This window comes from Streptomyces bugieae (genome assembly GCF_036352915.1).
Lineage (GTDB): Bacteria > Actinomycetota > Actinomycetes > Streptomycetales > Streptomycetaceae > Streptomyces > Streptomyces endophytica.
The window spans coordinates 1-56,012 of record NZ_JAZBJP010000028.1 but is presented as its reverse complement, the minus strand read 5'-3'; the positions used below and the strand labels follow the sequence as shown (position 1 = coordinate 56,012).

The following is a 56,012-nucleotide window of genomic DNA, read 5'->3' as shown; positions in this document are numbered from 1 at the left end:
TCTGGCCGTTGTAGGTCGGGTGCTCGGCGCTGCCGGCCGAGATCGGGATGGTCTTGATCGGCCGGCCGTCGCGCACCACGGTCATCTCGTGGCTCTTGGTGTCCACGGTGCTGATCTGCGAGTGGCCGACGGTGAAGCTGACGGTCTTGTTCTGGATGCCGGTGACCCCGGGGGACGCCTGGACGCCGTCCAGGCCGAGGGTCATGGTGACCTTGGAGTGCGCCTTCCAGTACTCCTGGGGGCGGAAGTCCAGGCGGGTGTCGCTGAACCAGTGGCCGACGACCTGCTGGTTGCTGCTCGACGAGACCTTGATCGCGGATTCCACGGCGGCCTTGTTCTTGACCGGCTTGTCGAAGTTGAGCGACACCGGCATGCCGACGCCGACGGTCGAGCCGTCCTCCGGCGTGAAGTTCCCGATGAAGCTGTGCGCCGGGGCGACCGTGGTGAAGCGGGTGTTCTCCACCGCCTTGCGGCCCTGGGAGTCGACCGCGTGGGCGGTGACCTTGTACGTGGTGGAGCGCTGCAGCGGCTGGTTCGGCTGCCAGGAGGTGCCGTCGGCGGAGAGCGTGCCGTCGACGGTGCGCTGGGAGTCGACCGCGGTCATGGTGACGTCGGTGAGCCTGCCGCCACTGACCGTGACCTTGGAGTCATTGCTGTTGATGCCCGCGTCGGTGGCCCCGTCCTCGGGCGTGACGGTGATTCTGGCGTCGGAGGCGTCCTTGGCGGCCGCCTCGTCCACCTGCTGGGCATTCTCGTGACGGGTGCTGCCCGCACCGCCACTGCCTCCGTCAGCCGCATTGCTGCCGCCACACGCCGCCAGCGTGAGTACGCCCCCGAGCAGCGCGGCACTGGCTATGAGGCCCTTGCGGCGCTTGCTGTCCGTCATCACACGCATCTCCATTGCTACCGGTTTCGCACGTTTTCCCCGAGCGAGGCGCCAACTGAACGCAGGCATATCTGGACGCAGGCATTCCGGCCGACGCCATAGAAACGCCTTTTCGGTTTCACCCGTTCCAATCCTCCGTGAAGTGTGGGGTAGGACACTTTTGGCCCGGAATCATCACAGAACGTGTGCAGCCGGGACAGAAAGGCGACCCCCGTACGAAACATCTCGTACGGGGGCCGTATGGGACGGAAGGAAAGGGAGGGAGCGGGACGGTGGGCGGCGGGTGGTCCGGGATGTCAGCCGGCTCCCTCCGAGTCGTCCGCCAGATCCCACTCCGCGGCCTCCCACTCGGCGTCCGGGTCGTAATCGGTCAGCTCCTCGCTGCTCCAGGACGCCTGGGCGAGCTCGGCGCCCGGTACGGCGGCGACGAGGTCGAACGGGTCGACCAGCTGGGCCAGCGCCTCGGCCGGCTCCTCCCGGACGGTCTCCTGGGACTGCCGGCGCTCCTCCTCGGGCAGCGACGGGTCGCCGTCGATGCGCGTGAGGGCGGCGCCGGTCAGCAGGGCGGCGTCGGTGACTTCCATGATCAGTTCGACATGAAGCCGCACAAAACGTGATGTCTCACCATTGCTCATAGCACGGAGGTTAGGCATGACCGGCTCCTGACTTCCCCGCGACCCGCGGCGGTCATTAACATCTGAGGTCAACGGCCAATTCACCGAACCCACAAGGGGGATCGTTCGCCGTGACCGCACGACGACCACTGCTGACCGCCGCAGCCGCGGGATCGGTACTGTTCGCCCTGTGGTTCGTCCCCTCCGCGCACGCGATCGTCGGCGCCTCGGGGCCGGACGGAACGAAGAATTCTGCGGCGGGCCGGGAGGTCCGGACCCAGTCCGTGCCGGCGAAGCCGGGGGCGGCCGGCGGTCCGCGGCCGGGCCACGGACCCGGGTCCGCCACGGCCCCGGCGCACTCCCTCGCCGACACCGGCAACCCGGACACCACGCCGTACGTGATCGGCGGCGCCGCCTGTCTCGCCCTCGGGGCGGGCCTGGTCAGCTACTCCGTGCGCCGCAGCCACGGCGGAGCCGTCTGAGCGGGGCGGATCCGGGAACGTCACGGGGCGCCCGGTGCGGGAAGAACCCCGCTCCGGGCGCCCCGCCCCGTATCAGGCCAGCTCTCCGGTGACCGCCTCCACGGCCGCCACCAGCTTCCCGTCCCGGACGAACGCGTACGCGGCCTCCAGGTCCGGCGCCAGGAAGCGGTCCTCGCCGGGGCCCTGGATGCCCGCGGCGCGCACCGCGTCCAGCACCGCGCGGGTGGCGGGCGCCGGGGTCAGACCCTCGCGCAGTTCGACGGCGCGGGTCGCGGCGAACAGCTCGACGGCGACGACCCGGGTCAGGTTGTCGACCGCGGTACGCAGCTTGCGCGCCGCCGACCAGCCCATCGAGACGTGGTCCTCCTGCATGGCCGAGGACGGGATGGAGTCCACCGAGGCGGGGGCGGCCAGCCGCTTCAGCTCGCTGACCAGCGCGGCCTGGGTGTACTGGGCGATCATCAGGCCCGAGTCGACGCCCGGGTCGCCGGCCAGGAAGGCGGGCAGGCCGTGCGAGCGGTTCTTGTCGAGCAGGCGGTCGGTGCGGCGCTCGGCGATCGAGCCGAGGTCGGCCGCGGCGATGGCGAGGAAGTCCAGGACGTAGGCGACCGGGGCGCCGTGGAAGTTGCCGTTGGACTCGACCCGGCCGTCGGGCAGCACGACGGGGTTGTCGACCGCGGCGGCCAGCTCGCGGTCGGCGACCAGCCGGGCGTGCGCGAGGGTGTCCCGGCCGGCGCCGGCGACCTGCGGGGCGCAGCGGATGGAGTAGGCGTCCTGGACCCGCGGGGCGTCGTCCTGGTGGTGGCCGGTGAGCTCCGAACCTGCCAGCACCTTGTGCATGTTGGCGGCCGAGGCGGCCTGGCCGGGGTGCGGGCGGATGGCGTGCAGCTCGGGGGCGAGGACCTTGTCCGTGCCGAGCAGCGCCTCCAGGGAGAGGGCGGCGGTGATGTCCGCGGAGGTGAACAGCCGGGCGAGGTCGGCGCAGGCCATGACGAGCATGCCGAGCATGCCGTCGGTGCCGTTGAGCAGCGCCAGGCCCTCCTTCTCGCGGAGTTCGACGGGCTCGATGCCGTGTGCGGCCAGCAGTTCGCCGGCCGGCCGGACCACGCCGTCCGGGCCCTCGGCGTCGCCCTCGCCCATCAGCGTCAGCGCGCAGTGCGAGAGCGGGGCGAGGTCGCCGGAGCAGCCGAGCGAGCCGTATTCGTGCACGACGGGCGTGATGCCGGCGTTGAGTATCGCGGTCATGGTCTCGACGACCAGGGGGCGGACGCCGGTGTGGCCGCTGGCCAGGGTCTTGAGGCGGAGGAACATCAGCGCCCGGACGACCTCGCGCTCGACCCGCGGGCCCATGCCGGCCGCGTGCGACCGGACGATGTTGCGCTGGAGCTGGACGCGCAGCTCGGGGCTGATGTGGCGGACGGCGAGGGCGCCGAAGCCGGTGGAGACGCCGTAGACCGGGTCGGGCTTGGCGGCGAGTTCGTCGATGAAGGCGCGGGAGGCGGTGACGGCGGCGAGGGCCTCCTCGGACAGCTCGATCCGGGCCGCGCCGCGGGCTACCGCGATGACGTCCTGTGCGGTCGTGCCGGACGTCCCCAGCACCACAGTGTGCATATCCATATTCAGGCACCCTAGAGACTGAATCGCCGAATGTCACCACCGAGTTTCGCAAGCACCCCTTACGGATCTCCGCGCCCCGGCCGCGCATCCGCCCGGCCCGGACTGTTGGATCACCTCCGGAAGCGGCGGCGCTCCGGGCCCGGCCGCCGGTCGGGGGCGTCCGCGAGCCGGACCACCGGGTCGTCCTTGCCGCCGTGCCGGCCGGCGACCACCGGCTCGCCCGACCGCGCCGCCTTGGCCTTGTACTGCGCGGCGTCCGCGAGCCGGAAGAGCCGGCGGGCGCTGCGCACCGGGCCGATCGGGTCGCCGGTCGAGGCGACCCCCACCGCGACCCCCTCACCGAGCTCCAACTCCCCGGCACGCTCGCAGAGTTCACCGGCCACCTTGACCACCTCGTCGGCCGCCGGGCCCACCGCGAGCAGACAGAACTCGTCACCGCCGAGCCGGGCCGCGAGGGTGCCGGGCAGCATCGCCCCGCACAGCGACAGCACCGAGCCGAACCGTTCCAGCAGCCGGTCGCCCACCGCGTGCCCGCGGGAGTCGTTGACCCGCTTGAGCCCGTTGAGGTCGCAGACCACCAGGCTCACCACCGTCCGCTCGGTGCGGTGCAGCTCCAGCCCCTCGTCCAGCCGCATGTCGACGGCGCGGCGGTTGGCCAGGCCGGTCAGGGCGTCGGTGAAGGCCAGCCGGCGGGCCTCGGCCAGCCGCTCGGTCTGGGCGATCCCGGCGGCCGTGACGGCGGCCAGCACGCTCGCGAAGTCGGCGTCCGCCCGGTCGAAGACCGGTGCGCCGGCGGGCCGGGCGACGTACAGCTCGCCCCACGCCCGGCCGTGCAGCACGATCGGGGCGACCACGCACGCACCGCGGCCCCGGCGGCGCAGCGCGGCCACCCGCTGCCGGTTGGCGGCGCCACCCCCGCAGTCCGCCGGGGTGCCGGGCAGCGGGTCGGCGGTCTCCACCCAGGCGCTGGGCTCACCGCCCCCGGCCCACTGTTCGTGCAGGAAACCGACGATCTCCGGGAACTCGTGGACCGGGTAGCTCTCGTCGTCCGGGAACTCCTCCTCGTCGTCGGCGAGTTCACCGACGTTGACGAGCACCCGCAGCTGCCCCAGCTCGCGCTCCCATTTCGAGATCGCGGCGAACGACCCGGCCAGGGCCTGGCGCACGCCCTGTGCCGCGGCGTGCGCCGATTCGCGCGGCGTGTGCGCGGCCGCCATCGCCTGCGCCAGCTCCACCACGGCCCGCAGCCTCGCATCGCCCTCGCCCTCAGCCGCCACCGGACCCTCACATTCCGTCACCGTGCGCACGCTCTGTACTACAGCGTAGGAATGTTTAACCCGTTTCGCCCCCTTTAAGTGTGCGAGCAACACCTGGGCGTTATCCGCGTCGTGGCTGGTGGTGACCCGGGATACGAACGAGAGTCATGCGACTACGCGGAGTTAGCGTCGGGCTACTCCCCCGGCCACTCCGGATCCCGCTTCTCGTTGAAGGCCGCGACGCCCTCCGCGCGGTCCCCGGAGAAGGCCACGCTGCGCCAGGCGCCGTCCTCCACCTCCAGGCCGGCCCGCAGGTCCAGCCCGTGGCCCAGGCGCAGGGCGCGCTTGGCGGCGCGCAGTCCGACCGGGGAGTTACGGGCGATCCGGGCCGCCAGCTCCAGCGCCTCGGTCCGGTCCTGCCCGTCCGCGACCAGCCGGTCGACCAGCCCCAGCTCCGCGGCCTCCGGCGCCGGCACCCGTCGGGCGGTGAACACCAGCTCGGCGGCGCGCGCGGCGCCCACCCGGCGCGGCAGCAACTGCGTCCCGCCGCCGCCCGGGATGACGCCCACCGAGACCTCCGGCAGGCCGACCACCGCGCTGCCGTCCGCGACGATCAGATCGCAGGCCAGCGCCAGCTCGAAGCCGCCGCCGAGCGCGAAGCCGTGCACCGCGGCGATGGTGGGCACCGGCAGTTCCAGTACGCCGGTGTAGGCGGCGCGGGTGTGCGGGCGCTGGCGCATCAGATCCGCGTCGGTGAAGGAATTGCGCTCCTTGAGGTCGGCGCCCACGCAGAACGCCCGCTCATGGGTGGAGCTGAGCACCACGGCCCGTACGGAGCGGTCCGCGGCGAGTTCGGCGCAGGCCTCGGCCAGCGCATCGGCCATGGCCGTGGACACCGCGTTCATCGCCTTGGGCCGGTCCATGACCAGTTCCGCCGCGAAACCGTGGCGCCGGACGGCGACCCAGCCGTCCGCGCCGAACCGCCGCTCCTCTTCCTGCCCCTGCATCCGGCCCTCCCTGTTAACGAGCGTTGACCTGACGGACTGCTGCGATCATGCCAGGCGGGCGCTCCGTGGAACAGGGCCGACCGCGCGCAGGGGGCAGGGACGAGCGCCGCGCAACGGGCGCGGCGGAGAACGGCGGGCTCAGCCGCGGCGGGTCAGCAGCCAGGGCTCGACGACGCCCAGTCCGCGCACCGGGCGCTGCCACATCGGCTGGAGCGCGAAGCGGTACGAGGGCGGCGGTTCGCCGGTGCCCTCCTCGGCGGCCTTCTCCGCGGCCGCGGCGTCCGCCTCGGACACCGGGGCGTCACCGATCCGGCCCAGCTCCTCGGCGAAGGCCTCGTCCACCAGCACGGTGTCCTTCGGCGCTATCGACGTGAGCCGGCTGGCCAGATTGACGGTCGTGCCGAAGACGTCGCCCATCCGGGTCGTGACCGTGCCGAAGGCGATGCCGACCCGCAGCTCCGGCATGGTCTCGTCGTGGGTCATGGTCTCGATCAGCCGGAGCCCGATCTCGGCGGCCACCCCGGCGTCGTCGGCGGAGAACAGCACCTCGTCACCGAGGGTCTTGATCAGCCGGCCGCCGTGCGCCGCCACCAGGTCGGAGCAGGTGGTCTCGAACGCCTCGACCAGCTCGCCGAGTTCCTCCTCCTCCAGGCGCCGGGTCAGCCGGGTGAAGCCCACCAGGTCCGCGAAGCCCACGGCCAGCCGCCGGTCGACCATTTCGGCGTCGTCCTGGGCCCGGACGACCCGGCCGGTCGCGGCGGCGAGCTGGCGCCGCCAGACGTAGACCAGGAACTCCTCCAGCTCGGGGAGGAGCAGCTCGACCAGCGGGTAGGTGATCTCGGTGCGGGTCAGGCCGGAGTCCTGGGGCTCGGTGAGGCCCTCCAGGAAGGAATCGATCTGCCAGTCGGCCAGCCGGGCGGTCGTCTGGCCCGTGGAACGGGCGACCTGGACGGCCATCGCCTCGCTCAGCAGACCGGCCTCGACCAGACCGGCGAGCCGGCGCAGGGCCAGCACGTCGGCCTCGGTGAGCGCCTTGACCTGGCCGATGTCGGCGAAGCCCATGGCCCGCCAGAAACGGGCCGCGAGGTCCATCGAGACCCCGGCGCTGCGGGCCGCCTGGAACGGCGTGTACCGGCGGTCGGCGCCGAGGATGAGCTGTTCGAGGCGGACGGCGATGTTGTTCTCGTCGCCGATCCCGTCACCGTCGTTGCCGGCCCCCGGGGGGTCGCCGGCCGGGACGTCGCGTACGGCATCGCCCTCGGTGGCCACATCGCGCGGGGTGACGCCCGAGTCGTCGGCACTCACCGGCCGCTCCCTGTCCGATCCCTGCGCACTGCCCTTCCGATCACTGCTCGCCCGTGGCCCGCTCCCCGGCGGACCGCCTCAACGATACGGCAGGTGTGCTCTGGCTCACTCTCACATGTCCGCCCTGACCACGGAAGAGGTGTGGACACGCCGCCCGGTGGGGCCGGTCGGCCCGCCCGGCGCGGGGGCACACCGGGGGGCGCACATCGGGGTCCGGGAGGGGGCTCATCAGGAGCCGTCCGCCGGGCGCAGATGGATGATGTCACCCGCCCCCACGGGCTGCTGCACCCCGTCGGCGGTGGCCAGCACCAGCCGCCCGTCACCGTCGATCGCGACCGCCTCACCGGTGATCTCCTGATCGCCCGGCAGTTCGGCACGCACCGAACGGCCCAGCGTGGCGCAGCCGGCCGCGTAGGTCTCCTGCAGACGGCTGCGGACCGGGTCGCCGTCGGCGTCCTGCCACCGGCCGTACCACTGCTCCAGGGAGCGCAGCACGGCGCGCAGCAGCGGGTCGCGGTCGGTGCTCTGCGCGCCGGCCAGGGCCAGCGAGCCCGCGGCCGGGACCGGGAGTTCCTCGGCGGTCAGGGAGACGTTGAGGCCGATGCCGATGACGACGCCGGAGCCGGCCCGTTCGGCGAGGATGCCGCCGGTCTTGCGCTCCTGGCCGTCGACAGTGACGAGCAGGTCGTTGGGCCACTTGAGTGCGGTGTCGACGCCGGCCGTGCGGGACAGGGCCGTTGCGGTGGCGACGCCGGCGAGCAGCGGCAGCCAGCCCCAGCGCTCCAGGGGGACGCGGGGGGTGAGGAAGACGGAGAAGAAGAGGCCGGAGCGCGGGGGCGCCGACCAGCTGCGGTCGAGCCGGCCGCGGGCGGCGGACTGCTCCTCGGCCACCAGGACGGCGCCCTCGTCCTCGCCCTTGGCGGCCCGGGCGGCCAGGTCGGTGTTGGTGGAGCCGGTGGCGGGCACGACGTCCAGACCGGTCCACAGGCCGTCGGGCCGGACCAGGGCCCGGCGCAGCGCGGTGGCGTTCAGCGGGGGCCGGCCCAGATCACTCCAGCGGCCGGCGTCTTTGTCCCGGTTTCCCGGTGGTTGAGGCGTCATGGCACCAGCCTAGGTGTGGTCAACGACGCAGTGCCGCTGAGCAGTCCCGCCGATACGCTACGGATTGGTAGCCACACACGTACCACCCTCAGTACGAGCACCAGTCCAGGACGAGCAGGAGCCGCATCCCGATGTCCGAGCCGGAAGCAAACATCCACACCACCGCGGGCAAATTGGCGGATCTGCAGCGGCGGATCGAAGAGGCCACCCACGCCGGTTCCGCCCGCGCGGTGGAAAAGCAGCACGCCAAGGGCAAGTTGACGGCGCGTGAGCGCATCGATCTGCTGCTGGACGAGGGCTCGTTCGTCGAGCTGGACGAGTTCGCGCGGCACCGTTCGACCAATTTCGGGATGGAGCAGAGCCGCCCGTACGGCGACGGCGTGGTGACCGGCTACGGCACCGTCGACGGCCGCCCGGTGGCGGTCTTCTCGCAGGACTTCACGGTCTTCGGCGGGGCGCTCGGCGGGGTCTTCGGCGAGAAGATCGTCAAGGTGATGGACTTCGCCCTGAAGACCGGCTGCCCGGTCATCGGCATCAACGACTCCGGCGGCGCGCGCATCCAGGAGGGCGTGGTCTCGCTCGGCATGTACGGCGAGATCTTCCGCCGCAACACCCATGCCTCGGGCGTGATCCCGCAGATCAGCCTGATCGTCGGCCCGTGCGCGGGCGGCGCGGTCTATTCCCCCGCGATCACCGACTTCACCGTCATGGTCGACCAGACCTCGCACATGTTCATCACCGGACCGGACGTCATCAAGACGGTCACCGGCGAGGACGTGGGCTTCGAGGAGCTGGGCGGGGCGCGGACGCACAACACCACCTCCGGCGTGGCGCACCACATGGCGGGCGACGAGAAGGACGCCATCGAGTACGTCAAGGGCCTGCTGTCGTACCTGCCGTCCAACAACCTCTCCGACCCGCCGGTCTTCCCGGAGGAGGCGGACCTGGAGACCTCGGACGCCGACCGCGAACTGGACGCGCTGATCCCGGACTCGGCCAACCAGCCGTACGACATGCTCACGGCCATCGAGCACGTCCTGGACGACGGCGAGTTCCTGGAGACCCAGGCGCTCTTCGCGCCGAACATCGTCACCGGCTTCGGGCGGGTCGAGGGCCACTCGGTCGGCGTGGTCGCCAACCAGCCGATGCAGTACGCGGGCACCCTGGACATCAAGGCCAGCGAGAAGGCCGCGCGGTTCGTGCGGACCTGCGACGCGTACAACATCCCGGTGCTGACCTTCGTCGACGTGCCGGGCTTCCTGCCGGGCACGGACCAGGAGTACGACGGGATCATCCGGCGCGGCGCCAAGCTGATCTACGCCTACGCCGAGGCGACGGTCCCGCTGATCACCGTCATCACCCGCAAGGCGTTCGGCGGCGCGTACGACGTCATGGGCTCCAAGCACCTGGGCGCCGACCTGAACCTGGCCTGGCCGACCGCGCAGATCGCGGTCATGGGCGCCCAGGGCGCGGTCAACATCCTGCACCGCCGTACGCTCGCCGCGATCGAGGACCCCGCGGCGCAGGAGGAGCGGCGCCAGGAGCTGATCCAGGAGTACGAGAACGCGCTGCTCAACCCGTACGTGGCGGCCGAGCGCGGCTACGTCGACGCGGTGATCATGCCGTCCGAGACCCGCCGGCACATCGTCCGGGGGCTGCGCACGCTGCGCAACAAGCGCGAGTCGCTGCCGCCGAAGAAGCACGGCAACATCCCGCTCTGACCGGCCGGTACACGGCGCGGACCGGCGAAGACCGGCGAAGACCGGCGAAAGGAGCCGTCTCGATGATCAAGGTCGTACGGGGCAATCCGACACCCGAGGAGCTGGCCGCCGCACTGGCGGTGGTGCAGGCCCGGGCCGCGGCGGCCGCTGCCGCCGGGCCCGGGGACGGCGAGGCGGGCAGGACCGAATGGGCCGATCCGGCGGCCACGGTCCCGGCGCGGTCACGGCTGCCGCACCCGGGGCCGCGGGCCTGGCGGACGAGTTACTGGCCGCGCTGACCGCTCACCGGCCGGTGCGGTGCCGGCCGGCCCCTCCGGCTGATCGATGCATGATGCATTGACTAGTCCCTCGGACCGTGGCGCCTGAGTACGCGTACTCAGGCGCCACGAGCGTCATGGGCACAGGATCGTTACATGCTGTGGTCCGATCCGCCCGATGAACCGCCCGAGGAGCTGCGCGACGCGCAGGCCAAGCTCCGCCGGCTGGGCATCGTGCTGGCCGTCGCCGCGGTGCTGCTGATGGTCATGCTCGCGGAGCGCTGAACCGGGCCGGACCCGCGGACGGCCGCCCCGGGGAGGTAACACTCACACCCCCGACCGCTCCCGACCGCAACCATCTCCCCGCCTTTCGCATCTTTCCCTCCTGACAGCGCAATTCGGACGCCCGGCCTCCGGTCCGGCCGCCGACGGGGAGTGGGAGAGCGATGAACAGGCCGCTGAGACACATAGCCGTCTTCTGCGGGGTACTGGTACTGGCTCTGCTGGTACGGGCGACCTGGGTCCAGTTCGTCCAGGGCGACGACCTGGCCAATGACCCGAACAACCGCCGCGTGAAGATCGAGGCGTTCTCCTACCCGCGCGGCAACATCATCGTGGGCGGCAAGCCGATCACCGGCTCCGTGGCGACCTCCGGCGACTTCAAGTACAAGCGGACCTACACCGACGGCCCGATGTACGCCCCGGTCACCGGCTTCGCCTCCCAGGCCCAGGGCTCCACCTTCCTCGAAGGCATCTACAACAAGCTGCTCAGCGGCAAGGACGACAAGCTCGCCCTCAAGCGGGCCCAGGCCATCCTGACCGGCGAGAAGCCGCGCGGCGGCGACGTCATCACCACCATCGACCCCAAGGCGCAGAAGGCCGCCTACAAGGGGCTGACCGAGCTGAACGCCAAGGGCGCGGTGGTCGCCCTCGACCCGCGCAACGGCCGGGTCCTCGCGCTGGCCTCCACCCCCTCGTACGACCCCTCGGTGTTCGCGGGCATCTCCAACTCCGAGAGCCGGAAGTTCAAGGCGCTGGACGCCGACAAGAACAAGCCGCTCAGCAACCGGGCGCTGCGCGAGACCTACGCCCCCGGCTCCACCTTCAAGATCGTCACCGCCGCCGCGGCCCTGGAGCACGGCGTGATCACCGACATCGACGCCCACACCGGCGCCCCCGCCCCGTACCAGCTGCCGCTCAGCACCACCAAGATCGGCAACGACGTGGCCGGTGCGCCCTGCGACAAGGCGTCCCTGAAGACCGGCATGCAGTGGTCCTGCAACAACGTCTTCCTCGACACCGCGCTGAAGGTCGGCAAGGACAAGATGCGCGAGACCGCCGAGAAGTTCGGCTTCAACTCCGACGTCTACGACAAGGAGCTCGGCGACCTGCTGGCCACCAAGAGCCTCTACCCGGACAAGCTCGACAAGCCGCAGACCGCGCTCACCGGCATGGGCCAGGGCAGCCTGACCAGCACTCCGATGCAGATGGCGATGGTCGCCGCGGCGATCGCCAACGACGGCAAGCTGATGACGCCGCACATCGTCGACGAGCTGCGCGGCCCCGACCTGACCACGATCCAGAAGTTCGAGCCGAAGGCGATGTCCCAGGCCGTCTCCGCCGGCACCGCGAAGAAGGTGCAGGAGATGATGGAGTACACCGTCTCGGACGGCACCGCCTCGAAGGCCGAGATCGACGGCGTGACGGTCGGCGGCAAGACCGGCACCGCCCAGCACGGCGCGAACGTCAACGACGAGCGGCCCTACGCCTGGTTCGTCTCCTACGCCAAGCAGAGCGACGGCTCCTCCCCGGTCGCGGTCGCCGTCTTCGTCGACCCCAAGGACATGGACATCCCGCGCTCCGAGATCGCCGGCGGCAAGCTCGGCGGCCCGATCGCCAAGCAGGTCATGCAGGCCGTCCTCGGCAAGTAGTCCGCCCGCCCCCGGCCCGGCCCGGCTCCGTACGATGGCGGGCATGACCGAACAGCCGCTCCCCCGCCGTCTCGTCCTCGCCTCCCAGTCCCCCGCCCGGCTGGGCCTGCTGCGCCAGGCCGGGCTGGCACCCGAGGTCATCGTCAGCGGCGTCGACGAGGACGCGCTCACCGCCGACACCCCCGCCGAGCTGGCCCGGGTCCTGGCCGAGGCCAAGGCCGCCGCGGTCGCCGCCCGCCCGGAGGCGGCCGGTGCGCTGGTCGTGGGCTGCGACTCGGTCCTGGAGCTGGACGGCCGGGCGCTGGGCAAGCCTGCCGACGCCGAGGACGCCACCGCCCGCTGGAAGTCGATGCGCGGCCGGTCCGGCGTGCTGCAGACCGGCCACTGCGTCATCGACACCGCGGCGGGCGGCCGCCGGGTCTCCGCCACCGCCTCGACCACGGTCCGCTTCGGCGAGCCGACCGACGCGGAGATCGCCGCCTACGTCGCGAGCGGTGAGCCGCTCTTCGTCGCCGGCGCCTTCACCCTCGACGGCCGCTCCGCGCCCTTCATCGACGGCATCGACGGCGACCCCGGCAACGTCATCGGCCTGTCCCTGCCCCTGCTGCGCCGCCTGCTGGCCGAACTGGACGTCTGCATCACCGACTTGTGGACCTGAACCACCGGCTCGGGGCGGCCGGCGTCACGCCCGCGACCGGGACGTCTCCGGGCGCGGAAATCCCGACGCCCGGCGGCCGTCCGGCCCCCTACTCTGCCCCCATGGCAACTGTCGTGGAACTGATCAGCTACCCCGTCAAGGGCTGCGCCGGTGTGCCGGTGGACGAGGTGGAACTCACCGAGGCCGGACTCGCCCATGACCGCAGCTTCCTGGTCGTCGGTGCGGACGGTGTCTTCCGCAGCCAGCGCACCGACCCCGGCCTGGCGGTGATCCGCCCGGAGGTCAGCGCCGACGGCACCCACCTCACGCTCTCCGCGCCGGGCACCGAGCCGCTGCACCACCGCATCGAGGACGGCACCGCCTCGCCGGCCAGGGCGGACGTGACCATGTTCGGCGCGCCCTACCGGGCCGTCGACCAGGGCGAGGCGGCCGCCGGGTGGCTGTCCGAGGTCCTCGGCGCGCCCAGCCGGCTCGTCCGCGTACCGCCGGAGCACGACCGGGTCACCGACGGCCTCACCCCCGGCACCTCCGGCTTCGCCGACTCCAGCGCCGTCCACGTCATGTCCCGCGCCTCCCTCGACGACCTCAACTCCCGTATCGCCGCCGCCGGCCGCGCACCGGTCCCGATGACGCGCTTCCGCCCCAACATCGTGGTGGACGGCTGGGACGTCCCGCAGACCGAGGACCGCGTCCGGCGGGCCACGGTCGGCGGCGGCGAGCTGGGCTTCACCAAGCTCGCCATCCGCTGCGCGGTCACCCTCGTCGACCCGGCGACCGGCACCAAGGCGGGCCCCGAGCCCCTGCGCACGCTCGCCGGCTACCGCCGGGTGCCCGAGGGCGGCGTCGCCCTGGGCGCGAAGTTCTCCGTGACGGCCACCGGAAAGCTGGCGGTCGGCGACGCATTCCAGGTCACCGCTTGGGGAACCGATTGACCCGATAAGCCCGGTCGGCCCGACCGGGCCGGGTACGTCCACCCCAAGGAGTGCGCAGATGCCCCGGATCCTGCTCGTCGCCGGTGACGCCACCGAGGACCTGGAGTTCTTCTACCCCTACCAGCGGCTGCTGGAGGAGGGCTACGAGGTCCACGTCGCGGCCCCGTCCCGCAAGAAGCTGCGGTTCGTCGTACACGACTTCGTCGACGACTTCGACACCTACGTCGAACGCGAGGGCCACTCCTGGCCGTCCGACGTGGCGCTGTCCGAGGTCGACCCGGCCGAGTACGCCGCGCTGGTCCTGCCCGGCGGCCGGGCCCCCGAATACCTCCGCAACGACACCGACTACCGCCGCGTCGTCACCCACTTCTTCGACGCCGACAAGCCCGTCGCCCACATCTGCCACGCGGCCATCACCCTGGCCCCCCTCGGCGTCCTCAAGGACCGCCGCACCGCCGCCTACCCCGCCTGCGCCCCCGACGTGGCCCTCGGCGGCGGCACCTTCGTCGACGCCTCCGCAGTCGTCGACGGCAAGATCGTCTCCGCCCGTGCCTGGAACGACCACCCGGAGTGGATGCGCGCCTTCATGGAGGTCCTGCGGGAGCACGCGCCGGTGAAGGGGTAACAAGCCGCGGGCTCCGGGGCGTCGGAGCGCTCCGGAGCCCGGTCCACCGGCTGCCACGTCAGACCGGGAGGGGCCGGTGAGGCAGCGGGCAACAGCTACTCATGGCGCGCCGTCGGCACCACGAGCGTTACCAGCCCGGGGCCTTCAGGCACATGCGGACGACCCACCCCGCAATATTGGTGCCGTCCTTCGCCACACGCAGCCACACGTTTCCTCGTTCCCCACAAGCCTTGTACTTCCCGTGGATCGCACCTTCGTAGATGGTGACTTTCACGCCCTTGCCGAGAACCGCCAGGGCAGTGGAACGAGACGACGGCTCCTTTCGCACCGTCACCGCCTCCAGAGTCCTTCCCCAACCCGTCGACGCGGCGTGAGCACTGCGCGCGGCCGTCTGCGTAAGAGCGCTCGCCGTCGCGATTCCGCTGGTCAAGGTGGTGCCGGTCAGTGCCAAAGCGACCGCGGCAACTCTCACACGTGTCTTCGTCATGCTTCCCCCTTATGGATAACTTGCCGAATCCCGCAGCTCAGCGGTTCCAGAAAGGCGGACCGACCTCAGAACACCGGTAGGGCATACAGCAATGTGCCGTTCATGATGAAGACCCGGTTACCGTCGGCCACCAACCAGCGGCGTTCCGCCTTGGGCAGTTTGAAAGACCAGACGGGATAGCCGCTCCGCTGGTCCACCGCATTGACCTGGTTCCAGATGTCCTCATCGATGAACCAGACACCCTTCCCCTGAACGAGTACCGGGCGGCTGAGGTCTGCCGTTCCACGGCATTCCATGATCTTACTTCCGTCACTGCGCTTGATCTTGCGGGCCCAGTTTCCATGCGTCGCGTAGAGCAGATCGCCGCCGTACGGGGTAGCAGGCCCCCAGTCCTGGTGTTTGTGCCATGCCGCGTCCCGCGCCTCAACCTTCCACAGCTCCTTGCCGTCGGCCAGTCTCCGGGCCGTGAGGGTGCTGCCGTTGAGGTAGACCGTCGAGCCATGAACCGCCGGCCGGATCAAACCGTCCCACTGCTTACGCAGTTCCCAGACCTGGCGCCCATCAGAGGTGGCGAAAGCCAGTACGTCCCCCTTGTCGGTGGAGACGACCAGCCGGCCTTCGGCGGTGACACCCGGCGGGGTAATAGCGCCCCGGAATGCGCTGGTGAGCCGCACCGTCCAGCGGATCCTCGCGTCCGAGCGGTCGATGGCGCGGAGTCGGTGGTCCTTGGTGACGAGGTAGACGGACTCGTCGTCCGCGGCGAGGAGTTGGTCGGCGTCGGCGTCGGCGGTCCAGCGGGGTTCGCCCGTGGAGGCGACGTAGGTGCGCAGCGTCCCCTTGGTGTCCACCGCGGCGATCAGGCGGTCGGAGAGGGAGAGGTAGCGGCCCTGGCCCCGGATGCCCTTCGCGGCCCAACGGCGTTTGCCGTCCACGACGTTGTACGCCGCGATGCCGCCGCCGGCCGCCCCGACGACGATGACGTCCCGCACGGGCAGCGGCGCCGGGGTGTCCTCGGCGAGCACGTCGATCGGGCCCCACAGCGGCTTCGGCGAGCCGCCGACGAGGTAGTCGCCGTCGTCGGCGTTGAGGACGTGCGCCATGGGCGTCTTGACGGCCGGCGGGAAGGCGAAGAGGTCGGGCTTCTCGCGGGGCGGGGTCTCGGTACGCGGCCAGAGCGCCGCGGCCGCGCCGCCGGCCCCCGCGAGGACGACCCCGCCGACGGCCAGACCGGTGAGCAGCCGGCGCCGCGTCACCACCGGCGACGGCGCACCGGGGGCGCCGGGGGTGAGCGCCACGGCCACGGTGGTCAGGTCGTGGATCCTGGTTTCCCGCTCCTTGATGGCGTCCGCCACCTTGCCGCGCCGCCAGGCCCGTTCGGCCCCCTTGGGCGGTGCGAGGGCCGCGGCGATCTGTGCCGGGGTGGGCCGGGCGGCCGGGTCCTTGGCGAGGAGGGGGAGGATCAGCGGACGCAGGGGCTCCGGGACGCCGGTGAGGTCGGGTTCGTCGTGGACGACCTTGTACTGGAGCGCGGCGATGTGGCTGGCGTCGAAGGCCCGCCGCCCGCCGGCCGCGTGGACGAGGACCGCGCCGAGGGAGAAGACATCGGCGGGCGGTGCCACCCGGCGGCCCAGCACCTGTTCGGGCGCGCCGTAGCCGGGGGTGACCGGGACCTGGCCGGTGGAGGTGAGGGTGAGGCCGTGCTCCGGGCGGGCGATGCCGAAGTCGATGACGCGCGGGCCGGCCGAGGTCAGGACGATGTTCGGGGGCTTGAGGTCGCGGTGGATCAGGCCCGCGGCGTGGATGTCCGTCAGGGTCCGGGCGATCGACGCGGCGAGGGCGCGGACGGCCGGTTCGTCGAACGGGCCGTACGCCTCGACGGCCTCGTCGAGGGTCGGCCCGGCGAGGAACTCGGTGGCGATCCACGGCCGGCCGCCCTCGGTCTGCGCGCCGAGCACCCGCGCCACGCCCCCGCTCGTCACGGCCTGCGCCGCCTGCGCCTCGCGGACGAAGCGCTGGACGAGGTTGGTCTCGTGGGTGAGTTCGGGCCGGAGCACCTTGACCGCGGCGACGGTCCCGGCGCCGTCCTGGCCGACGTAGACCTTGCCCATGCCGCCTTCGCCGAGCACGCCGAGCAGGCGGTACGGGCCGAGCCGGAGGGGGTCGCCGGTGCCGAGGGGGTTCATGGGCAGGAAGCTTTCTGCGGTCGGTGGTCCGGGGCGGGGGTCACTGGAGGGGGAAGGCGGCGAGGAAGTGCTTCCCGGACGCGAGGATCACCTTGCCGCGTTCCTGGGCGGTGAAGCGGTCGCCGTTGGCCTTGTAGAGGCGGGCGGTGGTGCGCGTGGCGCGGTCGATCGCCCGGAGCGCGCCCTCGTCCGCGTGGTACGTGTACGCGCAGCGGCTGCCGATGACGGGGCGGGAGGTGAGGGACGCCCGCGCGCCGTCGCCGCCCTTCTCCGCCCAGCGCGGCTTCCCGCTGCGGGCGTCGGTCCCGACCAGGCCGCGGCCCTGCTGCACCGCGTACACCACACCGTCCTTCAGCAGCGGCACGCCGTGGACCGTGCCGGCGGGCGCCGCCCACGTCTGCCGGCCGTCGCTCAGCCGCAGTGCCCGCAGTCGTCCGCTGCCGAGGTAGAGGTGGCCGCCGTCGGCCGTGAGCGGCTGGCGGGCGGCGGCCGGCTCGATGCCGTCCCACGGCCGGTCCCAGTCGACCTTGCCGGTACGGGTGTCCCGGACGACGATCCGGACCGTGCCGTCGTTCCGCTCCTGCAGGAGCAGCAGCCGGTCGCCCACGACCGTGGCGGCGAGGAAGTGGTTCCGGTCCGACTTCTGCGACCGGAACGCGAGCCGCTCGGTCCACCGGCGGCTTCCCGTGGCGAGATCCACGGCGGTCACCGCCCACGGGTTCTGGCGCAGGTACTCCTTGACCTTGCCGAGCGAGATCGCCAGGTAGGCGGTGCCGCCGGCGACGGCCAGCAACTGGCTGTCGATACCGCCGAATTGGGGGTCCGTCACCTCGGCGAGGTGCTTGCCGGCCTTGCCGGTGGTGAGGTCGACCCGGGAGAGGTACCGCGAGACGGTGCTCGGGAAGGCGCTGCCGTGCTCGTAGTGCGCGACCCGCACGTTCTGGTAGACGTTCCTGCCGTCCGAGGCGACCTGCCAGGTGCCGTCGATGTCGGCCGTCCACGTCACCGCGCCCGACGCGGGATCGATGCGGTACAGCTGCGTGGGGGCGAGCAGGACGGCCGCGTCACCCGGCATGAAGGGGGCCGCGGGCGATTCCTCGTCCTCCGTGCCGCCGGTCTGGATCTGCCACAGCGAGTCCAGCTTCTTCTTCTTGAGCGCACTCACGCTCGGGCCCGGCTTCGGCTTCTCGTACGGGCCCGTCGGCCCCGGTGCCGGCCCGCCGCCGCTCAGCCATGCCCACACCCCGGCTCCGGCACCCGCCACGCCGAGCACCGAGCCCGCGCCCGCCATCAGCAGCCCCCGGCGGGAGGGGCCGGACGGGGCGGGCACCTCGGCGGACGGGACGGTCGCCGGCTGGTCGGGCGGGGCGGGCAGCCGCTGCGGGACGACCTGCCAGACCTCGTTCGCCCGCCGGCCGATCTCGGCGAGGACGGGGTCGGGCAGCCGGTCGGCGAAGTCGCCTGTTCCGTCCTGGAGTTGGGTGGCGAGCCACTCCGTGTCGGGGCGGTCGGCGGGGTCCTTGGCCAGGCAGCGGGCGAGGACGCCGGCCAGGGCGGCGGGGACGCCGGTGAGGTCCGGTTCGGCGTAGCGGACGCGGTAGAGGAGGTCGGCGGGCCGGCCGTTGCCGAACGGGCCGCGGCCGGTGGCGGCGAAGACCAGGACGCCGGCGAGCGCGAAGACGTCGCCGGCCGGCGTGTGCTCCTGGCCGGTGGCCTGCTCCGGTGACATGAACGCCGGGGTGCCGACCGCGGCGCCCGTGTGGGTCAGCCGGTCGTCGCCGAGGGCCCGGGCGATGCCGAAGTCGATGACCTTCGGGCCGTACGCGGTGACCATGATGTTCGACGGCTTGAGGTCGCGGTGCACGACGTCGGAGCGGTGCAGCTGGCCGAGCGCCCCGCACAGCGCCGCCCCGAGGGCGCGGACCGTCGTCTCGGGCAGCGGGCCGGCCAGCGCCACCGCCTCGTCGAGCGGCGGGCCGATCACGTACTCGGTGGCCATCCAGGGGGTTTCGGCGAGCGGATCGGCGTCGACGACCTGTGCGCCGTGGCGGCCGCCGATGACCCGGGCGGCGTCCGACTCCAGCCGGAAGCGGGTGCGGAACTCGGTCTGCGTGGCGATCCGGGCGTGCATCGTCTTGAGCGCCAGGGTCCGGCCGCCCGGGGAACGCCCCAGGTAGACGGTGCCCATCCCGCCGCTGCCGAGCCGGGCGATGAGGCGGTACGGGCCGAGGGCGGCCGGGTCGTCATGGGTGAGCGGCGAAGGCATGGCGGCGTCAGTCCTGGGGGGCGGCGGGCGGGACCGGGGCGTTCGTGGCGAGCAGTTCGGCCGACTGGCGGGCGAGCGCGGCGATGATCCGGCCGGGCAGCCAGCCCGGGCCGAGCGCGGCGGCGGCCCGCCCGGCCGGGTCACCGTGGGCGTCGGGCCCGAGCGCGGGCCGGCCCTGGTCCGCCGGGCCGCCGGGAGCCGGCTCCGCCGTACGGGGCACGAGCGCGTCCAGCAGCTCGGCGGGGCGCGGCCGGGCCGCCGGGTCGCGGGCCAGGCAGGCGGTGAGGACCGAACGCAGGGCGGCCGGTAGTTCCTCCCGTTCCGGCACGGTATGGCCGGTGGCGGCGTACGCGAGCGTCGCGCCGAGGGCGTAGACGTCGCCCATCGGCTGCGGGGACCCGCCGTCGGCCTGTTCGGGCGGCAGGCTGCCGGACTCCAGCCCGGGCAGCCCGGAGCGCGCGGCACCGTCCGGGGCGGCGGCCCGTACCGCGCCGAAGCAGGTGAGCCGGGGCCCGTCCGCCGCCAGCAGCACCGCCCCGGGCGACACCCCGGCATGCGCGAGGCCCTGCCCGTGGCCGATGACCAGGGTTTCCACCAGGGCCGCGCCGAGCGCCCGTACGGTGCGCTCGGGCAGCGGCCCGCCGTGTACGGCGAGCGCACCGGGCAGCGGGATCACGGGGACGTACGGGCGGGCGTGCCAGGGGGCCCCGCCGGGCGCGGCGACCTCGGCGGCCGGCGCGGACCAGGGTCCGAGGAGATAGCGCGAGGCCTCCGCCTCGGCGAGGAAACGCGCCGGGTCGGCCCCCGGCAGCGGCACGCCGACGAGGACCGTACGGTCGCCGTCCGCGCTCCGCCCGATGAACCGGCGTTCGGGGACGGGAAGGCCGCGCGTCTCGTCGTCCAGCCGGCGGAGCACCGCGTACGGGCCGATCCGCCCGCCGCGCACCTCTCCCCCGGCACCCGCAACCGGCGCCTGCATCCGCGCACCATCCCCCGTCGACGACACCGCCCGGAGAGCCTACCCGGGCGTGTCGCGGCGCCCGGCGGCGCGTCGACGGGCGCCCGGGCGGCGGCAGTTCGCGGGACTCAGAGCGCGCCCGGTGCCGCCGGGCGCGGTCCGTTCGGGGGACCGCCGGCGGACGGTTCACCGGCCGCCTCGCCGTTCGCGGGGGCGCGCCCCTCCCCGTACGCCACCAGCGTCAGCACCAGCAGTGCCAGCACCACCATCAGCCCGAGGAACGCGGGCCAGCCGGCCAGGCCGACGGAGAGGGCGCCGACGATGCCGTGCACCACCGCCGCACTGATGAGGACGATCCGGGCGAAGCCGCCGGGGGCCCGGTCGCGGACACCCGTACGGACCAGGATGCCCGCGCAGAACAGGAGATAGAGGCCGAAGACGGCACCGGCTATCCAGGAGCCGGCGGACATCGCCCGCGGATCGAGGCCGGCCAGCGACATCTGCTGCCGGTCCACGACGATGCTCAGGATCCAGTTGAGCAGCACGATCCCGCCCGCCTCCAGGACCAGTACCACCGCCGCGACCAGGGCCACCGGTCGTCGCGCCACCACATCCACCCACTTCCGCCAAGTGCCGGGCCCGATGCCGGTGCCGCACGCACAGCCGCCGCCCGGAGTCCAAGAAGGGCATCGCGCACGCTACTAATGGGTAATAGCCGGGGCAAGGGTTCTGCACGGGTGGGTGCGGGACGCTGCGCGGGCCGCGGCCCCCGGCCGCTCCCGGCGCGCCCGGCGGACGGAGCGGCCCGCAAAGTTTCCTTCGCCCATTCGTAGGGACTCCACAAAGAATTGACGATCCGCTGGATGCGGAACGTTCGAGATCTAGGCCACACCGCGTCCCGCGCCGGAGCCCGGGAATCCGGGCCTACCCTGGGATACCAGGGGACTTAGGTCCCTCACTGGCGCCCCGAGCACACTCCGTGTGGGAAAGCTCACCCCAGGGAACGGGTCGGCACGCGGTGTCGCCAGTCCCTAAAATCGCCGCATCCCTTTGTTGCGGCGAAGCGCCAAGGAAGGACCCATCGTGCGCAAGGTGCTCATCGCCAACCGTGGCGAAATCGCTGTTCGCGTTGCCCGTGCATGCCGGGACGCGGGGATCGGCAGCGTCGCTGTCTATGCCGACCCCGACCGGGACGCACTGCACGTCCGCGCGGCAGACGAGGCATACGCCCTGGGCGGTGACACTCCTGCCACCAGCTACCTGGACATCGCCAAGGTCCTGGCTGCGGCCGCCGATTCGGGCGCGGACGCCATCCACCCTGGTTACGGCTTCCTCTCCGAGAACGCCGAGTTCGCGCAGGCGGTGCTCGACGCGGGGCTCACCTGGATCGGCCCGCCCCCGCAGGCCATCCGCGACCTCGGCGACAAGGTCGCGGCCCGGCACATCGCCCAGCGCGCCGGCGCCCCGCTGGTCGCCGGCACCCCCGACCCGGTCTCCGGCGCGGAGGAGGTCGTCGCCTTCGCCAAGGAGCACGGCCTGCCGATCGCGATCAAGGCGGCCTTCGGCGGCGGCGGCCGCGGCCTGAAGGTCGCCCGTACCCTCGACGAGGTACCGGAGCTGTACGACTCGGCCGTGCGCGAGGCGGTCGCCGCCTTCGGCCGCGGCGAGTGCTTCGTCGAGCGCTACCTGGACCGTCCGCGGCACGTCGAGACCCAGTGCCTGGCCGACAAGCACGGCAACGTCGTCGTCGTCTCGACCCGTGACTGCTCGCTCCAGCGCCGCCACCAGAAGCTGGTGGAGGAGGCCCCCGCGCCGTTCCTGACGGCCGAACAGAACGCCGAGCTGTACCGCGCTTCCAAGGCCATCCTCAAGGAGGCCGGCTACGAGGGCGCCGGCACCTGCGAATTCCTCGTCGGCCAGGACGGCACCATCTCCTTCCTGGAGGTCAACACCCGCCTCCAGGTCGAGCACCCGGTCACCGAGGAGGTCACCGGCATCGACCTGGTCCGCGAGATGTTCCGGATCGCCGACGGCGAGGAGCTCGGCTACGACGACCCGGCGCTGCGCGGCCACTCCTTCGAGTTCCGCATCAACGGCGAGGACCCGGGCCGCAACTTCCTCCCCGCGCCCGGCACGGTCACCAGGTTCGACGCGCCGACCGGCCCCGGTGTCCGGCTGGACGCCGGTGTCGAGTCCGGTTCGGTCATCGGCCCGGCCTGGGACTCCCTGCTGGCCAAGCTGATCGTCACCGGCGCCACCCGCGAGCAGGCCCTGCAGCGGGCCGCCCGCGCCCTGGCGGAGTTCACCGTCGAGGGCATGGCCACCGCCATCCCGTTCCACCGCACGGTCGTCCGGGACCCCGCCTTCGCGCCCGAACTCACCGGCTCCGCCGACCCGTTCACGGTCCACACCCGCTGGATCGAGACCGAGTTCGTCAACGAGATCCCGCCGTTCGCCGCGCCCGGCGCCGACGAGGCCGAGGCCGACACCCGTGAGACGGTCGTCGTCGAGGTCGGCGGCAAGCGCCTGGAGGTCTCGCTGCCGTCCTCGCTGGGGATGCCGCTGGCCCGGGCCGCGGTCGCCGGTGGCGCCAAGCCCAAGCGGAAGGCCGCCAAGAAGGCCGGCAGCGCCGCCTCCGGTGACGCCCTCGCCTCCCCGATGCAGGGCACCATCGTCAAGGTCGCCGTCGAGGAGGGCCAGCAGGTCACCGAGGGCGAACTGGTCGTCGTCCTGGAGGCCATGAAGATGGAGCAGCCGATCAACGCCCACCGCACCGGCACGGTCAAGGGCCTGACCGCCGAGGTCGGCGCCGCGCTCACGTCCGGCGCGGTGATCTGCGAGATCAAGGACTGATCCGCGGCCGTACGCACGACGCGTGAGGGGCTCCCGGCGGTGCTGCCGGGAGCCCCTCACGCGTCCGTGCCGTGCCGTTACGAGTTCCCCACCACGTCCTCCGGGAACGTCAGCTGCTCGTTCATCCAGGTGAGCGCGGCGGGCAGTTCGCGCCGCCAGGTGGCGAAGTTGTGGCTGCCGTGGTCGAGCACGACCGAGTCCGCCTTCATCGGCGGGCGCACCGCGGCCAGGAAGGCCCGCGCGGCCGGGTAGTTCTTCTCGCCGGTACGGCTCGTGCCGATCAGCACGTTCACCTGCGGCGCGGGCAGGTGCCGCAGCCGCCACATCAGATCGTGCTCCGCACGCCGCCGGGACCGGTCCCGGCCGTCACCGAAGAGGTTGCCGGTGGTCGGGTCGTTGCTGACCTTGTAGTCGGGCGAGAGGGCGGCCGCCGAGGTGTACGTGCGGTCGTGCCGCATGGCCAGCTGCAGGGCGCAGCTGCCGCCCGAGGAGTAGCCCAGGACGCCCCAGCCGCCCGGGTCGTGGCCGACGCGGTAGTGCGACTTCAGCGCCTCCGGCACGTCCCGCGCGAAGAACGTCTCGGCCTGCGGGCCGCCGGGCACGTCGACGCACTGGGTGTCGCGCGGCGGCGCGATCGTGGGCCGCAGCATCACGATGACGGTCGGCTGCATCCGGCCGGACCGGATCATCGCGGCGGCGGTCTGCGGCAGCCGCAGGTGCTGCCCCAGCAGGAACGTCCCGCCCGGGTAGCCGCTCAGCGCGACGATGACGGGGAAGCGCTGGCGGGCGTACTGCGGCTGGAAGTACTGCGGCGGCAGATAGACGTACGCCGGGTCCACCGCCCGGGTCCGCCGCCCGACGATCCGCACCGACTCGACCCGGCCCACCAGCTCCGGCCGGCCCTTCGGCAGCCCGTGCACCTTGTCCAGGCCGTCCGGGCCGGACGTCTGCACCAGCCCCTTCGACGGGTCGCCGGCCGGGCCCGCCGCACCGCCGTCGCCCCACTTCCCGACCGCGGCCGGCGCGTCGTCGTACAGGCCGAGCAGCTCGTGCCACGACGCGTAGAACTGGAAGTTGGCGTTCACCGCCAGGCCGAGTGCCGAGACGACGGCCAGCTGGGTCGCCACGATCGACCCGAGCCGCCCCAGCAGCGCCCGCGGGCCGCGCCCGGCGAACCGCGGCCACAGCCAGAGCGTGAGCGCCACACAGACCACGGCGACCGCGGCCATGGCGTACAACAGCGACCGGCTGGTCAGTCCCATGACGTATTTCCCCAGACGTCCCGCGCCGTGCACCGCTCCCCCGGCGGCCCGCCACGGCGTATTCCGCGGTCCTCCGGAAGAGCCCGGAAGACCTCATTGCGCCAGGTTTGATGTCCCTTGAGGCCCCGGCGTTGCGGGCCCCCGCAGGAGTTCGGCCGCGCGACCACCGCGGTACGCCGGGGATTCACGCACAGGCCGCCGGGTGGCCACGGGGGCGGGCGCGCAAAGGCGGGAGGGAGGGTCGGCGAGGGCCGTGCGACGGCAACCGGAGGAGCCCTCCGCCCCGGCCCGGTGGAGCCCTCCGTCCCGTCCCGGAAATCCTTGCCCACCGCACCGGATCACCCCGCAATCCGGCAATGGCATGCTGGAGCCACCGGGCCGCAACCGGCCGGGTCGAGGGAGGACGGCGATGGCGACCGAGACGGCAGGGCAGCGGCAGGTGGGCGGCCCGCCGGCGACCGCGGCGGTGCGGACACCGGACGTGCGACCGATGCGGGCCGACGCCCGCCGCAACTACGAACGGCTGCTGACCGAGGCCCGTACGGCCTTCACCGAGCACGGCACGGACACCTCGCTGGAGGACATCGCACGCCGCGCCGGCGTCGGCATCGGCACCCTCTACCGGCACTTCCCCAACCGCACCGCCCTGATGGGCGCGGTCTTCCAGAGCGAGGTCGACGCCCTGCTCGGCTATGCCAGGGAGCTCGCCGACGCCCCGCAGCCGTGCGCCGCGCTGGTCGACTGGCTGCGCGCGATCATCACCCACGCCAGCACCTACCGCGGCCTGTCCCGCGCCCTGATGACGGCGTCGGCGGACGAGAGCTCGGGGATGGCGCGGTGCAGCGTGCCGATGCGGGAGGCCGGCGGCGCGCTGCTGGCCCGCGCCCAGCAGGCCGGGGCGGTACGGCCCGATGTCAACATCAGCGATCTGATGCAGCTGACCAACGGCATCGCGCTGGCCGTCGAGGAGTCCCCGGACGACCCGCAACTCGCCGACCGGCTGCTGACCCTGACCCTGAGGGGCTTGAAGCCCTGACCCGGCAGGCGTGCCGACCGGGCCGGAACCCCGGCCCCACGGCCCTCAGCGCCGCCGTGGGGCGAGGTCCGCGACCCGGCCGCCCGGCGCCTCGGACAGCGACGGGGCCGACCGCAGCTGCGGCCCCCCGCCCCCGCCCGGCCCGTGGCTGCGCCGCTGGCCCGGCAGCGGGACGTCCCGCCGGGGGCCCCGGCGGTCACCCGCCCCGCCGTCCAGGCCCGGCTGGCCGGCACCGTGCCCGGCACCCGCACCCCCGGCGACGGCGATCTGGACGCCCTGGTCGGCCAGCGCCTGGAGCTCCGTCGCGGCACGGTCGTCGTGGGCCGGCGGCTCGTCCGTCACCAGACGCGTGATCACATCCGTCGGCACGGTCTGGAACATCGTGTCGGAACCGAGCTTGGTGTGGTCGGCGAGCACCACCACCTCCCCCGCCGCCTGCACCAGCGCCCGGTCGACGCTCGCGGAGAGCATGTTGGACGTGGAGAGCCCGCGCTCGGCGGTCAGCCCGCTGCCCGACAGGAAGGCTCGGGACACCCGCAGGCCCTGGAGGGACTGCTCGGCGCCGCTGCCGACCAGCGCGTAGTTGGAGCCGCGCAGGGTGCCCCCGGTCATCACCACCTCGACGCGGTTGGCGTGCGCCAACGCCTGGGCGACCAGCAGGGAGTTGGTGACGACGGTCAGCCCGGGCACCCGGGCGAGCCGGCGGGCCAGCTCCTGGGTGGTCGTTCCGGCGCCGACGACGATGGCCTCGCCCTCGTCGACGAAACCGGCCGCGAGATCGGCGATGGCCGTTTTCTCCGCGGTCGCTAGATGGGATTTCTGCGGGAATCCGGATTCGCGGGTAAAGCCTCCCGGGAGGACCGCGCCGCCGTGCCGGCGGTCGAGCAGTCCCTCTGCCTCCAGCGCCCGCACGTCCCGCCGTACGGTCACTTCGGAGGTCTGGACGACGCGGGCGAGCTCCCGGAGCGAAACCGCCCCGTTGGCGCGCACCATTTCAAGGATCAATTGGCGACGTTCTGCAGCGAACACGAAACTGACAGTAACGCCAACGACCGTCTGTTTTCAGCAGGTTGCACCAATTAACGGAAGTTGTTCACGCGGCACAGCGTGACGTGGTATGCGCGGTGCATATGTCGCGCGTGCGTCGAACTCCCTTGCGCCGCGGACCGCTTGCTGCCTGGTCAACCGGCGTGCCGGCGGGAGCGCGACGGAACCGGACGACGACCCCGTGGCCACCCGTGCCGGAGCGGACTGCAGGGACGTTTCATCCCAAGTGCTCACCGAGGGCACAAAGTTTTCAATCACCGCTCGGCGGCCGTATATCGGCGCTTTATCGGTTGTTCACCGTCGTCACCGCCGCACGCCGGCCCCGCACCGGCCGTCGGGCGCCCGCCCGACGGCCGTCCACGCGCTCCGCGCCGCGCGCCCGCGGCCGTCGCGCGTGGCCCGCTTACTCGCTGCCCGTCTTCCGCGCGTGCAGCTGCCGGGCGACCTCGGCGATCGAACCGGACAGCGACGGGTAAACAGTGAAAGCGCTGGCGATCTGCTCGACGGTCAGATTGTTGTCGACCGCGATCGAGATCGGGTGGATGAGCTCGCTGGCGCGCGGGGAAACGACCACACCGCCGACCACGATGCCCGTACCGGGACGGCAGAACAGCTTCACGAAACCGTCGCGAATGCCCTGCATCTTCGCCCGCGGATTGCGCAGCAGCGGAAGCTTCACGACCCGGGCGTCGATCTTCCCGGCGTCGACATCGGCCTGCGAATAACCGACCGTGGCGATCTCCGGGTCGGTGAAGACGTTCGCGGAGACCGTCTTGAGGTTCAGCGGCGCGACCGCGTCACCGAGGAAGTGGTACATCGCGATCCGGCCCTGCATCGCCGCGACCGACGCCAGCGCGAAGACGCCGGTGCAGTCACCCGCCGCGTACACGCCCGGCGCGCTGGTCCGCGAGACCTTGTCCGTCCAGACGTGGCCGGACTCCTTCAGCTTGACCCCGGCGCCCTCCAGGCCGATGCCCTCGGTGTTGGGGATCGAGCCGACCGCCATCAGGCAGTGCGTACCGGAGATCGTCCGGCCGTCGGCCAGCGTCACCTCGACCCGGTCGCCCACCCGCTTGGCCGACTGCGCCCGCGAACGCGCCATGACGTTCATGCCGCGCCGCCGGAAGACGTCCTCCAGGACCGCGGCCGCGTCCGGGTCCTCGCCCGGCAGCACCCGGTCCCGGGACGAGACCAGCGTGACCCGCGAGCCGAGCGCCTGGTAGGCACCGGCGAACTCGGCGCCCGTGACACCCGACCCGACCACGATGAGCTCCTCGGGCAGCTCGTCGAGGTCGTAGACCTGCGTCCAGTTCAGGATCCGCTCGCCGTCGGGCAGCGCGTCCGGGATCTCACGGGGGTGCGCGCCGGTGGCGATCAGCACCGCGTCCGCGATCAGGCCCTCGGTCGTGCCGTCCGCCGCGGTCACCGTCACCTTGCGCGAACCGTCCGGCGCCTGGCCCGGCTCCAGCCGGCCGCGGCCGCGCATGACCCGGCCGCCGGCGCGGGTCACCGAGGCCGTGATGTCATGCGACTGGGCGAGCGCGAGCCGCTTCACCCGTCGGTTGACCTTCCCCAGGTCAACGCCCACGACGCGGGCCGGCCGCTCGTTGTAGGGGGTGTCGTCCTCGACGATGATGCCGAGCTCTTCGTACGACGAGTCGAAGGTCGTCATCACCTCGGCCGTCGCGATCAGGGTCTTCGACGGCACGCAGTCGGTGAGCACCGACGCCCCGCCCAGACCGTCGCAGTCGACGACGGTCACCTCCGCGCCGAGAGAGGCCCCCACCAGGGCCGCTTCATATCCGCCGGGTCCGCCACCGATGATCACGATCCGAGTCACGTACTCCATTGTCCCGCACGCCCGTACGTCCCTCGCGCCCGGGGGCGGAGTGTGGCCCCCACGTGCGCCGGGACGCGCGCTGCCCCGCCCTTGTGCGAACCTCCGGTACCACGAGCCCGACGGGCATCCTCCCGTACCCTCGGAACCATGTCGCTCTACGCCGCGTACGCCGGCAACCTCGACGCGCGGCTGATGTCCCGCCGCGCACCGCACTCGCCGCTGCGCGGCACGGGCTGGCTCAGCGGCTGGCGGCTCACCTTCGGCGGCGAGCAGATGGGCTGGGAGGGCGCCCTCGCGACGGTCGTCGAGGACCCGGACTCCCAGCTCTTCGTCGCGCTCTACGACATCGCTCCGATGGACGAGGAGTCCATGGACCGCTGGGAGGGCGTCGGCATGGGCATCTACCGCCGGATGCGGGTCCGGGCGCACACCCTCGAAGGCGACGAGACCGCCTGGATCTACGTCCTCAACGGCTACGAGGGCGGCCTCCCCTCCGCCCGCTACCTGGGCGAGATCGCCGACGCCGCGGAATCCGCCGGCGCCCCCCACGACTACGTCATGGAACTCCGCAAGCGGCCCTGCTGAGGGACGGGCCCGCGGACGGGCCGGTGGGGCGCGACGGCGACACGCGACGGCACGCCGTTCGTCAAAAGCCACAAGACAACGTCCTCAGCACCGTGAGCAGCGACATCTACGCGCGTAGGGGATTACCGGCTACCCTCGTCCGCGTGAACGCATCTGTTACCCCGGACATCGCGCGCGACCCCCAGGGCGCCGCCGACGCCGCCGCCGCCCGCCTGCGCGAGCTGACCGGCGCCGAGACCCACGACGTCGCCCTGGTGATGGGCTCCGGCTGGGCGCCGGCAGCCGAGGCCCTGGGCGCGCCCGAGCACGAATTCCCCGTCACCGAGCTGCCCGGCTTCCCGCCCCCGGCCGTCGCCGGCCACGGCGGCAAGATCCGCTCCTACCAGGTCGGCGAGAAGCGCGCCCTGGTCTTCCTGGGCCGCACGCACTACTACGAGGGCCGGGGCGTCGCCGCCGTCGCGCACGGCGTCCGCACCGCCGTCGCCGCCGGCTGCAAGACCGTCGTGCTCACCAACGGGTGCGGTGGCCTGCGCGAGGGCATGCGCCCGGGCCAGCCGGTCCTCATCAGCGACCACCTCAACCTCACCGCCACCTCCCCGATCGTCGGCGCGAACTTCGTCGACCTCACGGACCTGTACTCGCCGCGGCTGCGCGCGCTGTGCAAGGAGATCGACCCGAGCCTGGAGGAGGGCGTCTACGCCCAGTTCCCCGGCCCGCACTACGAGACCCCGGCCGAGATCAAGATGATCCGGACCCTGGGCGCCGACCTGGTCGGCATGTCCACCGTCCTGGAGGCCATCGCGGCCCGCGAGGCCGGTGCGGAGGTGCTCGGGCTGTCGCTGGTGACGAACCTCGCCGCCGGCATGACGGGTGAGCCGCTCAACCACGAAGAGGTCCTGCAGGCCGGCCGCGACTCCGCGACCCGGATGGGCACCCTGCTCGGACAGGTCCTCAGCAAGATCTGAGACCCGGCCGAGGGCCCGGCCGTGGCCGGACGCGCCGCCATGGCCGGACCACCGCGGGCCCGGCCGCGGCCGGGCCGGGGCCGGTTCCCCCCACCTCACCCACCGCACCCACAGGCAGGAGCATGACGTGGCTACCGAATCCGCGGAGCCGATCGACCGGGCCCGGGCCTGGCTGGCCGAGGACCCCGACCCGGAGACCCGGGACGAGTTGGCCAAGCTGATCGCGGCCGAGGACACCGACGAGCTGGCGGCCCGGTTCGCCGGCACCCTGCAGTTCGGCACGGCCGGGCTGCGCGGGGAACTGGGCGCGGGCCCGATGCGGATGAACCGTTCGGTGGTCATCCGGGCCGCGGCCGGCCTCGCCGCGTACCTCCGGGCGAAGGGCGAGGGTTCCGGCCTGGTCGTGATCGGCTACGACGCGCGCCACAAGAGCGCCGACTTCGCGCGGGACACCGCGGCCGTCATGGTCGGCGCCGGCCTGCGCGCCGCGCTGCTGCCGCGCCCGCTGCCCACCCCCGTGCTGGCCTTCGCGATCCGGCACCTGGGCGCGGTGGCCGGCGTCGAGGTCACCGCCAGCCACAACCCGCCGCGCGACAACGGCTACAAGGTGTACCTGGGCGACGGTTCGCAGATCGTGCCGCCGGCCGACGGCGAGATCGCCGCGGAGATCGCCGCGGTGCGCTCGCTGGCCGACGTACCGCGGCCCGAGTCCGGCTGGGAGACCCTCGACGACGCGGTCCTGGACGCCTACCTGGCGCGTACGGACGCGGTGCTGACGCCCGGCTCGGCCCGGGACCTCGATGTCGTCTACACGCCGATGCACGGCGTCGGCCGGGACGTGCTCGTCGCCGCCTTCGCCCGGGCCGGCTTCCCGGCCCCCGTCGTCGTCCAGGAGCAGGCCGAGCCGGACCCGGACTTCCCGACGGTCGCGTTCCCCAACCCGGAGGAGCCGGGCGCGATGGACCTCGCGTTCGCCACCGCCCGGGCGCGGGGCGCGGACGTGGACCTGGTCATCGCCAACGACCCGGACGCGGACCGCTGCGCCGTCGCCGTCCCGGCCCCCGGCACCCCCGAGGGCTGGCGGATGCTGCGCGGCGACGAGGTCGGCGCGCTGCTCGCCGCCCACCTCGTCAGCAAGCAGGCGGCCGGCACGTTCGCGACGACCATCGTCTCCTCGCAGCTGATGTCCCGTATCGCCACCGCCTCCTCGCTCCCCTACGAGGAGACCCTGACCGGCTTCAAGTGGCTGGCCCGGGTGGACGGTCTGCGGTACGCCTACGAGGAGGCACTCGGCTACTGCGTCGACCCGGAGGGCGTCCGCGACAAGGACGGCATCACCGCCGCCCTGCTGGTCACCGAGCTGGCCGCGGAGCTCAAGCGGGCCGGCCGGACGCTCGCCGACCTGCTGGACGACCTCGCGGTGGAGTTCGGGGTGCACGCGACCGACCAGCTGTCGGTGCGGGTCGAGGACCTGACGCTGATCGCCGACGCGATGCGCAGGCTCCGCGAGCAGCCGCCGGCCGCGCTGGCCGGTCTGGCGGTGACCCGGGCGGACGACCTGAACCAGGGCACCGAGGCCCTCCCGCCGACCGACGGGCTGCGCTACTACCTCTCCGGCTCCCCGGAGGGCGGTGTCGAGTCCGCCCGGGTCGTCGTGCGCCCGAGCGGCACCGAGCCCAAGCTGAAGTGCTACCTGGAGGTCGTCGCGCCGGTGTCCGGCCCGGAGGCGCTCGACGCGGCGCGTACGAAGGCGGCCGCCACCCTGGCCGCCATCAAGGAGGACGTGTCGGCGGCGGCCGGGATCTGACGGCCGCCGCGGCGGCCGGCCGACGGCTGATGAGGCCCCTCGCCCACAGCGGCGGGGGGCCTTCCGCGTACGCGTCCCGTAGGCGCCCTCCGGGCGCGGGCCCGGCCCGTCCCCCGTCGCCCGGCGCGAGCCCCCGGCCCGGTCCGTCAGAGGGCGATCATCACGACCAGGCCGACCGCGCCCGCCACCAGGGGCGCGAGGATCGCGTACGACCAGCGGACCACCGGCTCGCCCTGGGCCTCCGCCCGGCCCGCGACGCGTTCCTTGATCTCGCGCAGTTCGTCGAGGGCCTGGTCGGCCATCGCGCGCGGTGCCGGTCCGGCGCCCGCGTCCCGGCCGAACCGGGGGCTGTCCGCGCCGGCGCCCCGCAGGGCCTGCTGGTTCGCCTTCTTGCGCTGCCGCAGGGAGACCGGGATGGCCCAGAGCTGGAATTTCCCGGCGGTGGTGAACACCTCCGTCGAGAACGACGCGCGCAGCTCCTCGACCGCGCCCCAGGGCAGCGTGATGGTGCGGAACGGATTGCGCACGGTCAGCCGCTCGTCGCCGGCCCGTACCAGCGGCCGCAGGGTGAAGGCGGCCACCAGCGGGACGCCGAGGAGCAGCGCGAACACCGCGGTCAGCTTGGCGTGCGGGGCGCCGCGCAGCAGGGCGTCGGCGCCGAGCCAGCCGCCGAGCAGCAGGAGCAGGACGCCGCCGACGAGGGCCGCCGGCGAGCGGTAGCTGCGCTCGGCGTACTGCTGCGGTGGCGGGGTGGTCCGGTCCTGGCGCGTCATGCCGCCGATTCTGCCTGACCGTCCGGATGCCGGACATTGCGTTACGGCATCATTCAGGGCGGAGCGGCCGGAATGGCGGCATCCAGGGGGATGACATTGCGCTACGCGCGTAGATATGCTCCCCTCGTGACCATGCCCATCACTGTTCCCGCATACGGCAAGGAAGCCGCGGGGCGTCTGGCGTCAATGGCGGACGTGACCGCCGACGACGGTGCGCTGCGCCGCTTCCTCCACGGCCTCCCCGGCGTCGACGCGGTCGGCCTCGAGGCCCGCGCCGCCACCCTCGGCACCCGCTCGATCAAGACCACGGCGAAGGCGTACGCCATCGACCTCGCCCTCACGATGATCGACCTGACGACCCTCGAAGGCGCGGACACCCCGGGCAAGGTCCGGGCGCTGTGCGCCAAGGGCATCAACCCGGACCCCACCGACCGCACCGCCCCCAAGGTCGCGGCGATCTGCGTCTACCCCGACATGGTCGCGACGGCCAAGGAGGCGCTCGGCGACTCCGGCATCCACGTCGCGTCCGTCGCCACCGCGTTCCCGGCCGGCCGCGCCGCGCTGCCGGTCAAGCTGGCCGACACCCGGGACGCGGTCGCGGCCGGCGCCGACGAGATCGACATGGTGATCGACCGGGGCGCCTTCCTCTCCGGCCGCTACATGCAGGTCTTCGAGGAGATCAAGGCCGTCAAGGAGGCCTGCGCCCGGCCCGACGGGACCGCCGCCCACCTGAAGGTCATCTTCGAGACCGGCGAGCTCCAGACGTACGACAACGTCCGCCGGGTCTCCTGGCTGTCGATGCTGGCCGGCGCCGACTTCATCAAGACCTCCACCGGCAAGGTGGCCGTGAACGCCACCCCGCCCGTCACGCTGCTGATGCTGGAGGCGGTGCGCGACTTCCACGCCGCCACCGGCGTGCAGGTCGGCGTGAAGCCGGCCGGCGGGATCCGCACCACCAAGGACGCGATCAAGTACCTGGTGATGGTCAACGAGACGCTCGGCGAGCCCTGGCTGACCCCCGACTGGTTCCGCTTCGGCGCCTCCAGCCTCCTGAACGACCTGCTGATGCAGCGCCAGAAGCTCAGCACCGGCCGCTACTCCGGCCCCGACTACGTCACGGTGGACTGAGGCACCCATGACCTTCGATTACGCACCCGCACCCGAGTCCCGCTCGGTCGTCGACATCGCGCCGTCCTACGGACTGTTCATCGACGGCGAGTTCGCCCCGGCCGCCGACGGCAAGGTCTTCAAGACCGTCTCCCCGTCGTCCGAGGAGGTCCTCTCCGAGGTCGCCCAGGCGACCTCGGACGACGTCGACCGGGCCGTGAAGGCCGCCCGCAAGGCGTTCGAGAAGTGGTCGGCGCTGCCGGGCGCCGAGCGCGCCAAGTACCTGTTCCGGATCGCCCGGATCATCCAGGAGCGCTCGCGCGAGCTGGCCGTCCTGGAGTCGCTGGACAACGGCAAGCCGATCCGCGAGTCCCGCGACGCCGACCTGCCGCTGGTCGCCGCGCACTTCTTCTACTACGCGGGCTGGGCCGACAAGCTCGACCACGCCGGCTACGGCCCGAACCCCCGCCCCCTGGGCGTCGCGGGCCAGGTCATCCCGTGGAACTTCCCGCTGCTGATGCTGGCGTGGAAGATCGCCCCGGCGCTGGCGACCGGCAACACGGTCGTGCTGAAGCCGGCCGAGACCACCCCGCTGTCCGCCCTGTTCTTCGCGGACGTCTGCCGCCAGGCGGGCCTGCCCAAGGGCGTCGTCAACATCCTCACGGGAGACGGCTCGACGGGCGCGGCGCTGGTGGCCCACCCCGACGTCAACAAGGTCGCCTTCACCGGCTCCACCGAGGTCGGCAAGGCCATCGCCCGTACGGTCGCCGGCACGGACAAGAAGCTCACCCTCGAACTGGGCGGCAAGGCGGCGAACATCGTCTTCGACGACGCCCCCATCGACCAGGCCGTCGAGGGCATCGTCAACGGCATCTTCTTCAACCAGGGCCACGTCTGCTGCGCCGGCTCCCGCCTCCTGGTGCAGGAGTCGGTCCAGGACGAGCTGCTGGACGCGCTCAAGCGGCGGATGCAGACCCTGCGGGTGGGCGACCCGCTGGACAAGAACACCGACGTCGGCGCGATCAACTCCGCCGAGCAGCTGGCCCGGATCACCGAGCTGGCCGACGCGGGCGAGGCCGAGGGCGCCGAACGCTGGGCCCCGGCCTGTGAACTCCCCTCCTCCGGCTACTGGTTCGCGCCGACGCTCTTCACCGGCGTCACCCAGGCCCACCGGATCGCCCGGGAGGAGATCTTCGGCCCGGTGCTGTCCGTGCTGACCTTCCGCACCCCGGCCGAGGCCGTGGAGAAGGCCAACAACACCCCGTACGGCCTCTCCGCGGGCATCTGGACGGAGAAGGGCTCGCGCATCCTGTGGATGGCGAACAAGCTCCGTGCCGGTGTCATCTGGTCCAACACGTTCAACAAGTTCGACCCGGCCTCGCCGTTCGGCGGCTACAAGGAGTCGGGCTTCGGCCGCGAGGGCGGCCGGCACGGTCTGGAGGCGTACCTCGCCCCGTCGAACCCGAAGGGTGAGCGCCGATGAGCACCGTTGATGCAAGGCTCAGTGTCTTCAAGACCTACAAGCTGTACGTCGGGGGCAAGTTCCCCCGGTCCGAGAGCGGGCGGGTGTACGAGGTGACCGACGGTAAGGGCAACTGGCTCGCCAACGCGCCGCTGTCCTCCCGCAAGGACGCGCGGGACGCGGTGGTCGCCGCCCGCAAGGCGTTCGGCGGCTGGTCGGGCGCCACGGCGTACAACCGCGGGCAGATCCTCTACCGCGTCGCCGAGATGCTGGAGGGCCGCCGCGACCAGTTCATCGCCGAGGTCGCCGACGCCGAGGGCCGCTCGAAGTCCAAGGCCACCGCCCAGGTGGACGCGGCGATCGACCGCTGGGTCTGGTACGCGGGCTGGTCCGACAAGGTCGCCCAGATCGCCGGCGGCGCCAACCCCGTCGCGGGCCCGTACTTCAACCTCTCCGCGCCCGAGCCGACCGGTGTGGTCGCGGCCCTGGCCCCGCAGGAGTCGTCGTTCCTGGGCCTGGTCTCGGTGATCGCGCCGGCCGTCGTCACCGGCAACACCGTCGTGGTGGTCGCCTCGGAGAACTCCCCGCTGCCGGCCCTGTCGCTGGGCGAGGTGCTGGCCACGTCCGACCTGCCGGGCGGTGTGGTCAACGTCCTCTCGGGCCGTACGGCGGAGATCGCCGCGCCGCTCGCCGCCCACCAGGACGTCAACGCGCTCGATCTCGCGGGTGCGGACGCCGGACTGGCCAAGGAGCTGGAGACCGCGGCGGCCGACAACCTCAAGCGGGTGCTGCGCCCGCGCGCGGAGGACTGGAGCGCCGACCCGGGCACGGACCGGCTGCTGGCCTTCCTGGAGACGAAGACGGTCTGGCACCCGATGGGTGTCTGATCCGGCGCGTCCACGACGCACGACCGCCCCGGGTGCCGCGGCACCCGGGGCGGTCGGCTGTCCAGCGGGGGACGGGAGTTCGCGGTCAGCCGGGCAGGATCCGTTCGACCTTGTTGACCAGCGGGACGTCGCGGATCGCCGCGCCGCGCGAGAGGCTGCCGGTCACGAGGGTGGTGCTGAGCGGCTTGAAGTCGGCGACCTGGGTGCCGACGGCGTTGGCGAGCGGGTCGACCGGGGTGTTGGCCAGCGGGTCCACCTGGATGTTCTTCAGCGGCCCGACGCCGCCGGCCGCGGAGTTCAGCAGCGCGCCGGTCAGCGCGGAGGCGGTGGCGCCGGTGTCGGTGCTGTGCCGGTCGGGACCGGGCCGGCCGGGGCCGTGGTCCGGGCCGTGGTGCGGGGCCGACGCGGGGGCCGCGCCCGCCGTCGCCGCACCGCCCCCCGCGAGCGCGGCGCCGGCCGCGGAGACCACCAGCCCGGCGCGCAGCAGGGTGCGCGGGACGCGGCTGGGCTTGGGACGTGCGTGGGAGGGCATCTGCCACCTGCCTGTGGTTCGGAAGCGTCGGAATGCGTCGGAAGCGTGCGGCGTTCCAGGGGCATCGGGTAATCGTCTGACCGCGTAGCGTAGTTGAGCCGCGGGTGGGCGGGCCACCTCGCGCGCCAGGGGTAGCCCACACGGCGCAATGCGGGACAATGGCTGTCCGTGACCACCGACTCCGCCACCCGGCCGCCCTCCCCCGAGCCCTCGACCCCCGTCGAACCGGGAGGTGCCCGCACCCGCGTCGTCCTGCTGACCGGCCCGTCCGGCACCGGCAAGACCTCACTGGCCGCCCACAGCGGTCTGCCCGTCCTGCGTCTCGACGACTTCTACAAGGAGGCGACGGACCCCACGCTGCCCCAACTGCCGGACGGCGGCGGCGCGGACTGGGACTCGCCGCTCTCCTGGGACGCCGGCGCCGCCGTCGCGGCGATCGAGGCGCTGTGCCGTACGGGACGGACGGACGTCCCGGTGTACGACATCTCCCTCAGCGCCCGGGTCGGTGCCGCCGAACTCGATCTCCGGGGTGCCCCGCTGTTCATCGCCGAGGGCATCTTCGCCGCCGATGTGATCGCGGCGTGCCGGGCGGCGGGCCTGCTGGCCGATGCGCTGTGTCTGCGCGGGCATCCGGTCACCACCTTCCGCCGCCGGCTGCAACGGGACCTGCGCGAGGCCCGCAAACCGGTCCCGTACCTGATCCGCCGGGGGCTGCGGCTACTGCGCGCCGAGCGGTCGGTGGTGGCCCGCCACACGGCGCTGGGCGCCCACCCGTGCGCCGGGCCGGAGGCGCTGACCCGTATTTCCGCCGCGGGTACGGCCCGTGCCACGGATGCGGGACGGGCGGCCGTAGGCTCCTGACCACCGGCCGGGCACGTCGGGTGTCCCGGCAACTCAGGGAGGACGTACCGATGCCGAGGGAGCACCACTACCGCACGACGGTCACCTGGACCGGCAACAACGGCACGGGACCAGCAACTACCGGGCGTACGGGCGGGACCACGAGGTGAGCGCCGAGGGCCTGCCGCCGCTGCCGGGCACCGCGGACCCGGCGTTCCGCGGGACGGCCGACCGCTGGAACCCCGAGCAGCTGCTGCTCGCCTCCCTGGCGCAGTGCCACATGCTGTCGTATCTGGCGCTGTGCGCGCTGGCCGGTGTGGTGGTGACCGGGTACACGGACGACGCGGCCGGCACGATGGCGGAGGACGGCAAGGGCGGCGGCGCGTTCAGCGAGGTGGTGCTGCGGCCGCGCGTCGAGGTGGCGTCGGCGGACGACCTCGAACGGGCCCGGGCGCTGCACGGCGACGCCCACGAGAAGTGCTTCATCGCCAACTCGGTCAACTTCCCGGTCCACCACGAGCCGGTGGTGACGGTGCGGGGCGCCTAGCCGCGCGCGGGCGGCGGACGCACGGAAGCGGGCTCGGGCAGACCCCCCGGCCGCCCGAACCCGCTCATTCCCCCGTACTTCCCCCGTACTTCCCCCGTATCCCCGATCCCCCTCGGGCCTTTCCCCCTCGGACGCCCACCTTCAGGCGCCCCTCGGGTGTTTCCCCCGGTGGCGCGGCCCGTTCCCCCGTCGGGCCGCGCCGTTCCTTCAGGCCACCAGCTCGCCGAAGGACTCTTCCTCGTCACGGCCGAAGCTGAGCACCTCGTCGTCGCGCAGCCGTCGCAGCGCGCGCCAGATGCTCGACTTCACCGTGCCGACACTGATGTTGAGGATGTCCGCGATCTCCGGGTCCGTGCGGCCCTCGTAGTAGCGCAGCACCAGCATGGTGCGCTGCGTCTCGGGCAGCCGGGCCAGCGCCTGCCACAGCACGGCGCGCAGTTCGGTGCCGCGCATCGCGTCGACGTCGCCGGCGGTCTCCGGCAGCTCCTCGGTCGGGTACTCGTTGAGCTTGCGCCGGCGCCAGGCGCTGATGTGCAGGTTGGTCATGGTGCGGCGCAGGTAGCCGCCGAGCGCCGCCTTGTCGCTGATCCGGTCCCACGCCTTGTACGTCGAGAACAGCGCGCTCTGCAGCAGGTCCTCGGCCTCGAAGCGGTCGCCGGTCAGGTGGTAGGCGGTGGCGTACAGGGAGGCGCGGCGCTCCTGGACGTAGGCGGTGAAGGCCGCTTCGGCCTCGGCCGCCTCCGACGCGGAACGCCGTTCCCCCGTGGCCTCCCCGTACTCCGCTCCCCCGTTGTTCCCCCCGTGGACGGCGCTTCCCCCGTGCCGTCCCGTTCCCCCGTTGATCTCCACCGTCGTCGCGTCGATGGCCACCATGTACGGCGGCCGCTGACGCCCGATGCCGCGAGCACACCCCCGCAAGCCCGCGGCACCGGACTTCTCCGGTGTCCGCACGACGTCGTGGAGTCGCGTGATAACTGCGCTGGAAGTGGTGCCGTGCAGTGTGGTCATCTCGCGCCCCCCGTCGTAGAGCCGGCTCGTTCGGTCCGTTTCGGTGTCCCGGGTGGCGATCGGTGTTGATCTCTCCCGGTGCCCCAAAGCCTGCCAACCCAGTTTCATCACGTTGTCCGCCGACTGTCACAGGCCTGTCACAGGGGCAGGTCCGGTGCGCCGGGCGGTTCACGGAGGCGGCGGCCCGGGTAGGCCGGGGTCACTGGTCGATGTCCCGCCGTCCCATGGGCCAGAATGGCTGCCGTGCCTTTCCTGTTGCTGATCGAGGACGACGACGCCATCCGCACGGCCCTCGAACTCTCGCTGTCCCGCCAGGGTCACCGTGTGGTGACCGCGGCGACGGGCGAGGACGGTCTGAAGCTGCTGCGCGAGCAGCGCCCGGACCTGATCGTGCTGGATGTGATGCTGCCGGGCATCGACGGTTTCGAGGTGTGCCGCCGGATCCGGCGTACGGACCAGCTGCCCATCATCCTGCTCACCGCGCGCAACGACGACATCGACGTCGTGGTGGGGCTGGAGTCCGGGGCGGACGACTACGTCGTCAAACCGGTCCAGGGGCGGGTGCTGGACGCCCGGATCCGGGCCGTGCTGCGCCGCGGGGAGCGCGAGTCCAGCGACTCGGCGACCTTCGGTTCGCTGGTGATCGACCGGTCGGCGATGACCGTCACCAAGAACGGCGAGGACCTGCAACTGACACCGACCGAGCTGCGGTTGCTGCTGGAGCTGAGCCGGCGGCCCGGCCAGGCGCTGTCCCGCCAGCAGCTGCTGCGGCTGGTGTGGGAGCACGACTACCTCGGCGACTCGCGCCTGGTGGACGCCTGTGTGCAGCGGCTGCGGGCGAAGGTGGAGGACGTGCCGTCCTCGCCGACGCTGATCCGTACGGTCCGCGGTGTCGGCTACCGGCTGGACTCGCCGCAGTGAGGGAAGGCACCAAGGACGGCGGGACGGCGCAGGAGAGCGCGCGGGGCCCGGCCGGCGGCCCCGACGCGCCCGCGTCCGCGCCCGGGTCGGGCAGCCGGCTGCTGCGGCTGCTCGGCCGGGCGCCGGGACTGCTGCGCTGGACGAGCCTGCGGCTGCGGCTGGTGGTGGTCTTCGCACTGGTGGCGCTGACCGCGGCGGTGTCCGCGTCCGGCATCGCGTACTGGCTCAACCGCAACACCGTGCTGGACCGCACGCAGAACGCGGTGCTCAAGGACTTCCGCAAGTCGCTGGAGGACAGTACGCGGTCGCTGCCGCTGCGTCCGCGGTGCGCCGAACTGCAGGACGCGGCACGGCAGATGGCGGCCGGGCCGCAGAACTACGCGGTGCTGCTGATCGGCGTGGACCGGTCGGGCAAGCCCTGCGCGGCCACCACGGACAAGGACCTGCTGACGCTGACGACGGTGCCGGACTCGCTGCGCAAGGCGGTGAACGAGGTCCGTCCGGTCGACGAGTCCAACCGCTATGCGCACCACCTGTACTGGCAGCGCAAGCAGATCGGGGACACCCCCTACCTGGTCGCCGGGGCGAAGGTGATCGGCGGCGGGCCGACCGGCTACATGATGAAGTCGCTGGCCACCGAGCGGCAGGACCTCAACTCGCTGGCCTGGTCGCTGGGGATCGCGACGGCGCTCGCACTGGTCGGCTCGGCGCTGCTGGCGCAGGCCGCCGCGACGACCGTGCTGCGGCCCGTACAGCGGCTGGGGCACGCGGCCCGGCAGCTCGGCGAGGGACGGCTGGACACCCGGCTGCGGGTCACCGGCACCGACGAACTCGCCGATCTCTCCCGGACGTTCAACCGCACGGCGGAGCGGCTGGAACAGCGGGTCGAGGAGCTCAGCGCCCGGGAGGCGGCCTCCCGCCGCTTCGTCGCGGACATGTCGCACGAGCTGCGCACGCCCCTGACGGCGATCACCGCGGTCTCCGAGGTGCTGGAGGAGGAGGCCGACTCCCTCGACCCGATGATCGCGCCCGCGGTCCAGCTGGTGGTGAGCGAGACCCGGCGGCTGAACGACCTGGTGGAGAACCTGATGGAGGTCACCCGCTTCGACGCGGGGACGGCCCGGCTGGTGCTCGACGACGTCGACGTCGCGGACCAGGTCACGGCGTGCATCGACGCGCGGGCCTGGCTGGACGCGGTGGACCTGGACGCGGACCGCGGCATCGTGGCCCGGCTGGACCCGAGGCGGCTCGACGTCATCCTGGCCAATCTGATCGGCAACGCCCTCAAACACGGCGGCTCGCCGGTCCGGGTGTCGGTGCGCACCGAGGACGCGACGGGCGAGGAGCCGGACGCCACGGCCGCTACGGAGACACCGGGCGGCGCCGACCAGGAGGGCCCCGCGGCGGGGACCGGCCCGGCGGGGGCGTGCCGCACCGCGGGCGGGCCGGAACAGGCCGCCGGCGGGCCCGAGCGGGCCGGAGAGCCGGCGGACGGCACCCGTCCCGGTGGCGGCCGGCTGGTGATCCGCGTACGGGACCACGGCCCCGGCATCCCCGAAGAGGTCCTGCCGCACGTCTTCGACCGCTTCTACAAGGCGAGCGCCTCCCGCCCCCGCTCCGAGGGCAGCGGCCTGGGCCTGTCCATCGCCCTGGAGAACGCGCACATCCACGGCGGCGAGATCACCGCGGCCAACCTCCCCGAGGGCGGAGCGGTCTTCACCCTGCGACTGCCGATGGACGCGTCCCCCCTGGCCGACGACACCCGACGCGACGGCTCCCCGGACAGGCCCGGGCCCGGCCCCGGCAACAACGGCACGGAGGGCGAGCGATGACGGGGCGGCGAGGACTGATGGGGCACCTGGCTGGGCGCTCTGCTGGGCAGCTGGACGGGGAGCCTGTGCGGCGCCTGGACGGGGGCCCGACGGAGCGCGCGACGGGACGCACGGCCGGGCGTCGAGCGGGACGCGGGTGGCGGCGTACCGCCGGGGCGGTGGCGCTGCTGACGCTGGCGGCGACCGGCTGCGGGATCCGCGGCACGTCCGTGCCGGTGGACGCGGGCGGGGCGCCCGCACGGGTCAGCTGCAAGGCGCCGGCCGGCACAGCCGCGCCGGGCGAGGGCACCCAGGCCACCCTGTACCTGGTGTGCGGCTCCGCGCTGGCCCAGGTGGAGCGGACGGTCCCACCCGCCAAGGGCGCGGCCGGCACCGACGTCCGCCTGCGGACCGCCCGTGCCCTCCTCCGGTCCCTGCAGCAGCCGCCCTCCCCCGAAGAGGAGAAGGCCGGCTTCAGCAGCGCGCTGCCCGCCGACCTGAAGGTCGAGGGCCCGCACCCGGGAGACCCGGCGGACGCCCTCCGCCTGAGCCTCCCCCCGGACGACCTCCCGTCCTTCGCCCTGGCCCAACTGGTGTGCACCTACGGCGCCAGCCCGGCCCTCGGCCGCACTCACGCCGCCGTCCTCTCCGGCCCCGACCACACCACCCCCCACCGCTACGACTGCTCCGCCGACGTCCTCTCCAACCCGGACATCGCCGAACACGCGGGGTGGGGGGACACCTTGACGGGGCGGGGCTGAGGGGCGGGGGCTGAGAAGGCCTGAGCGGCGGGGTCCGAGGAGGCCTGAGCGGCGGAGTCCGAGAAGGCATGAGCGGCGGGGACTGAGGCTCCGCGGGGCACGTCCTGGCTTCGCGGGGCACGTCCTGGGCTTCGCGAGGCACGCGACGGGCTTCGCGGGGCACGCGATGGTGAGGACTTCGCGGGGCACGCAACCGGCTCCGCGGGGCACGCGATCGGCTTCGCCCGCCGCGCCCGGGGCTTCCCCCACCCCCCTCCCCCCTCCCCCTCCCCCTTCGGGGGAGGGGGAGGGGGGTGGGTTCGGGGGTGGGGGGATGCGGCCCTCGCGCGCGCGGCCGAACCGGCCCCCGGCTGCCCCACCCCAAGCCGGGTGCAATAGGGCGGAACCATTGCCACCGGTCCTGGCGTCCTGGGCTTTGTGCAGCGTCATGGCCACGGCACCACCGCCTCCCCCCGAATGCGCGTCACCGGACTTCTTCTCCTTGTGGCGCATCTGCTGGTCGTCGGCTGGCTCACGCTGCGTCCCCGAACCGTGCCCTGGGTGCCGGCGGCCAACCTCGAACCGCTCGCGACGATCCGGGCCGAGCTGGCGCACGGTGCGTCGTGGGAGGCCGTGCAGCACCTGGGTGGCTCGGTGCTGCTGCTGGCGCCGCTGGGTGTGCTGCTGCCCCTCTCCGCCGGTCGCCTGAACGTTTCGCCGCTGGTCTCCTTCACCCGTACCGTCTTCGCCGGCGCGATGATCGCGCTGGCCATCGAACTGCTGCAGTCAGGGATCCCCGGACGGGTCCCCGATGTCGACTCGGTGCTGCTGAGCACCCTGGGCGTGGCGGTGGTGCACCTGGCGGTCGTCCCCGGGGCCCGGTGCCGGCTCCGCCGGCGGTACGAGCATCTCGGGGAGGTGACCCCGAAGATCTCCAGGGTCGGCCTCACACCACAGGCTGACGTGCTCTCGGGCAGCCGGACCTACCTTTGAGACATCGGGCAAACGCCCCACGTAGTCGCAAAGGAGTCACCTCTCATGGCCGCCGCACTGGTCCGCCCCCGCAGCAACCGAATGATCGCCGGAGTGTGCGCGGGCCTGGCCCGTCGCTTCGGTACGACACCGACCACGATGCGCGTGATCTTCCTGGTGTCGTGTCTGCTTCCCGGCCCGCAGTTCCTCGTCTACCTCGCGCTCTGGATACTCCTCCCCTCGGAGGAGAAGGCCCACGGCGCCGCCGCCTGGTAGGCCCACCACGCCTGGCAGGCCACCGCCCCGGTGAGTCACCGCGCCGGATGAGCCACCGCACCCCGGCAAGCCACCGGCCCGTACGCCTGCGGAGGCGTACGGGCCGGGGACGGTGCGCCGCGTGCCCCTGAGGGCGGCGGGGTGTGCGGGGCTCAGCCCAGCGGGAGGGCCTTGCCGACGGCGCCGGTGGGCAGGCCGCCGAGGAGCTTGTTGCCCTTGGAGTTCAGGGGCGTCTTGATGTCGTTGTTGCCCGGCTTGGCGTTGGTGCCGCCGTTGACGCTCTTGGTGGCCCCCGAGACGGTGTCGGTGGCGCTGTGCAGCAGACCGCCGGCGGTGTCGGCGGCGCCGGCCGCCGGAGCGGCCGAGGCGGCGCCCGCGGCGGTGACGGCGAAGGCGGCACCGAGCGCGGCGACACCGAGAGTCTTGATCGTTCCCTGCTTCATCGAATTACGTCCTCATTGATGGGGGCTTGACCGGCCCATCAACCTAGTGATGCGGCAACCGGCGCCGCAAACAGCCACAAGGAAACAAAAAACGGCCGGTGGACATTCCACCGGCCGTTGCGCTATATGCTCGCAGCGCCTCCGTTACGTACGGTCAGAAGCGCTGCTGGGAGCGGATGTTCAGCCCGTCGTGCGGAACAGCCACTCGGCCCGCAGTTCCGCGTAACCGGGCTTGATGACGTCATTGATCATCGCCAGACGTTCATCGAAAGGAATGAATGCTGATTTCATCGCATTGACTGTAAACCACTGCATGTCATCGAGCGTGTAGCGAAATGTCTTGACCAGGTGCTCGAATTCCCGGGACATGTTCGTACCGCTCATCAGCCGGTTGTCGGTGTTGACGGTGAGGCGGAATTGCAGCCGGCGCAGCAGGCCGATGGGGTGCTCGGCGTAGGAGGGCGCGGCGCCGGTCTGGAGGTTGGAGGTGGGGCACATCTCCAGCGGGATCCGCTTGTCGCGCACGTAGGAGGCGAGCCGGCCGAGCTTGACGGTGCCGTCGTCGGCGACCTCGATGTCGTCGATGATCCGGACGCCGTGGCCGAGGCGGTCGGCGCCGCACCACTGGAGCGCCTGCCAGATGGAGGGCAGCCCGAAGGCCTCCCCCGCGTGGATGGTGAAGTGGTTGTTCTCCCGCTTGAGGTACTCGAACGCGTCGAGGTGGCGGGTGGGCGGGTAGCCGGCCTCGGCGCCCGCGATGTCGAAGCCGACGACGCCGGAGTCGCGGTAGCGGTTGGCGAGTTCGGCGATCTCCAGGGCGCGGGCGGCGTGCCGCATGGCGGTCAGCAGGGCGCCGACGCGGATGCGGTGGCCGTTCTCGCGGGCCCGCCGCTCGCCCTCACGGAAGCCCTCGTTGACGGCCTCGACGACCTCTTCGAGGGTCAGCCCCTGCTCCAGGTGCTGCTCGGGCGCGTAGCGGACCTCGGCGTAGACCACGCCGTCGGCGGCCAGGTCCTCGGCGCACTCGGCGGCCACCCGGGCCAGTGCGTCGCGGGTCTGCATGACGGCGCAGGTGTGCGCGAAGGTCTCCAGGTAGCGCTCCAGCGAGCCGGAGTCGGCGGCTTCGCGGAACCAGATGCCCAGCTTCTCGGCATCGGTCTCGGGCAGACCGGTGTATCCGTTCTCGCGGGCCAGGTCGACGACCGTGGCGGGGCGCAGGCCGCCGTCGAGGTGATCGTGCAGCAGCACCTTGGGGGCGCGGCGGATCTGTTCACTGCTCGGAAGGGTGGTGGTCTCGCTCGTCATTTCGGCACTGTAGCCCCTACGCGCGTAGATCTCACCGAACGATACGTAACAGTGACCCGTCCACAGGGTGGCGTGCCGGTCTCCTTCTGCCATCGTTCTGGTCATGGCTCAGCAAGCACTGCCGGTGCGCGAGGCCCGGCTGGGAAAACCGCTGGGAGCGAACGGCAAGGAGGGAACGGTCAGCGGGGTCGCCCTGTTACTGCCGGGGGGCGGACCGACCGGGATCCGCCGACCGTCGCCGGTGACCGCGCTCGCGGTACGCCCCCTCGCCCTCCGGCTGGCCCGGGCGGGCCGCCCCGAGGGGCTGGCCACCCATGTCGTGCACTACCGCTGCCGCGGCTGGAACGGTTCCGCCGCCCACCCCGCGCGCGACGCCACCTGGGCCCTGGACGAGGTGGTGCGCCGCTACGGCGACGTGCCGGTCTGCCTCGTCGGTACGGGTATGGGCGCCCGCGCCGCCCTGCACGCCGCCGGCCACCCCGCCGTCCACTCCGTACTGGCCATCGCGCCGTGGCTGCCCGACCACCGCGCCACCGGTGAGCAGCCCGATCCGGTGAAGCAGCTCGTCGGCCGTCAGGTCCTGCTCGTGCACGGCACCAACGACGAGCGCCACGCCCCCGACCTGTCCTACCGCTACGCCGAGCGCGCCAAGAAGATCAACCGCGACACCTGCCGCTTCGAGGTGCACTCCGACGGCCACTCCCTCCACCAGCACCGCGCCGAAGTCCTCGCGCTGGCCACCGACTTCCTCCTCGGTTCCCTCTTCGCCCACGACTACGCCCGCCCCGTCAAGGACGCCCTCGCCGCACCCCCACCCCTCGGCCTCCGCATGCCCCTGGCCACCGGCTTCGGGGCGTCACTGCGGCACTGAGCGACGTTCCCACTCGACTCCCACCAGGGCCGGTTCCGCCGCACCGGCGCCCGTCACCGCGGCAGCAGCCGTCCCCGTCTGCTCAGCAGGAACTTCTTGAAGGCGGCGACCGGCGGGGTGTCGGGGTGGCCGTCCAGCCAGGCCACGCCGATCTCGCGGACCGCGCGCGGGGCGGTCACGGTCAGTTCGGCAACTCCCGGGCGGGGTACGGCGGGTGGCGGCAGCAGGGCCACGCCGAGGCCGGCCGCGACCAGTCCGCGGAGCGTCTCGGCCTCCTCGCCCTCGAAGGCCACGCGCGGGGTGAAGCCCGCCTCGGCGCACAGCGCGTCGGTGATCCGGCGCAGCCCGTAGCCCGGTTCGAGGGTCACGAACAACTCGCCGGCGGCCTCCGCGAGCCGGATGCGTTTGCGGGCGGCCAGCGGGTGGTCGTCCGGGACGACCAGCCGCAGCTTCTGCTCGTCGAGCCGGCGGGCGACCAGGTCCGGGTAGTCCGGCACCGGCGAGGTCAGGCACAGGTCGAGGTCGCCGGCGCGGAGCCGTTCGATCATCGCCTCGCCGTAGTTCTGCACGAGCTGGAAGCGGACGCGGGGGTGGTCGGCGCGGAAGCTGCGGATCAGCCCCGGTACGGTCTCCGACCCGAGGGTGTGCAGGAACCCGAAGGCGACCTTGCCGGCGGCCGGGTCGACGTCGGCGCGTACCGACTCGGTGGCCCGCTCCAGGTCCGTCAACGCCCGCTCGGCGGAGGCGAGGAAGGACCGGCCGGCCGGGGTGAGGGAGAGCGTACGGCCGTGCCGGGCGAAGAGCGCGACGCCGAGGTCGTCCTCCAGCCGGACGATGGCGCGGCTGAGGGTCGGCTGCGGCACGCCGAGTTCCTGCGCGGCCCGGGTGACGTGTTCGTGCCGGGCGACGGCGGTGAACTGGGCGAGCCGCGGGGCGAGCACCGCCGCCCACGACCCGATACCGAGCTCGGCCGCCTCGCCGGACTCCGCGCCGGCCGCCCCGCCCCGGCCCCGGGTCACCGCCCCGCTCCGGCCGCGGCGGCCCGCTGCAACATCTTTTCTGTTGCGACCTTGCAACAGGGACCCCGCTGACCTCTGCTCATGCTGCACGGAATCGATTATGCCGTTTCCATGCATTGGACGCATGAACTGCCGGGTCCTACGGTCGAAGCATGCCTCCCGCTGATACCGGGGCGTCCGTCACCGACCGTGCGGCCGCCTCTCCCCAGTCGTCCACCAGCTCCTCTTCCTCCGCCGCCGCGCCCGACCCCGAGGCGGGCAAGCTGCGGCCGGGCGGCCCCGGTTACCGCCGGATGAGCTTCGCCCTCTTCGCCGCCGGAGTGGCCACCTTCGCCCTCCTGTATTCGACCCAGGCACTGCTGCCCGCCATCTCCGGCGACCTCGGGGTCTCCCCGGACCAGGCGAGCTGGACCGTCTCGGCGGCCACCTTCGGACTGGCCCTCGGCGTGATCCCGCTGAGCGCGGTGTCCGAACGCTTCGGGCGGCGCACGCTCATGACCGCGTCGCTCGCGGTCGCCGCGGTGATCGCCCTGCTGGTGCCGTTCGCGCCGTCGCTCGGCGTCCTGATCGCCCTGCGCGCCGTCCAGGGCGTGGCGCTGGCCGGGCTGCCGGCATCGGCGATGGCCTTCCTGGCCGAGGAGGTACGTGCCAAGGCACTGGTGGCGGCCATCGGACTGTTCGTGGCCGGCAACAGCATCGGCGGGATGTCCGGCCGGATCGTGACCGGCTGGGTCGCCCAGGCCTGGGGCTGGCGGGCCGCGCTCGGCGCGGTCGGGCTGATGGCCGTGGTGTGCGCGGTGACGTTCCGGCTGCTGGTGCCCAAGGCCCGGCACTTCGTGCCCCGTTCGGTCGGCCCGCGGGCGCTGGCCCGTACGCTCGGCGGCCACCTCGCCGATCCGCTGCTCCGCCGGCTCTACGGCATCGGCGCGCTGTTCATGACGGTCTTCGGCGCGGTCTACACGGTCATCGGCTACCGCCTGGTCGCCGAGCCGTTCAACCTCCCGCAAGGCATCGTCGGTTCGGTCTTCGTGATCTACCTGGTCGGTACGGTCTCCTCGGCGGCGGCCGGCCAGCTGGTCGCCCGGGTGGGCCGCCGCGGCGCGCTCTACCTGGCCGTCGGCACCACCTCGGCGGGCCTGCTGCTCACCCTCGCCGACTCGGTCGCCGCGGTGCTCGCGGGCCTGGTCCTGATCACCGCCGGCTTCTTCGCGGGCCACGCGGTCGCCTCGTCGTCGGTCAGCCGCACCGCCAAGACGGCCCGCGCCCAGGCGTCGGCCCTCTACCAGTGCGCGTACTACGTCGGCAGCAGCCTGGGCGGCGCGCTGGGTGCCGCCGCCTTCCACGCGGTCGGCTGGCAGGGCACCGTCCTCCTCGGCCTCGCCGCGATGCTCGGCGCCGCGTCGATCACCCTCTACGCCACCCGCAAGGCCGTGGCGGAACAACGCCTGCTCCACCTGGCCCGCGCGGCATAACCCCACCCGGCCGGGACCACCACAGGCCCCGCCCGCCCCTCGGTCCGAAGGGCCCGCCCCACCACCTGTCCTGGTGGGGCGGGCCCTTCGTCGTCGTTCGCCGTCAGTCGACGGGGAACGCGCTCGTGTCGAGGGTGAGACGTACGGGAAACCCGCAGGTCAGCCGATGCGTTCCAGGACCACCGGGCCCGCCGTGAAGGTGGTGTCCGGGGCGCCGATAAGTACTCCGCCGTCCAGGGCCTCCAGGGCGTAGGGGAGCTTTTCGGGGGTGTCGGTGTGGAGGGTGAGGAGGGGCTGGCCGGCGGTGACGCGGTCGCCGGGCTTGGCGTGGAGTTCGATGCCGGCGGCGGCCTGGACCGGGTCCTCCTTGCGGGCGCGGCCGGCGCCCAGGCGCCAGGCGGCGAGGCCGACGGCGTAGGCGTCGAGGGTGGTGAGGGTGCCGGTGCCGGCGGCGGTGACGGTGTGCTGTTCGCGGGCGACCGGAAGCGGGGCGTCCGGGTCGCCGCCCTGGGCGGTGATCATGCGGCGCCAGTGGTCCATGGCGGAGCCGTCGGCGAGCGCCTTGGCCGGGTCGGCGTCCGGCAGGCCTGCCGCGTCGAGCATCTCGCGGGCGAGGGCGAGGGTGAGGTCGATGACGTCCTGGGGGCCGCCGCCGGCCAGTACCTCGACGGACTCGCGGACTTCGAGGGCGTTACCGGCGGTGCGGCCGAGCGGGGTGGCCATGTCGGTGAGCAGGGCGACCGTCCGTACGCCGTGGTCGGTGCCCAACTCGACCATGGTGGAGGCGAGTTCGCGGGCGTCGTCGAGGTGCTTCATGAACGCGCCGGAGCCGACCTTGACGTCGAGGACGAGGGACCCGGTGCCCTCGGCGATCTTCTTGGACATGATCGAGGAGGCGATCAGCGGGATGGACTCGACGGTGCCGGTGACGTCGCGCAGCGCGTAGAGCTTCTTGTCGGCGGGGGCGAGGCCGTCGCCGGCGGCACAGATCACCGAGCCGACGTCACGGAGGACGTCCAGCATCTCGGCGTTGCTGAGGTGCGCGCGCCAGCCGGGGATGGACTCCAGCTTGTCGAGGGTGCCGCCGGTGTGGCCGAGGCCGCGGCCGGAGAGCTGGGGTACGGCGGCGCCACAGGCGGCGACGAGCGGGGCGAGCGGCAGGGTGATCTTGTCGCCGACGCCGCCGGTGGAGTGCTTGTCGGCGGTGGGGCGGGGCAGCGAGGAGAAGTCCATGCGCTCGCCGGAGGCGATCATGGCGGCGGTCCAGCGGGCGATCTCCGTGCGGTTCATGCCGTTGAGGAAGATCGCCATCGCCAGGGACGACATCTGTTCGTGGGCGACCTCGCCGCGGGTGTAGGCGTCGATGACCCAGTCGATCTGATCGGGGGTCAGTTCGCCGCGGTCGCGCTTGGTACGGATGACGGAGATGGCGTCCATGGACGGTTCCTTTCGAACGGGTAGGTCCCATCCCGTTCTACACGCATAGATGCCGGGGGGCCAGATGTGGGCGGACGAACCCTCGCGGCGGCCCTGGGGGCGCGGCCCCTGAGGTGCGGTGGGCTTCGCCCTGTCTCCGATGCCGGCTACATCGTCCAGCGGTGAACCGTCCGGCCGGTGCGGTGTAGGTCACGCGGCGGACGGTCCCTAGCGCTTCGACCTTGGCGCCCGGGGCTTGCGGTGCCTGCCGGTGCCTGCGCCGAGCTTGGGCGCCGCCCCCGAGGCCGGGGGCTCGATGACCTCGGGGTACAGGTTCTGTTTCGCCTCGGCGAGATCGGATGCGAAACCGTGGGGTTCCCAGGAGTATCCGTTCCATCGCTGGATGGCACAGGGTGCATCCGGGTTCAGATGCGAGCCTTTGGGGCCGTCACCGGTGACAAGGGGAATTACGCGGAGCCTTCCGACCTTCGCGTAACGGCGCTCCGCCCATTCCGACAACGGTTCGTCGTCCATCTCGCATCCTTACGATTCGGCGGCTGCTCCCCAGGAGGGTAGGGGGCCGCCGGGGTTGATCGCCTCGCGCTCGTTCACGCGAGGCGGTGGTGCCAGCGCAGCGACGGGCTGTCCTCGATCCCATATGTGTGGGCCTTGTTGTCGATCTGGAGCTGTACGGCGGTGATGCCGGGGCTTCCCGTGTCCTGCCATGCGGTGAGGGCCTGCTCGATGTCGTCCCACAGGGCCACCGGGCCGCCCTGGCGGACGGTCCAGCCATCGCCGTCAGACGTGAATTGCGCGAAGGACTCGCGCTCTGGGTCGAAGAGGTACAGGAGCTCTCGTTCCTCGCGCGTCGAGGCGCGAACGAGGTGTGCGCCGGGCGCGGCAAGCTGGGCGAGGAAGGCGGGCATCCACTCCTCCAGCATGACCGGCGCTACCTTCGTCGCGCGCTCGCTGTCGGGGTAGGCCGTGCGTGCGGACAGGTCGCCGGCCGGCGGGACCACGGCTTGCGCCCGAGCCTGCATGAACGAGGAGCGGCCGATGATCCGGCCCTCGGCGGTCCCATCTTCGCCCACGGTCACCTTTGCCAGACCCGTGCCGTAGGGCCAGGAGCCAATGGTCGTGAGGATGATGCCGCCCGGCTTCGTCTGCCGGATCCAGGTGTGGGGGATGCGGCGTACGGCACAGGTGGCAATCACCCGGTCATACGGGGCGCGGCGGGGGTGCCCCAGGAGACCGTCCCCCGTCACCGTCCATGTCGAGAACCCGGCTGTTTCCAGCGCGGCGTCTGCGCGGGCCGCCACGTCGGGGTCTACCTCGACGGTGGTGACGTTGTCTTCGCCGAGGCGGTGACACATCAGGGCCGAGGAGTAACCGGTGCCGGTGCCGATCTCCAGCACTTGGTGCCCGTCTTCCACATCCAGGCTCTCGATCATGCCGACTACGGTGACGGGCGTGGTGGACGAGGACGTGGGCACACCTGTCACGAGGTCAGCGGCCTGGTCGGCGGTGAGACGACCATCGAGCTGAGTGGTCAGGGACTGGTCGCTGTAGGCGATCTCCGCCCACTCCGCCGGGTCGGCTCCAACCGCTGTGATCGGTCGCCAGCGGCCGCCGTCCACGGGCAGGAAGACCCCAGGGTGCAAGAACAGCTCACGCGGTACGGCCTCGACCGCCGCCCGCCATTGGGGGGGTCGAGAGGACACCGGCCTTCTCCAGCCGGTCAGCAAGGGCACGTCGCTCGGATGCGGTTTCAGTCATGGGGCGGGCTCTCCTCGGGTCAGCAGGTCGGCGAATGCGGCGGACATTTCCAGGCCGGTCTTCTCTTCCAGCCACCCCCATTGGCCGTTCGGATTCAGCTCCAACCACCAGTAGTCACCCGCCCGGTCAACGGCGAGGTCGAAGCTCCCGGACACCAGCCCGAAGCGGTCCAAGTAGGCAAGGAGCGCCTTGTCCACGTGGTCCGGCAGGTCTACCACGCTGTAGGAGAGGGCGGAGTAGTCCTTGCGCCAGTCCAGGAGTTCAGAGTCGATCCGCACGGGGAACGCTCGTCCGCCGACCACCAGCACTCGCACGTCGGCGGCCTTGTCCACGCGGGCTTGGAACAGGTGCGGTGTCACGCGCACGCTGTCATCGATCTCCGCAGCGGTGACCGGGTCTGCCCACCCTGTAACCGGAACTCCGTCTCGCTTGTACGAGGTCCACCGCAGAGTCTTGTAGATCACCTGACCGTGTGCGGCGATGAACTCCCGAGCCTCACCCGGGTCATTGGTCACAAGGGTCGACGGCACTGCGAGGCCAAGCCGCTGGGCGACAGCGAGTTGAGCAGGCTTGTAGTCGGCCGCTGCGTTACGAAGGGGATGATTAACCCATAGTGGACCTTCGAGGGCGTAAAGGGTACCGCCGAGCCCATAGCGAACCTGCGCGGCGGCGAACCGCGCATCGTCGTCGCTCAAGTACGGGAAGTCGGGCCAGACGGGGCGGCGCCAGTACACCGCTCGCACGTGATCCAGGTCGACGGTTCTCGACAGGGTACGCACCTGCCCTCGACCACCTGGCCGGCATGGTCGCGGAACACGCCGAGTTGCGTGGCGGGGTCGACGGTGACCGTGGCGTACGAACGGCGCAACGTGGTCGGATACGGCGCGAGTCGGCCGGCCCCCAGGGGCGGGTGCTGGTGGGGTGGGTAGCGGACGTTGCGCTCTCGATCTCAGCGGTCGCGGCCATGCCGCGCCCCCTTTCTCTCGTCGGTCCCGACCCGGGCCGGGCGCGGGGGTGCCCGTCCGTCGCCACGGATCGGGCTCTGCCACCGGTCGGGCTGTCGTGATGGCGACAGCCGATCCGGCGGGTGAATATGCACCGCGCCCGGATCAGTCGAACCCGTCTGCGGGAAGCCGTGACTCGCCGCCCTCGCCGCCGCCCGGAGCGGCATCGCCCTCGGGTTCGTCGTCGTCCGGGGCGGGCAGCCGTGCGCCTCTGCTCTCCGCTACTCGGTGCACATCGGCGAGGGAGGCGGTCAACACGCATGCCAGTATGTGGACTTCGTCAGGGGTCCAGGTCCGTCCGGCGAGGAGGGGACGGGCTTCCTCGATCAGTTCAGCGGCCGAGCTGAGCTGTGCCACCTCCACGTTGTCGGCCAGGCGGGACACGTATCCGTTGCCGTCGCCTGCCAGGTAGCACGGCTTCCCGTCCGGGCTGGACCACGGCAGCAGCCGTGGCTTCTCCATGGGGTTCAGCACGCCGCCACCTCAACTCCGCGAATCCGGCGCGGCCCTGCGTCGACGCCGTCAACGGCCAGCCACAACGCCCGTCCCGGCCGGCTCTGCAAGCGGCGCGCGTACAGCTCTCCGGTCGTCAGGACGTATGGGCGGATCAGGGCCGCGTCCTCGCCACGCAGGAGACCAGGCTGCCGAACGGGCACACGGGGAAGGGCGAGCGTCGGCGCGTCCTCACGCCTCGCCGCCGGCTGCGTACGGTCCGTCCGGTGGCGGCCCTGCGCCGGAAGCAGCAGCCGCAGCAGCAGGAGTAAGAACCTCGCTGTAGCGTTGGACATGTTGTCAACTCCTTGGTGGTTGATGGCCATGCCCCCGGACGTCAGCAGCGTCGCGGGGGTCTTCCGTGATCTAGCGGTGACGATGGTCAGAGGCCGACCGCGCTTGCGTGTTCACCGTGGCCTCCGGTCACCGTGTCGCGGGCAGGCCACGATGAGCCAGACGCGCATGCCGTCGTCACCGGGAGTGGTGACAGCGCCAGCTGTGAGGAGAAGGCTGTGCGTGGCTCCGCACCAGTAGCGCCCTCGCCGTGCAGTCGGACGGTGCTTACGTCGGGATCCGCGGAGGATGGAGTTGTTGCTGCGGTCACGGTCTCTCCCTGCGCCGTCGGGCTCAGGAAGAGATTGGCCCCGCCTGTACCCCTCAAGTACCCCTGCGAGGGGTACCGTTCAGACGCTCGCCCCGGCGTGACACCACTCGGCGAAGCTCGTCAGACTCTCGGCGTCCGCACGCTTCAGACGACGCAGCGTTGCTGCATCCTCCCGCACCCAACGGTGCTCCCGGGCGTGCTGCGGTGCGATCCGGCGGGCCGCCTTCAGCGACTCGAACGCGGCACCCGGCCGACCGGCCCAGAGTTGAACGCGGCCGAGTTCGATGTAGAAACCCGAGCGGCGCTCCGCCGGCAGGCTCTGCGGCGGCTTCCATTCGCGAGCCAGCCGGAGAGCGCGGTCCAGGTAATCGTCACCGAGGCTCACGGCCACCGAGACCTCGTGGATACGCACACTGTCCGGCCCGAACGCCGTCCCTCCGTATACGTTCTCCCGCACCCGGTCACCGAAGGCGCGGGCGGCATCGAGGTGCAGCGCCGCCGCGTCACCGTCGCCGGCTCGTCCGGCGACCACCGCGGCCCGCATGTGCAGCGCGCCACGGGCCGCCAGGACCTCAGGGACATCACTGCGCGGAGCGCGATCCAGGGCCTGTTCAAGGGCACGCAACCCCACGGCATGCGTCTGGGCACCGAAGTGGACTTCCGTACGGACGTAGGCCACCGTGGCATCCACGAGTGGGTTGCGAGCCTGAGGGGCAGCCCACCTCATGAGGTCGATGAGACGGGCCGAGAGATCCTTCGCACCGTGCTTGAACGCGACGGCATCCGCGGCCCGGCACGCGTCCACGAGCAGCCGTGCCACCATCGGCCGGTCGTGCGGCGATGCGCTCTGGAGCACACGGCACAGTTCAGCAAGGAGCCCGGGGACGATGCGGCTGATACGCGCGTACTGCGCGCTCAGCCGGTAGCCGACGATCGATGCGACAGCCTCACTGAGCGCCCGCAGTTCGCGGCACGGCCCATCCTCCGGCGCTTCGTATGCGGCGAGGACCGCGGACAGCCCCGGCATCGCCTCGTGCACACGGTCGTCCAGGCGTTCCCCGTCCGGCAGCAAACGGGTGGGGTCGGTGTCCAGTGCATCCGCAACGGCAGCCAGGACAGCGTCGGAAACACCGCGTTCGCCCCGCTCGATCTTCCGGATCGTGCCCAGTGCGACCCGGGCGGCACGGGCGAGATCGACTTGGGTGAGGCCGGCGATGCGCCGCTCGTAGGCGATGCGGGGGCCTACCCCTTGGTAGACGATGCTGGGCACACGGTCTCCCTCCGGCGCGACCACTACGAACCGTACCCAAACCGTCACTGTCCGGGACACGAACGCGTCGCCCCACGTCACGTAGGCAAGGCCGTACGGTCATCTCACTCCGGCAGGAAGAGGTTCGCCAGCTCCGCAAGACTCCCGATCCGCCAGTCCGCGGCCCGCGCGTACTCGCTGTCCGCCCACAGGTGCCCCAGCGGCCCGCGGCGCAGGTGCGCGGTGCGCATCCCTGCCCGAGCCGCCGGCACGACGTCATTCTGCGGGTGATCACCGACGTACAGAACTTCGTCTGCCGCCGCGCCGGCCAACTCGATCGTGCGGGCGAAGAACGAAGGGGCCGGCTTGGCTACGCCCCACTCCCCGGACACGGCGAGCGCATCCACCGGCAGGTCGAGGGCGCGCAGCAACTCCCCTGCCCGTCGGGTCTGATTGCCGGCGACGACCACTCGAATCCTGGCCTCCCGGAGCGCGGCCAGGGACGGCCGGACATCGGGGTACAGGTCGGACTCATCAAGGGATTCGCCACGGCCGGCCCTATCCATCGCGGCCCGCTCGGCCTCGATGTCGATGTCCGGCCGAACCAGCCGGAGCGCGTCGGCGTTGTCCCGGCCCTGCGCCACCACCGCGCCGACCAGCGCGGACAGCGTGTGCCGACTGACATCGAGCCAGTCAGCCCATGCCCCCCAACCTCGGTCGTCCCTGATGAGGGTCTCGCCGATGTCGAACGCCACTGCACGGATCATGCGAGCAGCCTAGGGGTGGGTGGCGGGGGTGGGTGGC

At 72.4% G+C, this 56,012-nt stretch carries 51 protein-coding genes and 3 pseudogenes (1 of these 54 running past the window's edge); 25 read left to right on the top strand and 29 right to left on the bottom strand.

Features of this window, described 5'->3' with window-relative positions; genetic code table 11:
• Together V2J85_RS30630 and V2J85_RS30625 are read right to left on the bottom strand one after the other, a co-directional pair.
• Window positions 1-886: the 5' portion of a L,D-transpeptidase gene (locus V2J85_RS30630; RefSeq protein WP_261955981.1), read on the bottom strand. 383 nt of this gene lie to the left of the window's left edge; 886 of the gene's 1,269 nt are visible here — the first part of the coding sequence; it begins with the start codon at window positions 884-886; its stop codon lies beyond the left edge, outside the window.
• Window positions 887-1,182: 296 nt separating this feature from the next.
• Window positions 1,183-1,521, bottom strand: a complete 339-nt coding sequence (locus V2J85_RS30625; RefSeq protein ID WP_261955982.1) for a hypothetical protein — start codon at window positions 1,519-1,521, stop codon at window positions 1,183-1,185.
• Window positions 1,522-1,631: 110 nt separating this feature from the next.
• Here V2J85_RS30625 and V2J85_RS30620 point away from each other — a divergent pair, with 110 nt between their 5' ends.
• Entirely contained in the window at window positions 1,632-1,982 is a 351-nt protein-coding gene (locus V2J85_RS30620) for a hypothetical protein (protein WP_330823382.1), read from the top strand.
• A gap of 72 nt (window positions 1,983-2,054) precedes the next feature.
• Here the strand turns inward: V2J85_RS30620 and hutH are convergent, their stop codons facing one another.
• The 5 genes from hutH to V2J85_RS30595 form a co-directional block, all read right to left on the bottom strand.
• Window positions 2,055-3,599, bottom strand: a complete 1,545-nt coding sequence (hutH, locus tag V2J85_RS30615; RefSeq protein ID WP_261955984.1) for a histidine ammonia-lyase — start codon at window positions 3,597-3,599, stop codon at window positions 2,055-2,057.
• A 110-nt stretch (window positions 3,600-3,709) separates the two neighbouring features.
• Window positions 3,710-4,816, bottom strand: coding sequence for a GGDEF domain-containing protein (locus V2J85_RS30610; RefSeq protein ID WP_330823415.1), 1,107 nt, complete (start codon window positions 4,814-4,816; stop codon window positions 3,710-3,712).
• A 233-nt stretch (window positions 4,817-5,049) separates the two neighbouring features.
• Window positions 5,050-5,862 (bottom strand): enoyl-CoA hydratase/isomerase family protein, encoded by an 813-nt coding sequence (locus tag V2J85_RS30605; RefSeq protein WP_261955985.1) that lies wholly within the window; start codon window positions 5,860-5,862, stop codon window positions 5,050-5,052.
• A 138-nt stretch (window positions 5,863-6,000) separates the two neighbouring features.
• Entirely contained in the window at window positions 6,001-7,167 is a 1,167-nt protein-coding gene (locus tag V2J85_RS30600; RefSeq protein ID WP_261955986.1) for an adenylate/guanylate cyclase domain-containing protein, read from the bottom strand.
• Window positions 7,168-7,395: 228 nt separating this feature from the next.
• Window positions 7,396-8,268: a biotin--[acetyl-CoA-carboxylase] ligase gene (locus V2J85_RS30595; protein WP_330823380.1), complete on the bottom strand. Its 873-nt coding sequence runs from the start codon at window positions 8,266-8,268 to the stop codon at window positions 7,396-7,398.
• A 131-nt stretch (window positions 8,269-8,399) separates the two neighbouring features.
• On the opposite strand from V2J85_RS30595, the gene V2J85_RS30590 reads away from it, so the two are divergent.
• The 7 genes from V2J85_RS30590 to V2J85_RS30560 all read left to right on the top strand — a co-directional run bounded on the left by V2J85_RS30590 (window position 8,400) and on the right by V2J85_RS30560 (window position 14,392).
• Window positions 8,400-9,989 carry an acyl-CoA carboxylase subunit beta gene (locus V2J85_RS30590; RefSeq protein ID WP_261955988.1) on the top strand — a complete coding sequence of 530 codons (1,590 nt, stop codon included), beginning with the start codon at window positions 8,400-8,402 and terminating at the stop codon, window positions 9,987-9,989.
• Between the two features lie 62 nt (window positions 9,990-10,051).
• Entirely contained in the window at window positions 10,052-10,267 is a 216-nt protein-coding gene (locus V2J85_RS30585) for an acyl-CoA carboxylase epsilon subunit (protein ID WP_261955989.1), read from the top strand.
• Between the two features lie 135 nt (window positions 10,268-10,402).
• Window positions 10,403-10,531: a morphogenic membrane protein MmpB gene (mmpB, locus tag V2J85_RS30580; protein WP_261955990.1), complete on the top strand. Its 129-nt coding sequence runs from the start codon at window positions 10,403-10,405 to the stop codon at window positions 10,529-10,531.
• 161 nt (window positions 10,532-10,692) lie between these two features.
• A complete protein-coding gene (locus V2J85_RS30575) occupies window positions 10,693-12,177 on the top strand; it encodes a peptidoglycan D,D-transpeptidase FtsI family protein (RefSeq protein ID WP_261955991.1) in 1,485 nt (494 codons plus the stop codon).
• A 43-nt stretch (window positions 12,178-12,220) separates the two neighbouring features.
• On the top strand, window positions 12,221-12,835 hold the full coding sequence (locus tag V2J85_RS30570; protein WP_261955992.1) for a nucleoside triphosphate pyrophosphatase: 615 nt from the start codon (window positions 12,221-12,223) through the stop codon (window positions 12,833-12,835).
• Window positions 12,836-12,936: 101 nt separating this feature from the next.
• Complete coding sequence (locus V2J85_RS30565; RefSeq protein ID WP_261955993.1) at window positions 12,937-13,767, top strand: MOSC domain-containing protein; 831 nt, start codon at window positions 12,937-12,939, stop codon at window positions 13,765-13,767.
• A gap of 58 nt (window positions 13,768-13,825) precedes the next feature.
• Window positions 13,826-14,392: a DJ-1/PfpI family protein gene (locus V2J85_RS30560; RefSeq protein WP_261955994.1), complete on the top strand. Its 567-nt coding sequence runs from the start codon at window positions 13,826-13,828 to the stop codon at window positions 14,390-14,392.
• Between the two features lie 127 nt (window positions 14,393-14,519).
• Here V2J85_RS30560 and V2J85_RS30555 read toward each other — a convergent pair whose 3' ends face one another.
• The 5 genes from V2J85_RS30555 to V2J85_RS30535 all read right to left on the bottom strand — a co-directional run bounded on the left by V2J85_RS30555 (window position 14,520) and on the right by V2J85_RS30535 (window position 20,903).
• Window positions 14,520-14,879, bottom strand: a complete 360-nt coding sequence (locus tag V2J85_RS30555; protein ID WP_330823377.1) for an SH3 domain-containing protein — start codon at window positions 14,877-14,879, stop codon at window positions 14,520-14,522.
• A 65-nt stretch (window positions 14,880-14,944) separates the two neighbouring features.
• On the bottom strand, window positions 14,945-17,062 hold the full coding sequence (locus V2J85_RS30550; protein WP_330823376.1) for a protein kinase domain-containing protein: 2,118 nt from the start codon (window positions 17,060-17,062) through the stop codon (window positions 14,945-14,947).
• 40 nt (window positions 17,063-17,102) lie between these two features.
• The gene (locus tag V2J85_RS30545) at window positions 17,103-19,328 is read right to left on the bottom strand and encodes a protein kinase domain-containing protein (protein ID WP_330823374.1); all 2,226 of its coding nucleotides are present in this window, start codon (window positions 19,326-19,328) and stop codon (window positions 17,103-17,105) included.
• A 7-nt stretch (window positions 19,329-19,335) separates the two neighbouring features.
• Window positions 19,336-20,307: a protein kinase family protein gene (locus tag V2J85_RS30540; RefSeq protein WP_261955998.1), complete on the bottom strand. Its 972-nt coding sequence runs from the start codon at window positions 20,305-20,307 to the stop codon at window positions 19,336-19,338.
• Window positions 20,308-20,414: 107 nt separating this feature from the next.
• Complete coding sequence (locus V2J85_RS30535) at window positions 20,415-20,903, bottom strand: hypothetical protein (protein WP_410011277.1); 489 nt, start codon at window positions 20,901-20,903, stop codon at window positions 20,415-20,417.
• A 466-nt stretch (window positions 20,904-21,369) separates the two neighbouring features.
• Between V2J85_RS30535 and V2J85_RS30530 the strand changes: the two genes are divergently transcribed.
• The gene (locus V2J85_RS30530) at window positions 21,370-23,139 is read left to right on the top strand and encodes an acetyl/propionyl/methylcrotonyl-CoA carboxylase subunit alpha (RefSeq protein ID WP_261956000.1); all 1,770 of its coding nucleotides are present in this window, start codon (window positions 21,370-21,372) and stop codon (window positions 23,137-23,139) included.
• 77 nt (window positions 23,140-23,216) lie between these two features.
• On the opposite strand, the gene V2J85_RS30525 is transcribed toward V2J85_RS30530, so the two are convergent.
• Window positions 23,217-24,401: an alpha/beta hydrolase gene (locus tag V2J85_RS30525; RefSeq protein ID WP_261956001.1), complete on the bottom strand. Its 1,185-nt coding sequence runs from the start codon at window positions 24,399-24,401 to the stop codon at window positions 23,217-23,219.
• 490 nt (window positions 24,402-24,891) lie between these two features.
• On the opposite strand from V2J85_RS30525, the gene V2J85_RS30520 reads away from it, so the two are divergent.
• Window positions 24,892-25,437, top strand: a complete 546-nt coding sequence (locus V2J85_RS30520; protein ID WP_261957464.1) for a TetR/AcrR family transcriptional regulator — start codon at window positions 24,892-24,894, stop codon at window positions 25,435-25,437.
• Window positions 25,438-25,482: 45 nt separating this feature from the next.
• On the opposite strand, the gene V2J85_RS30515 is transcribed toward V2J85_RS30520, so the two are convergent.
• Both V2J85_RS30515 and V2J85_RS30510 read right to left on the bottom strand, forming a co-directional pair.
• On the bottom strand, window positions 25,483-26,466 hold the full coding sequence (locus V2J85_RS30515; protein ID WP_261956002.1) for a DeoR/GlpR family DNA-binding transcription regulator: 984 nt from the start codon (window positions 26,464-26,466) through the stop codon (window positions 25,483-25,485).
• Between the two features lie 421 nt (window positions 26,467-26,887).
• Window positions 26,888-28,333 carry an NAD(P)H-quinone dehydrogenase gene (locus V2J85_RS30510; RefSeq protein ID WP_261956003.1) on the bottom strand — a complete coding sequence of 482 codons (1,446 nt, stop codon included), beginning with the start codon at window positions 28,331-28,333 and terminating at the stop codon, window positions 26,888-26,890.
• 138 nt (window positions 28,334-28,471) lie between these two features.
• On the opposite strand from V2J85_RS30510, the gene V2J85_RS30505 reads away from it, so the two are divergent.
• The 3 genes from V2J85_RS30505 to V2J85_RS30495 all read left to right on the top strand — a co-directional run bounded on the left by V2J85_RS30505 (window position 28,472) and on the right by V2J85_RS30495 (window position 31,681).
• The gene (locus V2J85_RS30505; RefSeq protein ID WP_261956004.1) at window positions 28,472-28,909 is read left to right on the top strand and encodes a gamma-glutamylcyclotransferase family protein; all 438 of its coding nucleotides are present in this window, start codon (window positions 28,472-28,474) and stop codon (window positions 28,907-28,909) included.
• A 143-nt stretch (window positions 28,910-29,052) separates the two neighbouring features.
• Window positions 29,053-29,874 carry a purine-nucleoside phosphorylase gene (locus tag V2J85_RS30500; RefSeq protein ID WP_261956005.1) on the top strand — a complete coding sequence of 274 codons (822 nt, stop codon included), beginning with the start codon at window positions 29,053-29,055 and terminating at the stop codon, window positions 29,872-29,874.
• A 127-nt stretch (window positions 29,875-30,001) separates the two neighbouring features.
• A complete protein-coding gene (locus V2J85_RS30495; protein WP_330823368.1) occupies window positions 30,002-31,681 on the top strand; it encodes a phospho-sugar mutase in 1,680 nt (559 codons plus the stop codon).
• Between the two features lie 146 nt (window positions 31,682-31,827).
• On the opposite strand, the gene V2J85_RS30490 is transcribed toward V2J85_RS30495, so the two are convergent.
• Window positions 31,828-32,454 (bottom strand): PH domain-containing protein, encoded by a 627-nt coding sequence (locus V2J85_RS30490; RefSeq protein WP_261956007.1) that lies wholly within the window; start codon window positions 32,452-32,454, stop codon window positions 31,828-31,830.
• A 132-nt stretch (window positions 32,455-32,586) separates the two neighbouring features.
• Here V2J85_RS30490 and deoC point away from each other — a divergent pair, with 132 nt between their 5' ends.
• The 3 genes from deoC to V2J85_RS30475 are packed head-to-tail and all read left to right on the top strand — an operon-like array spanning window position 32,587 to window position 35,910.
• Window positions 32,587-33,582 (top strand): deoxyribose-phosphate aldolase, encoded by a 996-nt coding sequence (deoC, locus tag V2J85_RS30485; RefSeq protein ID WP_261957465.1) that lies wholly within the window; start codon window positions 32,587-32,589, stop codon window positions 33,580-33,582.
• Window positions 33,583-33,589: 7 nt separating this feature from the next.
• The gene (locus V2J85_RS30480; protein ID WP_261956008.1) at window positions 33,590-35,044 is read left to right on the top strand and encodes an aldehyde dehydrogenase family protein; all 1,455 of its coding nucleotides are present in this window, start codon (window positions 33,590-33,592) and stop codon (window positions 35,042-35,044) included.
• Complete coding sequence (locus tag V2J85_RS30475) at window positions 35,041-35,910, top strand: aldehyde dehydrogenase family protein (RefSeq protein ID WP_330823367.1); 870 nt, start codon at window positions 35,041-35,043, stop codon at window positions 35,908-35,910. Before V2J85_RS30480 ends, V2J85_RS30475 begins: the two co-directional genes overlap by 4 nt.
• Before the next feature lie 85 nt (window positions 35,911-35,995).
• On the opposite strand, the gene V2J85_RS30470 is transcribed toward V2J85_RS30475, so the two are convergent.
• Window positions 35,996-36,442, bottom strand: coding sequence for a hypothetical protein (locus tag V2J85_RS30470; protein ID WP_261956010.1), 447 nt, complete (start codon window positions 36,440-36,442; stop codon window positions 35,996-35,998).
• A gap of 252 nt (window positions 36,443-36,694) precedes the next feature.
• Here V2J85_RS30470 and V2J85_RS30465 point away from each other — a divergent pair, with 252 nt between their 5' ends.
• Window positions 36,695-37,303: a nucleoside/nucleotide kinase family protein gene (locus tag V2J85_RS30465; protein WP_261957466.1), complete on the top strand. Its 609-nt coding sequence runs from the start codon at window positions 36,695-36,697 to the stop codon at window positions 37,301-37,303.
• A gap of 145 nt (window positions 37,304-37,448) precedes the next feature.
• Window positions 37,449-37,829, top strand: coding sequence for an OsmC family protein (locus V2J85_RS30460; protein WP_330823366.1), 381 nt, complete (start codon window positions 37,449-37,451; stop codon window positions 37,827-37,829).
• 207 nt (window positions 37,830-38,036) lie between these two features.
• Here V2J85_RS30460 and V2J85_RS30455 read toward each other — a convergent pair whose 3' ends face one another.
• Complete coding sequence (locus tag V2J85_RS30455) at window positions 38,037-38,837, bottom strand: SigE family RNA polymerase sigma factor (protein ID WP_261956012.1); 801 nt, start codon at window positions 38,835-38,837, stop codon at window positions 38,037-38,039.
• Window positions 38,838-39,080: 243 nt separating this feature from the next.
• Here V2J85_RS30455 and afsQ1 point away from each other — a divergent pair, with 243 nt between their 5' ends.
• From afsQ1 to V2J85_RS30430, 5 genes are all read left to right on the top strand, one after another.
• Complete coding sequence (afsQ1, locus tag V2J85_RS30450) at window positions 39,081-39,758, top strand: two-component system response regulator AfsQ1 (protein WP_026169550.1); 678 nt, start codon at window positions 39,081-39,083, stop codon at window positions 39,756-39,758.
• Window positions 39,755-41,590 (top strand): sensor histidine kinase, encoded by a 1,836-nt coding sequence (locus V2J85_RS30445; protein ID WP_410011278.1) that lies wholly within the window; start codon window positions 39,755-39,757, stop codon window positions 41,588-41,590. The genes afsQ1 and V2J85_RS30445 overlap by 4 nt, the downstream gene beginning before the upstream one ends.
• Window positions 41,591-41,748: 158 nt before the next feature.
• Complete coding sequence (locus tag V2J85_RS30440) at window positions 41,749-42,330, top strand: hypothetical protein (RefSeq protein ID WP_261956013.1); 582 nt, start codon at window positions 41,749-41,751, stop codon at window positions 42,328-42,330.
• Between the two features lie 456 nt (window positions 42,331-42,786).
• A complete protein-coding gene (locus V2J85_RS30435) occupies window positions 42,787-43,302 on the top strand; it encodes a VanZ family protein (protein ID WP_330823363.1) in 516 nt (171 codons plus the stop codon).
• A 45-nt stretch (window positions 43,303-43,347) separates the two neighbouring features.
• On the top strand, window positions 43,348-43,557 hold the full coding sequence (locus V2J85_RS30430) for a PspC domain-containing protein (RefSeq protein WP_261956015.1): 210 nt from the start codon (window positions 43,348-43,350) through the stop codon (window positions 43,555-43,557).
• 152 nt (window positions 43,558-43,709) lie between these two features.
• On the opposite strand, the gene V2J85_RS30425 is transcribed toward V2J85_RS30430, so the two are convergent.
• A complete protein-coding gene (locus V2J85_RS30425) occupies window positions 43,710-44,000 on the bottom strand; it encodes a hypothetical protein (protein ID WP_261956016.1) in 291 nt (96 codons plus the stop codon).
• A gap of 180 nt (window positions 44,001-44,180) precedes the next feature.
• Window positions 44,181-45,305: an adenosine deaminase gene (locus tag V2J85_RS30420; protein WP_261956017.1), complete on the bottom strand. Its 1,125-nt coding sequence runs from the start codon at window positions 45,303-45,305 to the stop codon at window positions 44,181-44,183.
• Window positions 45,306-45,408: 103 nt separating this feature from the next.
• Between V2J85_RS30420 and V2J85_RS30415 the strand changes: the two genes are divergently transcribed.
• Window positions 45,409-46,176 (top strand): alpha/beta hydrolase, encoded by a 768-nt coding sequence (locus V2J85_RS30415; RefSeq protein WP_261956018.1) that lies wholly within the window; start codon window positions 45,409-45,411, stop codon window positions 46,174-46,176.
• A 53-nt stretch (window positions 46,177-46,229) separates the two neighbouring features.
• On the opposite strand, the gene V2J85_RS30410 is transcribed toward V2J85_RS30415, so the two are convergent.
• A complete protein-coding gene (locus tag V2J85_RS30410; protein WP_410011361.1) occupies window positions 46,230-47,252 on the bottom strand; it encodes a LysR family transcriptional regulator in 1,023 nt (340 codons plus the stop codon).
• A gap of 95 nt (window positions 47,253-47,347) precedes the next feature.
• Here V2J85_RS30410 and V2J85_RS30405 point away from each other — a divergent pair, with 95 nt between their 5' ends.
• Entirely contained in the window at window positions 47,348-48,667 is a 1,320-nt protein-coding gene (locus V2J85_RS30405) for an MFS transporter (protein ID WP_261956020.1), read from the top strand.
• A gap of 159 nt (window positions 48,668-48,826) precedes the next feature.
• Here V2J85_RS30405 and V2J85_RS30400 read toward each other — a convergent pair whose 3' ends face one another.
• From V2J85_RS30400 to V2J85_RS30365, 8 genes and pseudogenes are all read right to left on the bottom strand, one after another.
• Window positions 48,827-50,104: a thymidine phosphorylase gene (locus tag V2J85_RS30400; RefSeq protein ID WP_261956021.1), complete on the bottom strand. Its 1,278-nt coding sequence runs from the start codon at window positions 50,102-50,104 to the stop codon at window positions 48,827-48,829.
• Between the two features lie 207 nt (window positions 50,105-50,311).
• The gene (locus tag V2J85_RS30395) at window positions 50,312-50,617 is read right to left on the bottom strand and encodes a DUF6087 family protein (protein WP_261956022.1); all 306 of its coding nucleotides are present in this window, start codon (window positions 50,615-50,617) and stop codon (window positions 50,312-50,314) included.
• A gap of 74 nt (window positions 50,618-50,691) precedes the next feature.
• Window positions 50,692-51,859: pseudogene (gene tgmC, locus V2J85_RS30390) on the bottom strand (ATP-grasp peptide maturase system methyltransferase).
• Window positions 51,856-52,644: pseudogene (gene tgmB / locus V2J85_RS30385) on the bottom strand (ATP-grasp ribosomal peptide maturase); the annotation flags it as partial. The pseudogenes tgmC and tgmB, both read right to left, overlap by 4 nt.
• 38 nt (window positions 52,645-52,682) lie before the next feature.
• Window positions 52,683-52,727 (bottom strand): annotated as a pseudogene (locus tag V2J85_RS41480) (hypothetical protein); the annotation flags it as partial.
• A gap of 241 nt (window positions 52,728-52,968) precedes the next feature.
• The gene (locus tag V2J85_RS30375; protein WP_410011279.1) at window positions 52,969-53,337 is read right to left on the bottom strand and encodes a hypothetical protein; all 369 of its coding nucleotides are present in this window, start codon (window positions 53,335-53,337) and stop codon (window positions 52,969-52,971) included.
• A gap of 701 nt (window positions 53,338-54,038) precedes the next feature.
• The gene (locus V2J85_RS30370) at window positions 54,039-55,229 is read right to left on the bottom strand and encodes a helix-turn-helix domain-containing protein (protein ID WP_261956024.1); all 1,191 of its coding nucleotides are present in this window, start codon (window positions 55,227-55,229) and stop codon (window positions 54,039-54,041) included.
• A 104-nt stretch (window positions 55,230-55,333) separates the two neighbouring features.
• Complete coding sequence (locus V2J85_RS30365; protein WP_261956025.1) at window positions 55,334-55,975, bottom strand: HAD family hydrolase; 642 nt, start codon at window positions 55,973-55,975, stop codon at window positions 55,334-55,336.
• Window positions 55,976-56,012 lie beyond the last annotated feature (37 nt).

Excerpts from the sequence above, each read along its gene's own strand:
- V2J85_RS30420 (WP_261956017.1), bottom strand. The coding sequence starts at position 45,305 with ATGACGAGCGAGACCACCACCCTTCCGAGCAGTGAACAGATCCGCCGC.
- V2J85_RS30395 (WP_261956022.1), bottom strand. The coding sequence starts at position 50,617 with ATGGACGACGAACCGTTGTCGGAATGGGCGGAGCGCCGTTACGCGAAG.
- V2J85_RS30470 (WP_261956010.1), bottom strand. The coding sequence starts at position 36,442 with ATGCCCTCCCACGCACGTCCCAAGCCCAGCCGCGTCCCGCGCACCCTG.
- V2J85_RS30490 (WP_261956007.1), bottom strand. The coding sequence starts at position 32,454 with ATGACGCGCCAGGACCGGACCACCCCGCCACCGCAGCAGTACGCCGAG.
- V2J85_RS30545 (WP_330823374.1), bottom strand. The coding sequence starts at position 19,328 with ATGCCTTCGCCGCTCACCCATGACGACCCGGCCGCCCTCGGCCCGTAC.
- V2J85_RS30365 (WP_261956025.1), bottom strand. The coding sequence starts at position 55,975 with ATGATCCGTGCAGTGGCGTTCGACATCGGCGAGACCCTCATCAGGGAC.
- V2J85_RS30555 (WP_330823377.1), bottom strand. The coding sequence starts at position 14,879 with ATGACGAAGACACGTGTGAGAGTTGCCGCGGTCGCTTTGGCACTGACC.
- V2J85_RS30525 (WP_261956001.1), bottom strand. The coding sequence starts at position 24,401 with ATGGGACTGACCAGCCGGTCGCTGTTGTACGCCATGGCCGCGGTCGCC.
- V2J85_RS30610 (WP_330823415.1), bottom strand. The coding sequence starts at position 4,816 with ATGGCGGCCGCGCACACGCCGCGCGAATCGGCGCACGCCGCGGCACAG.
- V2J85_RS30550 (WP_330823376.1), bottom strand. The coding sequence starts at position 17,062 with ATGAACCCCCTCGGCACCGGCGACCCCCTCCGGCTCGGCCCGTACCGC.
- V2J85_RS30455 (WP_261956012.1), bottom strand. The coding sequence starts at position 38,837 with ATGACCACACTGCACGGCACCACTTCCAGCGCAGTTATCACGCGACTC.
- V2J85_RS30585 (WP_261955989.1), top strand. The coding sequence starts at position 10,052 with ATGATCAAGGTCGTACGGGGCAATCCGACACCCGAGGAGCTGGCCGCC.
- V2J85_RS30590 (WP_261955988.1), top strand. The coding sequence starts at position 8,400 with ATGTCCGAGCCGGAAGCAAACATCCACACCACCGCGGGCAAATTGGCG.
- V2J85_RS30435 (WP_330823363.1), top strand. The coding sequence starts at position 42,787 with ATGCGCGTCACCGGACTTCTTCTCCTTGTGGCGCATCTGCTGGTCGTC.
- V2J85_RS30560 (WP_261955994.1), top strand. The coding sequence starts at position 13,826 with ATGCCCCGGATCCTGCTCGTCGCCGGTGACGCCACCGAGGACCTGGAG.
- V2J85_RS30475 (WP_330823367.1), top strand. The coding sequence starts at position 35,041 with ATGAGCACCGTTGATGCAAGGCTCAGTGTCTTCAAGACCTACAAGCTG.
- V2J85_RS30565 (WP_261955993.1), top strand. The coding sequence starts at position 12,937 with ATGGCAACTGTCGTGGAACTGATCAGCTACCCCGTCAAGGGCTGCGCC.
- V2J85_RS30400 (WP_261956021.1), bottom strand. The coding sequence starts at position 50,104 with ATGGACGCCATCTCCGTCATCCGTACCAAGCGCGACCGCGGCGAACTG.
- V2J85_RS30405 (WP_261956020.1), top strand. The coding sequence starts at position 47,348 with ATGCCTCCCGCTGATACCGGGGCGTCCGTCACCGACCGTGCGGCCGCC.
- V2J85_RS30575 (WP_261955991.1), top strand. The coding sequence starts at position 10,693 with ATGAACAGGCCGCTGAGACACATAGCCGTCTTCTGCGGGGTACTGGTA.
- hutH (WP_261955984.1), bottom strand. The coding sequence starts at position 3,599 with ATGGATATGCACACTGTGGTGCTGGGGACGTCCGGCACGACCGCACAG.
- deoC (WP_261957465.1), top strand. The coding sequence starts at position 32,587 with ATGCCCATCACTGTTCCCGCATACGGCAAGGAAGCCGCGGGGCGTCTG.
- V2J85_RS30505 (WP_261956004.1), top strand. The coding sequence starts at position 28,472 with ATGTCGCTCTACGCCGCGTACGCCGGCAACCTCGACGCGCGGCTGATG.
- V2J85_RS30605 (WP_261955985.1), bottom strand. The coding sequence starts at position 5,862 with ATGCAGGGGCAGGAAGAGGAGCGGCGGTTCGGCGCGGACGGCTGGGTC.
- V2J85_RS30510 (WP_261956003.1), bottom strand. The coding sequence starts at position 28,333 with ATGGAGTACGTGACTCGGATCGTGATCATCGGTGGCGGACCCGGCGGA.
- V2J85_RS30480 (WP_261956008.1), top strand. The coding sequence starts at position 33,590 with ATGACCTTCGATTACGCACCCGCACCCGAGTCCCGCTCGGTCGTCGAC.
- V2J85_RS30430 (WP_261956015.1), top strand. The coding sequence starts at position 43,348 with ATGGCCGCCGCACTGGTCCGCCCCCGCAGCAACCGAATGATCGCCGGA.
- V2J85_RS30520 (WP_261957464.1), top strand. The coding sequence starts at position 24,892 with ATGCGGGCCGACGCCCGCCGCAACTACGAACGGCTGCTGACCGAGGCC.
- V2J85_RS30625 (WP_261955982.1), bottom strand. The coding sequence starts at position 1,521 with ATGAGCAATGGTGAGACATCACGTTTTGTGCGGCTTCATGTCGAACTG.
- V2J85_RS30425 (WP_261956016.1), bottom strand. The coding sequence starts at position 44,000 with ATGAAGCAGGGAACGATCAAGACTCTCGGTGTCGCCGCGCTCGGTGCC.
- V2J85_RS30595 (WP_330823380.1), bottom strand. The coding sequence starts at position 8,268 with ATGACGCCTCAACCACCGGGAAACCGGGACAAAGACGCCGGCCGCTGG.
- V2J85_RS30415 (WP_261956018.1), top strand. The coding sequence starts at position 45,409 with ATGGCTCAGCAAGCACTGCCGGTGCGCGAGGCCCGGCTGGGAAAACCG.
- V2J85_RS30540 (WP_261955998.1), bottom strand. The coding sequence starts at position 20,307 with ATGCAGGCGCCGGTTGCGGGTGCCGGGGGAGAGGTGCGCGGCGGGCGG.
- V2J85_RS30570 (WP_261955992.1), top strand. The coding sequence starts at position 12,221 with ATGACCGAACAGCCGCTCCCCCGCCGTCTCGTCCTCGCCTCCCAGTCC.
- mmpB (WP_261955990.1), top strand. The coding sequence starts at position 10,403 with ATGCTGTGGTCCGATCCGCCCGATGAACCGCCCGAGGAGCTGCGCGAC.